We start from the raw sequence: 57,671 nt of genomic DNA on the forward strand, positions 1-57,671 counted from the left end.
GTAGTTACCAAGGTGGTAGGCGTGTTTCGGGTCGATCTCCAGCGCCCGCTGGTAATAGCTTTCCGCTCTGTCCAGGTCGCCGCGCTGATCCGCCAGGAAATTCGCGTAGTTGCCGAGATTATTGACGTGTTTCGGGTTGGCCTCCAGCGCACGTTTGAAATAGGCCTCCGCCTCGTCCAGGTCACCACGTTTCCGTGCCAGGAAAATCGCGTAGTTGCCGAGAGTATCGGCATCGCTCGGCGCGGCGCCCACCATGCGTTTATAGAGCCGGTCAACCAATTCAGAGGAACTATTCTCCAGTCTCTGAAGCAATACGCTGGTACCCCATTTCTCTTCACCTAAGGGAATATGATCCACGATAAACTCGATCACCCGCCGCCCTAGTGCATCATCGAGAATATTATTCAACGTATTCTGCTCTTGGGTCAGTTCTTCTGCTACTTTGTCTTTGAAAAGTAAAAAACTGCAGGTTACCTACCTCCCATTCGATAATAAGCTTAAGCAGCGCTGATCTTCCACCATCCAGCCGGATCATATGCCGTAGATCACGTAAGGCTACCGAATAGTCCTTTTGCCGAAGCGCATCTTTAATCCTTTGCAACAGAATCTGCGCATCATGATCCAGCGCCGAAAGCATACTTCGCTCAATGGCGCGATAAGCCTCGAACAAATAGCCTCGGTGCCGCCTGAAGATATGCGGTTCTTCGGTAAGCGCGAGCTGCGGGTGGTAGGGAATCTGTAACGACAGATCGATCTTAGCCCCCCAAGCCGCTTCAAAGGAAATCTTTGCCATCGCCTCTCGCTGATCCAGAAGCGCATCTTCTCCATTGGGAACCGGGCTGAGAATGATTTGGAACCGTTTCTCGCCGGCCGTCGCTACCCGCAATGCCTTCAGAAACTCGCAAGTCCCTTCAATATTCTGGCGGTTCAAGCCGCTCAGAATCATGAGGTAGTCGGCCAAATCACGGGTGCAGATACCCGCTTCGTCGGAAAAACCGGTTCGGCTATCCACGAGAACGTAATCATACAAATCCGCTTCCACGAGCTTCTGCTTGAAGGCACGGATCAGTGGCTCGCCCAAGCCTTCCTGATATAGCTCACGCAAATTCAATGCATCGAAACGCTGTGCGTAATCGCCATCGAATTTGCCCGCCGGCATGATGTGGAGCGAACCATCCTTGAATTCACGAAGTTCTTCGGGGAGATGGTAGGGCTGAGTGTAACGCTCGGCGATCTCGCTGGCGGACAGGATAAACAAGTCCGCCGCCTCTCCACGCTCCTTGGCATCGCTCAGCAAATCCACGAATCCAAATTGTAACGGACGCCGCTTTGGCGCGCGTTCCTCCGGCGCAATATCGGGCGCATTTGGGTCGAGGTAGGAAAGCCCAGGAGCTTCCAGATCGAGATCGAGGACCAGCACACGAAAACCCCGCCCGGCCAGGATACCGGCGGTGTTGATGAGCGCCATGCTACGTCCGACCCCTCCTTTGAAGGAGTAAAACGTGACGAACGCAGCCTTGGGTTTTGCTTCGCTCATGTCTCAGGCAGCTTCGCAGAGCTTTGGAGTATGGGTTCTTGGGGCAACTTCTGGGCCAAGGGATTTGCACAAGGCAGCCCAAAGCCCTGGGTTAGCCTCAGGACCACGAGGCGCTATCTTGGAGTTCGCCCATGCCCGCACGGGACCCACAAAACGCGAACCGCACCGTACCAAGACGGCCTGAATATCCTGGACGAATCGGTGGCGCTGCTTCGGTGGGAGATCGTCCCAAGCAAGATCGAGCTTGAGCGCGGCGGCCTGCCCGGCACGCTCGGTATCGGGCATTTTCGGCAATACTTCAATGGCGCATGCGGGATTGATCGCGAGCATGCCGGACAGAACCAAACCCGCATATTGTTCAGGGTCCTGCCTGAAAATACGCACCCAAAACTCCGCTGGCTGAGGCGGTGACATATCGACCAGCGCCGCCAACACCGCGAGCCGGATTTCAGTGGAAATCTGGCTCGCATCAGGGAAATGCTCAGCCAGTCGAACCAGCATTTGTACCGCTTCGGGATCTCTGAAGGCCGAAACCAGCGCAAGCAGTTCCTCCAAGTAGGCGGTTTCTCCCTGTCCATCCGCACAGAATCGACGAATCAGTTGCAGAGCCCCTTCTCTCAAAGAATCGCGGGTCGCGGGTTTCAGGGTCTTTTCCAGCCGTAAAATACCCAAGTGAGGAAACTCGTCTCTCGTGAGCAACGGCAACGGCTCCTGGCCACGTAGCGCCCGTTCCAGCCAGTTGCGAATCTCCTCATGATTCAGATCATCAACAGACACCGGTGCATTCATCGCAATAGAGCCTACGCTTGGATAACGTGGAAAGGCAGCCGCAATCCCCGACTGGTCGTTTCAGGCATGACGACTTCGGGCTGGGGTTCAAGCTTATCGAGATTGGGGGACAACGGTTCAGTCAGTCCCCAAGGAGCATCGGCCTCGGGTCGCGGTCGATAGTATGGATAATCCTCGGCATCGGCCACAGTCGGACGATGCAGCGGCGGCGAACCGGAATCGGCATGATTCCAGGCGAGGATGACCAAAGTGTTGCTCGACGTATAAGGCCCCAAACCGAGCGCCGTGCAAATGCCATGATGCGTTCGGGGCAACCGATCAAACGGATTCGCCTTGGCATCGACTGGGTTAAAAGTGGCCCAGACCAAATAATCGCCCAAAAGAGCTTCCCGCAGAAAGGTTTCGAACCCATCAGGATCGATCGAACCCGAGTATTTGAGGAGCAACTTCTTGGCTTGTTCCTTCGTGAGATCGCCATGGGAAGCCCTTGCGATGGCAGCGGCATGATGATCCAGCCCCTTGGCCCGACCGAGCGTCGCCGGACAATCCGCGGCAGGAATTACACGCCCTTTCCGTTTATGCGCCCGACAAGCCGTCTGCCAAGCACTGAGCGGCAAATCACCCCTGGCAAGTTGCGCGGCGAACACCTCCAACAGACTCGTAAAATCAGCGGTCGAAAGGGCCGTTTCATCGGCGATATTTCGACTGATTTGGCAATGCGTGCTACCCGTCAATCCAGCGGTGAACACCTCTTCCACCGCTTGCCGGGCATGGTCAGTCAAGTCAGCTAAAGCACGTTGGTAGGCGGAAAGCGGCATAAAATGAAGCGCAGCCTTTAAGGCAATGAGTTACTTGATTTTTTTTCAGTATAGATTGACAGTCTGGATTTCAACAGACGACCGAAGCGGTCTCACAATCATCGACCGCGTACTGAACAGCAAAAAAACGGTGCCCGGTTTCCCGAACACCGCTTCATATCAAACACCGACCGAATCAGATCAATCCATCGCCTCGTACAGCGGCAGGGTCAGGAACTCGGGGTAATCCGGCGACAGGCTCATCGTCTCGAAGATACCGGCGGCCTGATCGTAGGTCGCGGTATCCTCGCCCTGGGCGGTGACGGTGGTTTTCACTTTAGCCAATTCCTCGGGGATCAGCGCGCGCACCATGTCGGCGGTAACCTTGCGACCATCGTCCAGAATCCCCTTCGGGCTGACCACCCACTGCCACACCTGCGAGCGGGAAATTTCGGCGGTGGCGGCATCTTCCATCAAGTTATGGATCGGCACGCATCCGTTGCCGGCCAACCAAGACCCCAGGTAGTGAATACCAACGTTGATGTTGTTGCGCAAGCCGGCTTCGGTGATGGGCTGCTCGGGTTGGAAGTCCAGGAAATTCTTGGCCGTGAACACCTCGTCCCGCTGCTTTTCCCACTGATTCGGCTGGTCACCCAGCACCTTGACGAATTCCTCGTGGGCAATCGGCACCAGGCCGGGATGCGCCACCCAGCCGCCGTCGAAACCGTCGTTGGCATCGCGGGTCTTGTCGTGGCGGATACCGGCCAGCGCTTTCTCGTTGGCGACCGGATCGTCCTTGATCGGAATCAGCGCCGACATGCCGCCCATCGCCGGCGCACCGCGCTTGTGGCAGATCTTGACCAATTGCAGGGCGTAGGAGCGCATGAACGGTACTTCCATGGTGATCGCGCCGCGATTGGCCAAGCAAAAGTTTTTTATTTTTCTTGAATTTCTTGATGCAGGAGAAAATATAGTCCCAACGCCCGGCATTCAGGCCAGCGGAATGCTCGCGCAGTTCGTAGAGAATCTCCTCCATCTCGAAGGTGGCAAGAATGGTTTCGACCAGTACGGTGGCCTTGATGGTTCCCTGCGGAATGCCCAACTCGTTTTGCGCCATCACGAAGATGTCGTTCCACAGCCGCGCTTCGAGGTGGCTCTCCATCTTCGGCAGGTAATAGAACGGGCCGGCGCCGCGAGCGATCTGTTCCTTGGCGTTGTGGAAGAACACCAGACCGAAATCGAAAATGCCGCCGGAAACGCGCTGGCCATCGACCGTCACATGTTTCTCGTCCAAGTGCCAACCACGCGGCCGGATTTGCAGCGTGGCGATCCGGTCGTTGAGCTTGTACTCCTTGCCCACTTCATTGACAAAGCTGAGTTTCCGGCGGATCGCATCGACTAGATTCACTTGACCCTGAATTTGGTTGTACCAGTTGGGGCTGTTGGAATCCTCGAAGTCGGTCATGTAGGAATCGGCGCCGGAGTTATAGGCGTTGATGATCATCTTGCGCTCGACCGGACCGGTGATTTCGGTGCGGCGGCACTCCAGCGCCTTCGGCAGCGGCGCGACCTTCCAGTCGCCTTCGCGGATATTCTTGGTTTCCGGCAGGAAATTGGGCATCTCACCAGCGTCGATCCGAGCCTGGCGCTCGACCCGGGCCGCAAGCAACTGCTGGCGGCGTGGCTCGAAGGCGCGGTGCAGTTTGGCGACCAGGGTCAGGGCGTCGTGGGTCAGGATTTCGTCGAAACGGGGATGCATCGGGGCGTTGATCTGCACGCCAGCGGGCAGGTTCAGGCTCACGGGTTGCTCCTTAACAATCGTTGTACGGTGGAAAACTGGCGAACGTCCGCCGCGATCGGAGGACGACGCGATTCGATCATGATGATGGGAAGGTCAGGTTACAAGGCCAGCGCAAAAAACCCGGAGGGAGGCCCCGTCCGGGTGGATGCGGTCAGCGCCGCCGGCAACTGTGGAGGCGACGCGCGGCGTCGATCAGTGGAACTGCTCTTCTTCGGTGGAGCCGGTCAGTGCCGTCACCGAGGAGACCCCGCCCTGAATCACGGTGGTCATGTCGTCGAAGTAGCCGGTGCCCACTTCCTGCTGGTGGGATACGAACGTGTAACCACGGTCGCGGGCGGCAAATTCGGGTTCCTGCACCTTCTCGACATAGGCGGACATGCCGCGTTTTACATAGTCCTGTGCCAGATCGAACATGTGGTACCACATGTTGTGAATGCCGGCCAGGGTGATGAACTGATACTTGTAACCCATCGCGCCCAGCTCGCGCTGGAACTTGGCGATGGTGGCGTCGTCCAGGTTCTTCTTCCAGTTGAACGAGGGCGAGCAGTTATAGGCCAGCAGTTTGCCGGGGAAGCGGTCACGGATCGCCTCGGCGAATTTCTTGGCGAAATTCAGATCCGGCGTGCCGGTCTCGCACCACACCATGTCGGCGTAAGGCGCATAGGCCAAACCACGGGATATCGCCTGCTCCAAGCCCTTGCGGGTCTTGTAGAAGCCTTCCACAGTGCGCTCGCCGGTGCAGAACGGCTTGTCGTTTTCGTCGCAGTCGCTGGTCAACAGATCCGCGGCTTCGGCGTCGGTACGAGCCAGGATGATGGTCGGCACGCCGTACACATCGGCCGCCAGCCGGGCGGCGATCAATTTCTGCACCGCTTCCTGGCTCGGTACCAGCACCTTGCCACCCATGTGGCCGCACTTCTTGACCGAGGCCAGTTGATCCTCGAAATGGACACCGCCCGCGCCGGCGCGGATCATCGATTTCATCAGCTCATGGGCGTTCAACACGCCGCCAAACCCGGCTTCGGCATCGCCGACGATGGGCAGGAAATAGTCCACGAAATCCTTGTGGCCCGGACCGATACCCCGAGCGCACTGGATTTCATCGGCGCGTTTGAAAGAGTTGTTGATGCGCTCAACCACCGCCGGCACCGAGTTAACCGGATACAGCGACTGATCGGGATACATGGACATGTAGGTGTTGTTGTCGGCCGCGACCTGCCAGCCGGACAGATAGATGGCCTTGATGCCGGCCTTGGCCTGCTGCATGGCTTGCCCGCCGGTCAGCGCGCCCAGACAGTTGACGTAGGGTTCGTTGTTAATGAGGTTCCACAGTTGCTCGGCTCCCCGCTGCGCCAAGCTGTACTCGACCGGTACGTTGCCGCGCAGCCGCACGACATCTTCGGCGGTGTAGCCGCGCGTGATGCCCTTCCAGCGGGGATTTTCGGCCCAATCATTCTTTAGTTGCTCAACGCTGAGGTACGCCATGTGCTGATCCTCTTTGAGGGTTACGGGCTTGGTTTGATGTCGGGCGAAGCGGCCGCAAAAAAAACGCCTCGGACTTGCCGCAAGATGCGGCGAAACCATGATAATTTCATGTGAATTTCGTATTGCAAAATCAATCGCACAACAAGTAATTTCAATTATTCTAATGTGGCTATGCAGCATTTTACAAGCGGATTACAACGACCCGGCAGTCCGTCCCTCACGAAAAGCATCGCGGCGGCGCGGGTTCCCTCGGCTTGCTAGAATCTAGCGATCATCGACATTCAACTCTCAACTCTCCCCGACCGCCCGGAACGACCGCGATGCAAGAATTCCCGACTGGACCTCATGACCTGATCGCCGATATCGGCGGGACCAACGCCCGTTTTGCTCGGGTCGACGCCCATCGGCGGATTTACGCCGAGCAAATCTTGCTTGCGCCGACTTTACCGGCCTGACCGCCGCCGCCACGGCGTATCTGCAAGCGACCGGGGGGGCCGCGCCCCGACCCGGGCGGCCATCGCGGTCGCCACGCCGATCACCGGCGACTGGATCCAATTCACCAACAGCCATTGGTCGTTTTCGACGGAAACCACGCGGCGGGAACTGGGGTTGGAACAATTGTTGATCCTGAACGACTTCACCGCCTTTGCGCTGTCGCTGCCGCTGCTGGGCGCGAACGAACGTCGGGCGGTCGGTGGCGGCGCGGCGGTCGCCGGCGAGCCCATCGGCCTGATCGGCGCCGGCACCGGCCTGGGCGTATCGGGTCTGGTGTGGTCCGGCGATCGCTGGCTGCCCTTACAGACCGAAGGCGGCCACGTCACCTTCTCGCCAACCGACGGGCGGGAATGGGCCATCGGCCAAATTCTGCACCGACGGTTCGGCCATGTCTCGCCGGAACGGCTGCTGTCCGGGCCGGGGTTGGTGAATCTCCATGCCGCGCTGGCGGAACTGGAGGGCTGGCCGGTGGAAGATCTGACGCCCGCCGACCTGACCGAGCGCGCCTTGGCCGGGACTTGCCCACACAGTCAAGAGGTGCTGGAGCTGTTCTGCGGCGCCTTGGGCACGGCGGCCGGCAATCTGGCGATCACGCTCGGCGCGCGGGGTGGGGTGTATATCGGTGGTGGCATCGTGCCGCGCCTGGGCGATTTTTTCGACCGATCGACGTTTCGAAGCCGCTTCGAGGCCAAGGGTCGGTTCAGCACTTACCTGGCGGCGATCCCAACTTGGGTGATCACCGCCGCCAATCCGGCGCTGCGCGGCGTGGCGGCGGCCCTGACTTGAGAAACCTTCAAACCGCCGAGTACTCGTCCGTGTACAACTCATTGACCTTGGCGGCCATGATGAAGTCGTTTTCGTGCAGGCCGCCGATCTTGTGAGTGTAAAATAATATGTTGGCATACCCCCAACCGAAGCGGATGTCCGGATGATGCCCTTCGCTCTCGGCCAAGTCGCCGACCCGGTTGACGAAGGCCAGGGCGGTGGCGAAGGTCTGGAATTCGAAGCGCCGTTCCAACCGGGTGCCATTTTCCCATAACCGCCAGCCAGGCGCTTGCGACAACAGAATTTCGGCTTCACCGAACGTGAGGGGGGAAACTCCACCTTGACAGGGCGTGCAGGTCTTCCGGGACAGGTCCATCATGCACCTCGCTTGCTGGTTCGTCGATAATCCGCATCTGGCGTTTTAGAGCGGCGAAACCTGGAAAAATCCGCCAGAACGGGGCATTTCACTTATACTGACCGCCAAGTATTGACCGAAATGGAGAAATCCGCATGCGCTACGCTTCAACTCTGGTCCTTGGCGCGATACTGACGGCCGGCATCGCCTTCGCCCGACCGCAGCCCGCCGACGAGCAACCGGATGTCAGCGCCGAGGTGAAAGCCAGCCGCGACGCCGCGCGACAGTTCGGCGGCGCATTGAAGGAAGCGCTGCAACAGGCGATCAAGACTGGCGGTCCGACCAACGGCATCGCGGTCTGCCACGACCAGGCCGGCCAGATCGCCGCCGATCTTGGCTCGAAACTGGATATGATCATCGGCCGAACCAGCCTCAAGACCCGCAACCCCGGCAACGCACCCGACAACTGGGAACTAGCCGTGCTCAAGCAGTTCGAGGCCCGCAAGGCCCAGGGCGAACCGGCCGACAAACTGGAATTCTTCGCGGTCATCGAGGACGACCAGGGACAGAAAACCTTTCGCTACATGAAGGCGATACCCACCGGCGCGCTGTGCCTGGCCTGTCATGGCGACAAACTCGATCCCGAAGTGGACGCCAAGCTGAAAGCGCTATACCCAAACGACACCGCCCGAGGCTTCAAGGAAGGGGATCTGCGCGGAGCCTTCACCATCGCCAAGCCATTGCCGTAGAGAGGACCGCATGAACCAGGAATGGAGCCCGCGCCTGACCGTTGCCACCATCATCGAGCGCGACGGACGCTTCCTGCTGGTGGAGGAATACGCCGATGGCGAGGAACTGGTCTACAACCAGCCCGCCGGCCACCTGGACGAACACGAAACGCTGGCGGCGGCGGCCATCCGGGAAACTCTGGAGGAAACCGCCTGGGAAGTCCGGGTCGATGCCATCGTCGGGTTGTATTACTGGACCCACCCCAAGGGCCATACCTTCGTCCGTACCTGTTTTGTCGGCACCGCTCTCCAGCATCATCCCGAACAACCGCTGGATCACGGCATCCAACGGGCGCTCTGGTTGAACCGCGATGAAATCGTGGCGCTGGGACCGAAATTGCGCAGTCCGATGGTAATGCGCTGTATCGACGATTATCTGGCTGGCAAGCGCTATCCGCTGGATTTGTTCGGCTACCTCTGAAACGCCCTCAGTCACTGTTCCGACGTACTGGCTTTGCGACGGACAAACTGGCGCCAACGCGCCGGCGCCCCACATCTCCTCAAGCGATGACTTCCCGAACGGACCAGAATTTTTCCCAGCCCGGCGGCAACCTGCTTCGCGCCAAGCGGCGCATGGAGAAACTGAATCACCAACGGCTGCGCCTGTTGCCGCGCGCCCTCTTGCTCGGTGTGCTGTCGGGCTTGATGGCGGTGGCCTTCGCGAAAGCCATGGAAGCCGGCGACACCCTGCGGCTGGCGCTCCTCGACTCCGCCAGCCGCTTCGATCGATGGGGAGTCGCCCTATCCGTCGCGTTTTCGGTCGCCACCATCAGTCTGGCGGTTTGGCTGGTCCGATTCTTCGCCCCGGCCGCCGCCGGCAGCGGCATTCCCCATCTCAAGGGGGTTTTACTCGGCTACCGCTCGATGGTCTGGTATCGAGTGCTCTGGGTGAAATTCGTCGGGGGCGTGATCGGCGTCACCGGCGGCCTCACCCTGGGACGGGAAGGCCCCACCGTGCAAATGGGTGGAGCACTGGGCCAGATGCTGGGCAGCCGCTCCCACAGCGATACCCTGGAACAACGCTCGCTGATCGCCGCCGGCGCCGGCGCCGGGCTGTCCGCCATCTTCAACGCGCCGCTGGCGGGCGTGGTCTTCGTCCTGGAGGAACTCCAAGGAAACTTCACCTCGCTGGTGTTCTTCGCCGCGCTCATCGCCTCCATGACCGCCGACGTGCTTTCGCGTGGACTCATGGGCCAGCATCCGGTGTTCCACGTAACGGTCACCGCCATTCCCGATCTGACCAGCCTGCCGCTGTTTCTGGCTCTGGGTATCCTGGCCGGCGTTCTCGGCGTCCTGTTCAACCGGGCGTTGTTGGCCACCCAGCGTTTGGGCGATACCCAAAACCCGCGACTGCTGGCCAGCAAATGGATCTCCTGGGGGGTGATCATCGGTCTGACCGGCTGGTGGATGCCGGAGATTTGCGGCGGTGGTCAACCACTGGTGGAACGGATTCTGAGCGGGCGGGAATACATCGATCTTTGGACGCTGGCCCTGCTGTTCGGCTTGCGCTTCCTGCTGACGATGGGCAGCTACGGCACCGGCGCGGCCGGTGGTATTTTCGCACCGCTGCTGGTGCTCGGCGCCCTGCTGGGATTGGGGATCGGCGAACTGGGCCGCGAATGGTTCCCGCTGGTCGCGCCGGAACCGCTGACGGTCGCGGTCGCCGGCATGGCCGCCTATTTCACCGCCATTGTCCGCGCGCCGCTCACCGGTATCGTGCTGATCGTCGAAATGACCGGCAACTATTCCTTGATCCTGCCGTTGTTCACCGCCTGCTTTTCGGCCTACGTCATCGCCGAATGGTGGCCGGACGTACCGATTTACGAGGCGTTGCTGGAGCGCGATCTCGAAAAGGATTTGGCATGAAGCCGAGCGACATCCGCCTGAAAAGCAAGAGCTAAGAGCACCCATGCCTGTTTTTCAGATCGGCGTCAGATCTCCAGACAGGTTTCCTTGATCCGAGGGTCGCCAAGCGGTTCCTGACGGCGCTGGTTAGAATGACTTAAAACGACCGTCCCGGTTTCCGACACGTAGGCGTTAGGGGACGATCCGCGTGGGCACGGCAAGCTTTGCAAAAACTGGCAAAATCGAGCAATGTCAATAAGAATTAAGCGGGGCCAGCTAATGTCGACCCCTTTGGCGCCGCTCACTTCGAATTGGCCGCGTCAATCACACCGATCCGTTTTCAACCCATCCCCAAGGAGTGCTTTCATGGATCTTCCTTCTTTTCCGCGTGGCCTGTTGGCCATGGTCCTGGCTGGCGGACTGAGCCTGAGCGGCTTGGCTGGCGCCGCCGAGACCATCAAGATCGGCGTTGCCGGTCCGATGACCGGCGGCAACGCGGCGTTTGGCGAGCAATTTTGGAACGGCGCCACCCAGGCCGCCGAAGCAATCAATGCCGCCGGCGGCATCAATGGCAAACAGATCGAGCTGGTCAAGGGTGATGACGCCTGCGAACCCAAGCAGGCGGTCGCGGTCGCCAACCGGTTGCTAGATCAGGATAAGGCGACGGCGGTCATCGGCCATTTCTGCTCATCCTCCACCATCCCAGCTTCCGAGGTTTACGCTGATGCCAGCGTCCTGGTGATTACTCCGGGCTCCACTAACCCCAAGGTCACCGAGCGTGATCTACCCACCGTGTTTCGCATGTGCGGGCGCGATGACCAGCAAGGTCCCATGGCGGCCGATTTCATCGTGAACAAGCTGAAAGCGAAGAAAATCGCTGTAGTGCATGATAAGGACACCTACGGCCAGGGTATTGCTGACGCCATGCGCGCCCGCCTCAAGGAACTCAAGGCGGACAAGAAAGAAGTGCTGTATGAGGGACTGACCCGAGGCGAGAAGGACTTCAACCCCTTGGTCACCAAGATCAAGGGTTCGGGCGCCGACGTAGTGTACTTCGGCGGACTCTACAATGAGGCGGGTCCCCTGCTGCGGCAACTGCGCGATCAGGGCGTCAAGGCCACCTTCGTCTCCGGTGATGGCAGTCTGGACCCGGCCATCGTGGCGGCGGCTGGCGGTCCGAAGTTCATCGAAGGTTCCTACATGACCTCGGTCCGCGAGGCCCGCAATATCCCAGCGGCGCAAAAGGTTGTCGCTAAATTCAAAGCGGCGGGCATTGACCCGGCCGGCTATACGCTCTACTCCTACGCTTCATTGCAAAGCATCGCCGAGGCCATGAAAGCCACCAAATCCACCGATGGCAAGAAGCTGGCGGATTGGCTGAAGAGCCATACCGTTACGACGGTGCTGGGACCGAAAAAATGGGACGCCAAGGGCGATCTGAAAGAAAGCGGCTTTTCGATCTACGTCTGGGGTGCTGACGGTAACTATAAGGAAATGGCTCAGAAGTAGCCTTGCCTCGATCCCTCCTCCTCCAGGAGGAGGGTTTCCATCTCCTCGCGCCTAAGCATCCTCACTCCTATGGATTGGCATATTCTTGCCCAACAATTGGTCAATGGTCTGACGCTGGGCTCCATCTATGGTCTGATCGCCATCGGCTATACCATGGTGTACGGCATTATCGGCATGATCAATTTCGCCCACGGCGACGTATACATGCTCTCTGCCTATGTGACCGCCATCAGCCTGGCGACGCTGTTTTCGTTTGGCCTGGACTCGCTGCCCTTCGCCCTGTTGGTAACCTTGGTCATGACGATGGTCATCACCGCCGCCTATGGCTGGACCATCGAGCGCATCGCTTACCGTCCACTGCGCGGATCGACCCGGCTGGCGCCGCTGATCTCGGCGATCGGAGTATCGCTGGTACTGCAAAACGGGGTGCAATTAAGTCAAGGCGCCCGCACGCAGGGCGTACCGAGCCTAATTCCGACCACGCTACGCTTCGGCGAAGGCGATGACTTCGTGCAGATCACCCTGGTGCAGTTGATGATCATCGTGATCTCGCTGAGCAGCATGGCTGCATTGACCTGGCTGATCCAGCGCACCTCGCTGGGCCGACAATGCCGCGCGACGCAGCAGGATCGACGGATGGCGGCCATTCTCGGCATCAACACCGACCGCATCATCTCTAGTGTGTTCATCATCGGCGCGGCCATGGCCGCCATCGCCGGGGTGCTGGTCACCCTGAACTATGGCTCCTTCGATTTCAACATCGGCTTCGTCACCGGCATCAAAGCCTTCACCGCCGCGGTGCTGGGCGGTATCGGCTCGTTGCCGGGAGCGATGCTGGGTGGCCTGATTCTCGGTTTGGCGGAAGCGCTGTTCTCCGGCATGGTCAACACCGATTACAAAGACGTGTTCGCCTTCTCGCTGTTGGTGCTGGTACTGATCTTCCGCCCCACAGGCCTGCTCGGTAAACCGGAAGTGGAGAAGGTGTAAACCATGCCGCCCGTTGCCGCTGCCTCTTCCACGACCAGGGTTCACTGGAGTCTCGTTTTCCGCCAAGCTGTTCTGGAGGCGACCGCAGCTTTCGCCTTGGCGCTCTTGCTGTTTGGTCCCATCGTCGGCCTGGTGCTGGATGGCTATCAGGTCAGGAATGAATTGCAACGCCCGCTGTTGATCGCCGCGATCATCGCCGCAGGCCGGTTTCTGGTGACCTTGGCGATGCACGCCCCGACCGGACAAGCGGCGCTCGAACGGTTCAATGCCCGCCGTCGCCAACCGGGGGTGCTGGTGGTCAACGCCTCGGAAAGCGACCGACAGCGTTGGTGGCTACTGGCCATCGTTGCCGTCAGCCTGACCCTGCCATTCCTGGCCAGCAAGTATTGGCTGACGGTATTGATCCAGGCCATGATCTACGTGCTGCTCGGCCTGGGTTTGAACATCGTGGTCGGACTGGCCGGTCTGCTCGATCTCGGCTATGTCGCCTTCTACGCCGTCGGCGCGTACGGCCTGGCCCTGGGCGCGCAGTATCTCGACCTGGGCTTCTGGAGCGCGCTGCCGCTGGCGGCGATGCTGGCGGCGCTGTTCGGCGGCGTACTCGGTTTCCCGGTGCTGCGGATGCACGGCGACTATCTGGCCATCGTCACCTTGGGCTTTGGCGAAATCATCCGCCTGGTGCTGAACAACTGGCTGGAATTCACCGGCGGTCCCAACGGTGTCTCCGCTCCGGCTCCCCAACTGTTCGGCCTGGAATTCACCCGCACCGCCAAAGACGGTGGAGTGCCCTTTCACGAATATTTCCAGATCAGCTACGACCCACTGCACCGTTTCATCTTCATCTACCTGGCACTGTTCCTGATTGTCTGCCTGATGGTGGTGGTGGTCACCCGCCTGCGCAATATGCCGGTGGGCCGTGCCTGGGAAGCGTTGCGCGAGGACGAGATCGCCTGCCGCGCCCTGGGCATCAACCATGTTCTGGTCAAACTATCGGCTTTCATGATGGGAGCGATGGTGGGCGGCATCGCCGGGGTGTTCTTCGCCACCTATCAGGGCTTCATCAACCCCACATCGTTCAACTTCTTCGAATCGGCGCTGATCGTTGCCATCGTGGTGCTTGGCGGGCTGGGTTCGACGACCGGGGTAATCGTGGCGGCGTTGGTGCTGACCATTCTGCCCGAGTTGCTGCGCGCCTTCGCCGACTACCGGGTGTTTGCCTTCGGGGTGCTGATGGTGCTGATGATGATCTGGCGACCGCGCGGCCTGATTCGCCCCCGGCGGCGTGCCTTCGAGGTCAAGGGGTTGTGTCGATGATCGGCGACCCGATTCACCCGCCGCTTCTGGAAGTGGCCGGATTGACCATGCGTTTCGGTGGCATCCTGGCACTCAACGATGTCGGTTTCGAAGTCAGGCACGGTTCGATCTCGGCCCTGATCGGACCCAATGGCGCTGGCAAGACCACCGTATTCAATTGCCTGACCGGTTTCTACAAAGCGACGGAAGGCCGGATCGCGCTGCATACTCCGCGCGCCGCCATCGACCTGATTCAGATCCTCGGTCAGCCATTTCAGGCCAGTGATCTGGTCAATCCGGCGACCTTTGCCAACCGGCTGTATTACAAGATGTTCGGTGGCACCCATCGGGTGACCCGGGCGGGAGTGGCGCGTACCTTCCAGAACGTGCGGCTGTTCAAGGAAATGACCGCGATCGAAAACCTGTTGGTCGCCCAGCACCTGCAACTCAACCGTAACCTGGTGGCGGGCCTGCTGCAAACCGCAGCCTATCGCCAATCCGAACGCGATGCCCTGGAACGCGCTTATGCCTGGCTCAAGGTGTTCGGGCTGGCCGAGGACGCCAACCGTCTGGCTGGAGAGCTACCCTATGGTCACCAGCGGCGTCTGGAAATCGCCCGCGCCATGTGCACCGGTCCCCGCTTGCTGTGCCTGGATGAGCCCGCAGCCGGATTGAATCCCCGCGAGACCGAACAATTGAGCGAGTTGATTCGCCAGTTGCGCGACGAGCATGGGGTCACGATCCTGCTGATCGAGCACGATATGGGCTTGGTGATGAGGTTGTCGGAGCATATCGTGGTCCTGGACTATGGCGAGGTCATCGCCGATGGCGATCCGCACACCGTGGCACACCATCCGGCCGTGTTGGCGGCCTATCTTGGAACCGATGCGGTAAACGACGATGAGTCCTAGCGAGCCCTTGTTGCAAATTCACGAACTGGATGCCCGCTACGGCCCGATCCAGGCCTTGCGCCAAGTCTCTCTGCACATCGATGCCGGCGAAATCGTGACTCTGATCGGCGCCAATGGGGCAGGCAAATCGACCTTGCTGATGAGCCTGTTCGGCGATCCACAGCCGGCCGGGGGCTGGATTCGCTATCAGGGCCACGACATCACCGGCCTGCCGACTCACGAGATCGCCAAGCGCGGCATCGCGCAAGCCCCGGAAGGACGGCGGATCTTTGCGGCAATGAGCGTGGAGGAAAATCTGTTGATGGGGGCGATACCGGTCGGGATGGATCACATGGATGCCGACCTGATCAAGGTGTTCGAGCTGTTCCCCCGTCTCAAGGAACGGCGCAATCAACGGGCCGGCACGCTCTCCGGCGGCGAGCAGCAGATGTTGGCGATTGGTCGGGCATTGATGAGCCGGCCCCGCCTGCTGCTGCTGGATGAACCGAGTCTAGGACTCGCGCCGCTGATGGTGCAACGTATCTTCGCCACGATCCGGGAAATTCGTGACAGCGGTGCCACCATTTTTCTGGTGGAGCAGAACGCCCACCACGCGCTGAAGCTCGCCCAGCGCGGCCATGTGCTGGTCAACGGCGAAATCCGCCTGTCGGGAACTGGCGAGGAATTGCTGGCCGACCCTGAGGTGCGGCGGGCGTATTTGGGCGGACGGGGCTGAAAAACGCCTGTACCTACAACGACCCCTTCGCCTCCCAGGATGGCGTGATAATCTGTTCGGAACGCTTGCGACAGACCATTTCGAGTTCCTTGAGAATGGTCTCCATGCCGATCAGCCGATCTAGAATGGTACGGACCTCGCGCAGGGTGAAGATCACATCGACATCCATCTCCAGGTATTTTTGCCGCTCGCTACGCTCCGCCTGCTCGATGGCCGCCTGAATGCTTTCTCCCTTATTCACCTCGGTACCCAGCAGACGGATAAACACCCGAAGTTTCTCGCGTTGCTGGGCCATCCACTCGTTGTACTGATACAGCAACTCGTAGCCGTCCTCGACCGAGTAGGCTTTGTAGCGGAATTTAAGCTTGAGATCATCGAAAGTGCTGGTGCGAAAAACCCGTCCTGCTTTCCAGTCATCGATGGTTTGCTTGAATTCGATCGGCAGAAAATCCACCCCGGCTTCAATGCGATTCTTGATGAACTCCAGTTCCTGCGCCTCCTTCTCGACCTTCTCGGCGGTGGTACGCACCTGCTGACGGATCGCTTCCGTCCGAGTGTAGGTTTTTTGCGATGCCTTGCCCGGTTTGGCGGCAACGGTGGCGGCCATCCGGTTGCCTTCGCGTTCCGCATCCAACCATTCGGTGATGGCGTCCTCGACGGCGCGCATCCGCGCCTCGACTTCCTCGGATTCCCGCCGCTCCACTGTGGTGCGCTTAATCTGGACACGCTCGGCCTCGGCCTGTTCGGCTGCCGCCCACTCGGCGATGGCCTGTTCCACGGCCGCCTTCTCCGCCGCCGCTTTCTCCGCCGCCGCTTTCTTCAGCGCCTCCAGCCGCTTTTCCATCCGCTGCTTATGCTGTTGGATAAAATGCAGCATCAGCCAGCCGGCCAATACAATGCTCGCCAGCGCCCCCAGCAATCCGATCACGCCCGTTAGTTGCCAACCGCTCATATGCCGCCTTTTCGGGCCATCGAAGTGATTGGCCCGTCGTATTATCCAAATCTAGTGCCTGTTCCGGCTCAATGCCAAATATCTACGCCTCACCTCCGAACACATCCAGTAACCGTGGCGCCAACAACGCCAGCTCGCCGGTCATCAGCGCGAACTCGGCATCGAATATCGCCTCCGGGGAATCCGCGATATCCCGCAACGACTCCCGGACCACATCGAGAAATTGGAGCCGGCGAATGGCCAACGCTTCATCGAGCACAAAGGCGATCCGCTCGTTCCAGCACAGGCCCAACCGGGTCACTTCCTTCCCCGCGGCCAGATGGGCGCGGATTTCGGTACCCGCCAAATCCTGGCCGCGACAACGCACGACTCCGCCGGTTTCTCCCGCCTCCCGCAGCTCGCAGATATCGCCCAAGGTAAATTCCGCGGGGGCCTGGCCCTCGGCCAGCCACGCCGTCATGACCGCCGCCACCGACTGCCGCACCCGTGGTGGAGCGATCGGCAAGGTGTCCAGCGTCTTGCGCAGCATTCCGGTCAACTCTTCCACCCCGCGCGGACTGGCACTGCCCACCACCAGCCAGCCTGCCGCTGGATCGAGATAAGCATAGCCATGCCGGCTCCGGCACAGGGCGCGAGGCAGCAGTTCGCCCACGATCCGTTCGCGCAGCTCCTGCTTTTCGCGTCGCCGCACCGGCCCCCCTCGATCTTCCATCTCGGCGATGCGCTCATCCACCATCTGGTTCAGCACGGCCGCCGGCAGGACTTTCTCCTCGGTCCGCAGGCACAGCAGCAGCCGGCCCGCCGCGGCATGCACCAGATCGCGTCCCTTACGGCCCAGCGGCGGCGCCCAACCAGTACTGCTCGGTTGATGGCTGGGACAGGGCTGGAAGGCGCGCTGCTCCAGTCGCGCCGCCAGCGTCTCGGCCGAGAGCGGCAATGGCTCAACCAAGCGAAATAACGTCATATTCTTGAACCACATGGGAATTATCCGTCGCCGCAAAGGTCAGCATTATCCGTCAATGCCGATTGGACGCCAAGCCGGCTAGACACGGCGCCTTGCTGCGCTACAAAAATCCGCGCTTATATTGCACTGCAACAAAAGCTCCTTTATGCTATTTTCCATCAACCGACCACTTGTGGAGAAACCACCGCCATGACCAACGATGCCCTAGCCAAAATGTCCGAGCAGTATCAGAACTTCCTGGCTCCGGTGATCAAGGCCAACAAGCTGTCTGCCACCAACCTGGAAGCCTTGGTCAATTTTCAGATGAATGCCCTGCAATCCTATGTCGATATGGCGATGACCCGGATGAAAAGCGCCGCCGACATCAGTGACCCCGCCAGTTTGCAGGCGTTCCTGACCTCGCAGTCCGAGTCGATCTCCAGCCTGCATCAGAAGTTCATGGACGACGCCAAGGCACTGGCCGATCTGACCACGCGCTTCAAGGCCGAATTCGACAAGCTGGTGCAGGACAGCTTGGCCGGTATCGGCAAATAAGCCGCATCCTTCCCCACAAGGCCGAACCCCCGGTTCGGCCTTTTTCTTTGGCCGGCGGTAAGCAGGCGCTGTCCCGGCGGGATCCGTTTGGTATCCTATATTTTTCCATTCGCATCCTTCATCCCAGTTTCCCGATGATCTCCCAATGGTAAAAAGCCGGATCGTGGTGGGCCTGTCCGGCGGCGTGGATTCCTCGGTGGCCGCCCTGTTGCTGGTCGAACAGGGCCACGATGTGCATGGCGTGTTCATGAAAAATTGGGAGGATTCCCACGAAGCCGGTTACTGTTCCGCCGCCGAGGATCTGGAGGACGCGCGCTCGGTTTGCGACACGCTGGGCATTCCCTTGCATCAGGTCAGCTTCACCGCCGAATATCGGGAACGGGTGTTCCGCTATTTTCTGGACGAATACCGTCGCGGCCGAACCCCCAACCCGGACATTCTGTGCAATACCGAAATCAAATTCAGGGCTTTCCTCGACCACGCCCGCCGACTGGGTGCCAAGCGGATCGCCACCGGCCACTATGTCCGGCGCGAGGCGCGCGACGATCAGCAGCACCTGCTCAAGGGCAGCGACCCGAATAAGGATCAGAGTTATTTTCTGTACGGACTCGACCAATCCCAATTGGCCAGCGCGCTGTTTCCCGTCGGTGACCTCCACAAGCAGGAGGTGCGGGATAGGGCCGCCCGTGCCGGTCTGGTCACCCATGCCAAAAAGGACAGCACCGGCATCTGCTTTATCGGCGAACGCCCGTTCCGGGAGTTTCTGAACCGTTTTCTGCCAGCCCAACCGGGGCCGATCCGAACCCCGGAGGGAGAACTGCTGGGCGAACATGCCGGTTTGATGTTTCACACCATCGGCCAGCGACAGGGACTCGGTATCGGTGGCCGGCGCGATGGTGACGGCGCACCTTGGTACGTCGCCAACAAGGAGCCGGAAAACAACACCCTGATCGTGGTGCAGGGTCACGACCACCCCGCCCTGTTCCACCGGCGCTTACGCGCCTCGCAACTGCACTGGATTGCCGGACAAGCGCCCACCATCCCGTTGCACTGCCAGGCCAAGATTCGCTATCGCCAGCACGATCAGGCTTGCGTGCTGGACGCGCTGGACCCACGGGGCGCCACGGTCCGGTTTTTGGAACCACAGCGCGCCATCACCCCCGGACAGTCCATCGTCTTCTATCTCGCCGACAATTGCCTGGGCGGCGGAACGATCGATGCCGCCTGGGATTGAATCCAACTCCGCAACCCCGATTTCCCGCTCATGCCCCAAACCGACCGTGATCGCGCCATCGCTCTCGCCGGCGTGCTGCAAGCCGCCGAACTGGTGCGCGGCATCGCCCGCCGCGGCCAAGCCAACCCGGCGGATGTCGAAACCTGCCTGAACAGCCTGATCAAGATCGATGCCGCCAGCAGCGACGACGTGTACGACGGCATTCTCCGGCTGCGCACCGGACTGCAACTACTGGAGCAGCAGCTCGGCAACCCGCGAGACATGGAACTGACCCGCTACGTGGTGACGCTGCTGAGCCTGGAACGCAAGCTCTCCCAACGCGCCGATCTGTTGCGGGCCATCCGTACCGGCATCGAGAACATCATCCCGAATCTGGCACACTTTCCGATCGAACACAGCAACTCCATCGCTCGTTTCGCCGAGATCTATCTGCACAGTCTGAGCACGTTGTCGCCGCGCATCATGGTCAGCGGCGCACCGGTTCACCTGAACAACCCGGAGAACAGCAATCGGATTCGGGCGCTGCTGTTGGCCGGCATCCGCTCGGCGGCCTTGTGGCGGCAAAGCGGCGGCGGCCGGCTGACGCTGCTGCTGCGGCGCAATCCCTTGCTGCGGGAAACCCGACGGCTGTTGGCCAGCCTAGCCTAAACCGTCGACTTCAACTCTTGCGATACGCCTCCACCACGTTGTGCAACTGCCCGATCTGGTCCAGCACCCGGCTGAGTTGCACCACATCGGTGATTTCCAGCGTCAATCCCATCCGGGCGATCGAGGTCTCCCGATCGGTCAGCGTGTTCGCGCCCAGCACATTGACCTGTTCGTTGGCCAGAATCGAGGTGATATCGCGCAGCAGGCCGGAGCGGTCGTGGGCAACCACCATGACGTCCACTGGATAGGTGGCCGGCGTTTCGCCCCAGCCGACCTCGATGACACGTTCGTGGTGCTGACTGGCCAGGCTTAGCCAGTTGGCGCAATCCTGGCGGTGGATGGTTACGCCGCGCCCTTGGGTGATATAACCGGCGATCGGTTCGAACGGTGCCGGTTGGCAGCACTGCGCCATTTGCGTCAGCAACCGGCCCACCCCGCGGATTCGCACGTCGTCCTTGCCGGATTCGACACTTCTGGGCTTGCGCGCGATGGGCGGATGATCCGCGGCCGTGGGCGGCACCGGCAGCAAATCCTGAATTTTGGCCACCACCTGCGCGGTGGTCAGCGCGCCGTGACCCACGGCGGCAAACAACTCTTCCGGTTTGGCAAAGTTGAATTTTTCCGCCGCTTTCTCCAGCTTGAGCTGCCGAATTCCCAGCCGCTGGAACTCCCGCTCCAGCAGCGCGCGGCCGGCGACGATGCTTTTATCCTGATCCTGCTGGATAAACCATTGGCGGATTTTGGCCCGCGCCCGATTGGTCTTGACATAACCCAGATGCGGGCTGAGCCAGTCGCGGCTGGGACCGCCGGTCTTGGCGGTCAGCACGTCCACTTGCTCGCCATTCTTGAGTTCGTAAGTGAGCGGCACGATGCGGCCGTTGACCTTGGCGCCCCGACAGCGATGACCGACTTCGGTATGGATGTGGTAGGCGAAATCCAGCGGTGTCGCTCCCTGCGCCAGTTCGACGATGGCACCCTTGGGCGTGATGGCGTACACCCGATCCTGGAACGCCTCGGCCTTGAAATGCTCCAGTAGATCGCTGTCGCCGCTTTCTTCCTCCCGATATTCCAGAATCTGCCGTAACCAGGCGATTTGCTGTTCGGCCGTTTCGCCAGGACTCTCGCCGCCCTCCTTGTAGCGCCAGTGGGCGGCGACGCCCAATTCGGCGTTCTGATGCATGGCGAAGGTTCGAATCTGCACTTCCAGGGCCCGACCCTCCGGTCCCACCACCGCCGTGTGCAGCGATTGATAGCCGTTGGGCTTGGGATGGGCGATATAGTCGTCGAACTCCTGATGGATATGGTTCCAGCAGGCATGCACCACGCCGAGCGCGGCATAGCAGTCGTTCACCGTATCGACCATGACTCGCACCGCGCGCACATCGAAAATCTGCTCGAAGGACAGCTTCTTGAGCTGCATCTTTCGCCAGATGCCGTAGATGTGCTTGACTCGGCCGCTGACCTCGGCGCGGATGCCGACCTGGCGCAGACGGCCGCGCAACTCCTCCACAACCCGGTGGATATAGCTTTCCCGGTCGGCGCGGCGCTGGTCGAGGGCGGTGGCGATTTGCTTGTAAGCTGGCGGCTCCAGGTAGCGCAACGCCAGGTCTTCCATCTCCCACTTGATGCGGCCGATGCCCAGTCGGTTGGCCAGTGGGGTAAAGATATCCAAGGTTTCCTGGGCAATGCGACACTGTTCGGCGGCGGGATGCTGCCCAAACTGGCGCAGTTCGTGCAGACGCATTGCCAGCTTGATCAACACGACCCGCACGTCCTGCGCCATCGCCAACAACATCTTGCGCAGGCTTTCCAGTTGATGGCCGACATGCTGGCCACTCTGGTGCAATTCGCCGATGGCATCGAGTTTGGCGATGCCGTCGACCAAACGCGCGACAGCCGGTCCGAATTCCTCCTCGACCAAGGCCGACTCGACCTGCCCGGCCGCAACCGGTTCGTGCAGCAGCGCGGCAACGACCACTTCGTAATCCACGCGCAGGTCGGCCAACAGGTCGGCCACCGCTAGTTCCGGTTCGCCGCCGAGCGCGTAGGCATGCCGGACGACCTCGATCTGAGCCGGCGACCAGCGAACTTGCAGGGTGCTCAACCAGGTATCGAAATCCGCGCCGGCCAGCGCGGTCTGCCGGGAACTTACCATGATGCCTCCCCAAAACGATCCAACGGAACAGGCCCGCTCCAACGCCGGATGGGTGAGGAACGGAGAATGGGGGTCGGGCGGACGAACCGGGTTATTTCAGCGGGTGCAATCGGCCCACATGTCGACCTTCCCCTGGCATCGGGGGAAAAACCGACATGTGGGCGGGAAACGACATGAGTCGCTTAGTTGTTCTTGGCGCCCTGATCGACCCACTGACGGATGATGGCCAGTTGCTCCGCCGGCAGTTTGACCTTGCCGTGCGGCATCTGAATGGAAGGATCCACACCGGGGCGGCCTTCGATCAACCGGTTGAAACTGCTGTTGAGACTCTGTCCGGGAATAATGATGGGACCCATCTTGGTGCCCTTCATCAATTCCTCATAGGTGCTCAGCGCCAAACCGCTCTTGGTGTAGCCCTCGCCATCGGGCGCGGTATGGCACTCCGCACAGTTCGCTTTCAGAATCGGATACACGTTCTTCTGGAAGCTCACCGGCTTGTTCGGTTGTTCGCCGGAACAACCCGCCAGCATGCCCAACCCCAAAACCAGTGCGAATGCAAGCAGTTTACGAGAGTTCATGGATCGTCCTTTTGGATATGTTTTAGACCTGCTCGGGTTATCGGATACGTCTGGATGGTACCGCCATAATCTTACCAGACTGCGGCGGCGCGAGGATGCCGACGCGCCACGAATCGTCGCGCGCGGCATCCGGCCAAGCCCGCGGAAATGCTCTATGCTTCAATTTGAAGATGTTATTCACCTCAACCAGCTTCACAAACGACCATCTCAAGCACCCCGCAGAGGGTTCAGGAGCAACTGTCATGGCTCATATCGTTGTGATGGGCGCGGGTATCGGCGGCATCCCCTTCGCCTACGAAGCCCGGGAAAAACTGGGCAAGACCCACGATATCACGGTGATCAACGCGAGCGAGGAGTTCCAATTCCTCCCTTCCAACCCGTGGTTGCTGGTCGGCTGGCGCCAGCGCGGCGATATCGCCTTCCCGATCGGCCCCTACCTCGCAAAGAAGGGTATTCGTTTCATCGGTCGGCCGGTCACCCATATCGACGCCGCCCACAACCGCCTCACGATACAAGACGGGCAAACCGTCGATTACGATTATCTGGTCATCACCACCGGTCCCAAACTGGCCTTCGACGAAATACCGGGCACCGGTCCTCACAACGGCCACACCCATTCGGTCTGCGCGGTGGATCATGCCCAAACCGCCTACGAAGCCTATGAAGCCTTCTGCGAGGACCCTGGCCCGATCGTGGTGGGTGCGATGCCCATGGCCAGTTGTTTCGGACCGGTCTACGAAAGCGCATTCATTCTCGACGCCGACCTGCGCAAGCGCAAGCTGCGCAAGCACGTACCCATGACCATGATCACCAGCGAGCCGTACATCGGCCATTTGGGCCTGGGCGGCGTCGGCGACTCCAAGGGCATGCTGGAATCGGATTTGCGCAACCGACACATCAAATGGATCACCAACGCCAAGACCACCCGGATCGAGGCCGACCGCGCCCTTGTCGAGGAATACAATGAACGCGGCGAAGTGATCAAGGAACATGAAGTGCCCTTCAAGTTCGCCATGACCCTACCGGCGTTTCGCGGCGTGGACCCGGTCGCCGCCGTGGATGGCCTATGTAATCCGCGCGGCTTCGTACTAATCGATGCCAACCAGCGCAGCCCCAAGTACCGCAACATCTTCTCGGCCGGGGTGTGCGTGGCGATCCCGCCGGTCGAGGCCACGCCGGTGCCCACCGGGATGCCCAAGACCGGTTACATGATCGAATCAATGGTGTCCGCCATCGTTCAGAACATTCAGGCCGACCTGGCGGGTCAGCCAACCGTCGCCAAGGGTACCTGGAACGCCATCTGTCTGGCGGATATGGGCGATACCGGCGCGGCTTTCGTGGCGCTGCCGCAGATCCCGCCGCGCAACGTCAACTGGTTCAAAAAAGGCAAGTGGGTTCACTACGCCAAAATCGCCTTCGAAAAATACTTCATCCACAAGATCAAGACTGGCACGTCGGAGCCAGTGTACGAGAAATACGTGTTGCGGACGCTGGGTATCGAACGACTGGAATAAAACGAGCATCGCGACATGGAACGCCGCGACGTGGGCTGCTCGACGCGCGGGGTATCCACCGGTACCCTTACGGAAAGTCATTATTTAGCGGATTCGGGGTTATACTAAACCCATTAGCGCACATGGCGTTGGACGCCCGACTCCAAACGCTTGCCGTTTCCCGATTCCGCGCAACGCGCGATTTTCGTTCACGCGTTGTTGTCCGGTTTTGCGGCTGGAGTCCAGCCACCGCCGGGCATGGCCCAAAAACCGTCAACACTAATAAGGATGCACCACGTGACGAGCCCGAAACTCCAACCCGAACTGCAACGCATTATCGAAGCCCGCCATCACGATCCGTTCGCCGTGCTGGGCCGCCACCCGCAAGACAAGAAAGTCGTGGTGCGCGCCCATTTGCCCTACGCCCAGGAAGTGCACATCGCCGAAGGCAACCTGCCGCTGGAGCGGATTCCCAACACCGATCTGTTCGAGTGGCAGGGCAAGGTCGATCAAGTTCCGGAGCGCTACCGGTTGATCTGGCGCGATGGTGACCACCACGAGCATATCTCCCACGATCCCTACTGCTTTCCGCCCCAGTTGCCCGATTTCGACCTCTACCTGTTCGGCGAGGGCAAGCACTGGCATTCCTACCGCTTCCTGGGCGCGCACCGGCACGAGGCGGACGGTGTGGCCGGCGTACTGTTCGCGGTGTGGGCACCCAGCGCCGAACGGGTCAGCGTGGTCGGCAATTTCAACCGCTGGGACGGTCGAATCCACCCCATGCGGGTACGCGGCGGCAGCGGCGTATGGGAGCTGTTCATCCCCAACGTAAGCCCGGGCGATCTGTACAAGTTCGAGATCCGCAACCGCAATAGCGGCGCGATCATGCTGAAATCCGATCCCTACGGCCAACAGTTCGAGCTGCGTCCCAGCACCGCCACCATCGTCACCAAGCCCACCACCTATGCTTGGCGCGATGCCGACTGGCTGGAACGGCGCAAGAAATCCGACTGGCTGCATCAACCGATGTCCATCTACGAGGTCCATATCGGCTCGTGGCGGCGCGGGCCGGAAGGCGAGTTCCTGAATTATCGGGAACTGGCGCACCAGTTGGTGGAATACGTCAAGGAAACCGGTTTCAGTCACATCGAGCTGCTGCCGATCACCGAGCATCCCTACGATGCCTCCTGGGGTTATCAAACCACCGGCTACTACGCCCCGACCAGCCGCTTCGGCACCCCGGACGATTTCCGCTATTTCATGGATTACTGCCACCAACACGATGTCGGCGTGATCCTCGATTGGGTGCCGGCGCACTTCCCCAAGGACGCTTCCGGTTTGGCCCGCTTCGATGGCGAGGCGCTGTACGAGCACACCGATCCCCGCAAGGGCGAACATCTCGACTGGGGTACCCTGATCTTCAACTTCGGTCGCTACGAGGTGAAGAACTTCCTACTGTCCAGCGCCCTGTACTGGATCGAGGAGTTCCATCTCGACGGTCTGCGGGTGGATGCGGTCGCCTCGATGCTGTATCTCGATTATTCACGCAAGGAAGGCGAGTGGATTCCCAACAAATACGGCGGGCGCGAGAACTTGGAAGCCATCGATTTCATGCGCGAGCTGAATACGGTGGTTCACAGCGAACACCCCGGCGCGATGGTCATCGCCGAGGAATCCACCTCCTGGCCGCAGGTCACCCGACCGACCTACCTAGGCGGGCTAGGCTTCAGCATGAAATGGAACATGGGTTGGATGAACGATACCCTGCGCTACATGGCGCAAAATCCGATCCATCGCAAATATCACCATGACCTGCTGACCTTCAGCATGCTGTACTGCTTCACCGAGAATTTCATGCTACCGTTCTCGCACGACGAAGTGGTGCATGGCAAGGGCTCGATGCTGAACAAGATGCCGGGCGACGAATGGCAGCGCTTCGCCAACCTGCGGCTGCTCTATCTCTACATGTTCACCCACCCCGGTAAGAAACTGCTGTTCATGGGTACCGAGTTCGGCCAGGGCAACGAGTGGAACAGCGCCAACCCCATCGACTGGTGGGTGTTGGAGTACGATTTCCACCGGGGTTTAAAGCAGTTGGTCACCGACTTGAATCGGCTTTATCACAGCGATCCGGTGCTGCATCACTACGAGTTCGAATGGCAAGGTTTCGAATGGATCGACTGTCACGACGCCGAGCAATCCATCCTGAGTTATCAGCGCAAAAAGGATGACGATTTCTTGGTGGTCGTGGTCAATTTTACCCCGGTCCCGCGCCAAAGCTACCGCATCGGCGTACCGCGAGCGGGCCGTTACACGGAAATTTTCAACTCCGACTCCCACTATTACGCCGGAAGCGGCGTCGGTAACGGTGGGATCGACCTGATCGCCGAGGAACGGCCGTGGATGGAGCACCCGTACTCGATCACCATCACCGTGCCGCCGCTGGGTGGCTTGGTGCTGCGTCCGGAACCACCGCCGGAACCGGTGCTGACCACAACCGCCCTGGGTGAGCTGCTGGCCGATACAACGATCGGGGAAGAACCGCTGGCGGAACCGGCCGCGAAACCGCTGGCATCCGCCACCCCGGACGCAGTCGAGGAAGAGGAGTTGGCGCAACCTGAATGAACCGCTGCTAGCGCGTTAGGGCGCGGCGACGGACAGGCCGCGCCCCAGATCACTTCAGGTTACTCTTTCTGAGCGACCGCTTGAGCGAACCCGAGACGAGCCTGGCAGCGCTGGATTGTCTCGGGTACCGCATCGGCTTCATCAAATCGCGTTGGGTCGTCAGCCGTGCCTTTAACCCCCACCTCGGCTACTGGCGCCAAGCCGATCGCTCTTCCCTCTCCTCTCACGATCCGATCATCGCCGCCATGCAACCCACTGACTATGACCCGGCATGGTGGTTGCCCGGCCCGCACGCTCAAACGCTGTGGCCGGTGCTGTGTCGACGCCGACCTCGGGTGCCCCTACGGCGTGAACGCCTGGAATTGCCCGATGGCGACTTTCTGGATCTGGACTGGCTCCCCAGCGGACAGGGACCGATCGTGCTGATCCTGCACGGTCTGGAAGGCTCCAGCGCTTCTCATTACGCGCTTGGCCTACTGGCGGCCATCGCCCGGCGCGGCTGGCGGGCGGTGGTGATGCACTTTCGCGGTCGCGGCGGCCAGCCCAACCGGCTGGCGCGCGGCTACTGCGCCGCCGATACCGCCGACATCGACCATGTGGCAACCCGGCTGCGCCAAAAGGAAACAACCGTGCCCTTGGCCGCCATCGGCTACTCGCTGGGCGGCAATGCCCTGCTCAAGTGGTTGGGGGAAACCGGAGCCGACAACCCCTTACACACAGCGGCGGCGGTATCGGTTCCATTCGTACTCGATATCACCGCGCGGCGACTAAACCAGGGTTTTTCGCGGCTTTACCAAGCACATCTGTTGCGCGCGCTGAAAACAAGCTACCGCAACAAATTCCAGCATCGCTCGGATGCACCCGTACCCTTGGACGAACTGACGACGCTGCGAGATTTCCATTCCTTCGATGACCGGATCACCGCGCCCTTGCATGGTTATACCGGCGTTCACGATTACTACGCCCAAGCCAGTTGCCGCCCTTACCTGCGACGTATCCGTGTGCCAACACTCATCCTGCATGCCCTGGACGACCCTTTCATGCGGCCGGAAGCGGTGCCGGATGCCAGCGAACTATCGCCTTGCGTACAGATGGAACTCAGCTCGCGAGGCGGCCATGTCGGCTTCGTTGCCGGGCGCTGGCCGTGGCGAGCGGAATATTGGCTGGAACAAAGGCTTCCCGAGTTTCTAGCGACACAGTGGAATGGGTCCGCCGCCCGCCCGGCGGCAACGACGATCCTCAACTCCTCGCCGTAGCCTTGTCGCGGACGAATTCGTGAACCTTGCCCAAGGTTTCGAAGCTCTCGGCGCTAATCTCGTCGTCGGCAACCTGAATATCGAACTGCTGCTCCAGAGCATGGATCAAGGTGACCACCGTCATCGAGTCGAACTCCGGGATGCTCCCCAGCAGCGGCGTATCCGGGCCGAGCCGCGTGACCCGATCTCCCAACTGCAATATTTCGCCGACCAACTGTCGCACGTCATCGAACTCGACCATCAAGACCGCCTCCTCGGGATGGAAAAGGGCAGCGCGTGGCGGCCGGCGACTCGCCGGCCGCCACGCGCGCCGAGAGCTTGTCAAGATAGCCTTGCCGACGACAAGAATCCAGCGCTTAGCTGATCGAGATGACGGGCTGGCTGGCTAGCACCACATAACCCATCATGGGTTGGTCGCATTCCCACCGCAACGTAGCCGTCGTCATCGAACGGATTTCCAAGCCCGCTTCCGCCAAGGCCTGCCGCAAATACTCGGCCGCATGGCTATAACGACCACTGTGATTGATGCGAAATCCGCCCGGCGGTGCATCTCCCGTCGCGGCTTCCGCCGTAAACGCCAGCCAGCCACCAGGGCGCAAGGCAGCGGCGGCGGCGGTGAAAACCGCTTCCAACGCCCCGAAGTACACCAGCGTATCGGCCGAAACGATCAGGTCGTAGGCTTGAGGCCGCGTCGCCAGAAACGCGGTCAGCTCGGCGACGATCAGCTCATCGTAACCACCCCGCTCGCGTGCCTTGTCCAACATGCGCGGCGATAGATCCACACCGACCAGATGGCGGGCATAAGGATGCAACAGCGGCGCGCACAAACCGGTGCCGCAACCGGCGTCCAGAACATCCAGACAGGCGGCGGGCGCCCCCAGCAGTTCGGCGATCCGCTCCGCGATGACCGCCGGCGCCTGATAGTTCAACTCCTGCACCAAATGTTGGTCGAACCCTTCCGCATACCGATCGAACAGATAAGTCACGTAAGCGTCGGAAGCGCGCGCCGGTGCTTGATCTTGTCCGAACCAGGCCGCCAAGCGATGCTGGGCGATCGGATCGTCCGGCATCAACCGCAACCAGAATTGCAGCAAATTCAGCGCGGCCTTGCTATCTCCCAACTGAAACACCGCATTGCCCAGCACCATCCGCGCGTCCTCGGAGCGTCCCATGCGATGCAGCAAACCACCCAACTGTTCGATCGCCGCCTCGTGGCCGGCGTCGCAGCGCAGCGCGGCCTCCTGAGCGACAATCGCTTCTTCAAGCTGTCCCAACTCGGCCAGCACCAGACCGAGGCGGTGGTGAATTTCAGCGCTTGCGGGGCGTCGCTCGCTGGCCTGACGGTACGCCTCCAGTGCTTCCGGCAGCCGCCCCAACCCCCTGAGCACCGCGCCCATATTCACGCAAGCTTCCACTTCGTCCGCTCTGTAAATGGTCGCTTGCCGGTAGGCGGCGATGGCATCTTCGTAGCGCTTCTGGACGATCAGTACGTTGCCCAGATTGGTATACGCCGCCGCATAATCGGGCGTGCTGCGGATGGCCCGACGAATGAATTGTTCCGCTTGAGTCGACTGACCCCGTTGCTGCATGAGAATTCCAAGGAAATTCAATGCCTCCGGGTGATCCGGCTGGGCATCGAGCACCCGCTGGTAAAAGACCTGCGCCTGGGTCAGATTGCCCTGACGATGCTGCGTCATCGCCTGATCAAACCATCCGGCCACCACCGAGGACCGCAGGGCATCGTCAAAGGCCTTGGACTTGTCGTCATTGCCGTTCACAGGTATCTCCTCAAGCTTGCTTCGATCATGCTTCCGCCCGCGCCGCCGGTCATGGCTTGCGCGCCAGCACCAGGAACCCGACGACCGGATGGCCGCCTTCCAGACGCAACTCCACGGTTTCCAGCGTCTCGACCACCATGCCGGCCTGGACCAGTTCTCGGCGCAAATAGGCTTCGGCATGCTGGTAGCGACCGCTGCGATCGAGCCGGAATTCCTCCGTTCCTCCCTCCTCGCCACGCTCCACGGTAAACGCCAGCCAACCCTCGGGTCGCAGGGCGGCGGCGGCGGCGGCCAACACCGGCCGTAGATCGCCAAAATAAACCAGCGTATCCGCCGACACGATCAGGTCATGGGACGCTGGCCGGGCGGCGAGGAATGCGGTCAACTCCGCGACCGCCAATTCGTCGTAATCCCTCCGTGTCCGCGCGCGCTCCACCATGCGCGGCGACAAATCGACTCCGATCAAGCGGCTGGCGTAAGGACGCAACAGCGGCCCACAAAGCCCCGTGCCGCAACCGGCATCCAACACCTCCAGCGACCGGGTCGGCACGCCCAGCGTCGTACCGATTTCCCCAGCAATCAAGTCCGGCGCCCGATAGTCCAGCCGATGCAAATGGTCGTCGAAGCTGTCGGCCATGCCGTCGAACAGTTCCTGGACATAATCGTCCGCCGCCCGCGCTGGCGCGGCGTGCCCGGAATGGGCCGCCAGCAGATGTCGAGCAACCGGGTTGGTCGGGTCCTGCTCCAGCCAACCCCGAAACAGCTCGGCGGCTTGCTCGCTACGATTGAGCCGGTACAACAGCATACCCAGACTCTTGTAGGCGGACGCATGGCCGGGTCGCAGGCGAATCGCCTCGCGGAACGCGGCCATCGCTTCTTCATGGCGTTCCAGCTCGACCAGCGCCTTGCCCAAATTGAGATGAACCTCCGCCAGTCGCGGATTCAGGGCGAGCACCTGCTGGCAAGCAGCCACCGCTTCCTCGAACCGGCCAGACCGCCGTAGCATGATGCCGAGATTGCAGTGAGCACCGAAATTACCAGGCGCCAGTTCGATGGCCTGGCGATAGGCCGTCGCCGCCTCGTCGAAGCGCTCCATGGCGGCCAGCACGTTGCCCAGGTTGTTATGGGCGTCCGCATAGCGCGGGTTCAGTTCGAGCGCTTGGCGGATCAGCTTGACGGCGCCATCGTTTTCATGCCGCTGCGCGGCGAGCACCCCCAAAAAATGCAGGGCGTCGACCTGCCGCGGATTCCGGCGCAGTATCTGGCGATAAAGCGCTTCCGCCGCATCGAGTTGCCCCTGCCGGTGCAGGGCAATCGCCTGCTCGACCCGTTGTGCTTCGTTGGCGGGAGCATCCGACCGCGCCGCGCCGCTGAGCGCCCTACGTTGCTTGCGATTCATCGGCGTCGTCCCGAATGTCCGGTTGAACAGCCCGGCGATGCAACCAAAAGGGCAGGCTGCGACCGGTTTTTCTCATCCAGCGCAGCAACAGCGAATCCCCGCTGAATTCGATCACCCAGTACATCCGTTCCGGTTCTTCGATGTCTTCCCAGCACAGCAGTAACTCCGGTCCACGCAATTCCCAGTGGCCGACGGCATTCGTTGTCGATTCCATCGCCGTCCACTGAAAAGATCCGTCCTCGCTCAACCGCAGGATTTCATCGTCGGAACACCACTCGCCAATCAATTCCTCCGACGCCGGCATCCGCAGCAAAGCTTCCAGTGGGTCGCAACAGTTCGGCCGTACTGCCCGCGCTACTCGCGGCGTGGGTGGCATCGGCGGCTGAGCCGGTACCGGGGGCACCTGGGGCGGTCGCCGCTGGGACAACGCCCGCAGGTCGCGCGCTAAGTAATTCTGTTCAACGACATGACCGAGCCATTCTCCGTCATACTTCCACACGGAACCTTGGGCATCGCACCAGCCCAGATAACGTCCAAACCTGTCGAACAACCGGTCATTCTTGAAAAATCCCGCGTAGACACCGGTCCATTTGAATATGACGGTACAGGACTGCTGATTGCTGTCAAAAAGCTCAAAATCATGGGCTTGCATCATGATTTTTTTATTCCTCGGCGTCGGTTTTATTCAAGGCTCAAACAAAAAAAAACCGCCGCTCTATGCTAGAGCCTAGACGCATCGGCATTGATGACTTGTAGGGCTACGTTCTCTGCCACCTTGCCCGTAAGTGGCTTGAGCACACCCGAGATTTCAACATCAGAGCTCATTTTTCCCGCCCAGATTTTCATCATTCCATCAAACTCGAAAAGCACCTTTCCTTTGTTGCCATCTTTCCCCATCTCGGTCACTTTAAACACCGTATTTACACGCTCCCAACTAGCGAACGTTGTACCGCAATCGACCTTGATTTCGATGAACTTACCGACCAGGTTTAGCGGTAGCGCCCTTCCTTCCTTATCAAGGGCAAGGTTGACTCCATTCACCTGGGTGTTGCAGCTCATCCAGCCGTAGTGGAGGATTTTATTCTGTAATTTACCAAATCCAGTGTCACCACTCTTCATGACTTCGCCACATGTATTGAAATAGAATGTGCTGGACTTGAAGTGCCCCACCACCACATGTGCGAACGCTGAATCCTCCGTAGCCCCAAGCAAGGACGCCGATACGCCCCCAACATAAAATCCCAGAGTTACCATAATAAGTTCCCCTTGATTGATCGCTACTTTAATACATGAATCACCAATCTCGTATTCGGAATACGCACGATCAATGCCAATCCAATTCAATCCCTATTCAATATGATATTTTCATGCCAACCAACCATATAAGAATCGATAACCGGTCCAGAATGAATCCCTGCCGCTTATTCTGGACCGGTTCACTTCAGCCTGCTTTTCTTACTCGAACTCGAAACCAAACTCGCCATCTATCACCTTAATCCGCACCCGTGAAACCGGCTGGCCTTCCACCATCCGATTCAAAAATTCCTGGCTGATCGCGGGCAACACGGTGTTGGTTAAAATGGCGTCCACCATCCGGCCACCACTATCAAGCTCCGTGCAGCGGCTGACGATCAGCTTCACCACCTCGTCGTCGTAGTCGAACGGAACCTTGTGGTTTGCCAAAACCCGCTTCTGAATCCGACCCAGTTGCAGGCGGACGATATCGCCGATCATCTCGTCGCTGAGCGGGTAATAGGGAATCGTCACCAACCGCCCCAGCAGCGCCGGCGGAAATACCTTGAGCAACGGTTCCCGCAATGCCTTGGCCAAGCCCTCGGGGTCGGGCAGCAAATCCGGGTCCTTGCACATGCCCATGATCAAATCGGTACCGACGTTGGTGGTGAGCAGGATCAGGGTGTTCTTGAAATCGATGTGCCGCCCCTCGCCGTCTTCCATCCACCCCTTGTCGAACACCTGGAAGAAGATTTCATGCACGTCGTGATGGGCCTTTTCCACCTCGTCCAGCAGCACCACGCTGTAGGGTCGGCGACGCACCGCCTCGGTCAGCACCCCGCCCTCGCCGTAACCGACATAGCCCGGCGGCGCACCCTTGAGAGTGGAAACGGTGTGCGCTTCCTGGAACTCGCTCATGTTGATGGTGATGACGTTCTGCTCACCGCCGTACAGCGCCTCGGCCAGCGCCAACGCCGTCTCGGTCTTGCCCACCCCGGACGGGCCGGCCAACATGAACACGCCAATCGGCTTGCTGGGGTTGTCCAATGCGGCGCGCGAGGTCTGAATCCGCCGGGCAATCATGTCCAGGGCGTGACGCTGGCCGATGATGCGGCGGTTGATGATGTCGGCCAGCTTGAGCACGGTTTCGATTTCGTTCTTGACCATGCGCCCGACCGGAATGCCGGTCCAGTCGGCGACCACCGACGCCACCGCCTGAGCGTCCACGCTGGGTAGGATCAGCGGTGTTTCGCCCTGCAATTCGTGCAATCGGCCTTGGAGATCCTTCAGCTCCGCCAACCAAGTCTGCCGTTCTGGATCGGGTTCGGCCACGGCGGCGGTATCGACCGCGCCACCGTCACCGCGCAACTTGGCGCGCAGCTCCAGGATCTGATCGACCACGCCTTTTTCTTCCTGCCAACGGGCCTCCAGTTCTCCCAATCGTACCTGCTCGGCCTGTAACTTCTCGGTGGCGTCGGCCTGACGCTGAGCGGTATCGATGCCGACCGCCGTTTCGCGACCGATGATCTCCAGTTCGGTGTTCAGCCCTTCGATGCGGCGGCGGCAATCCTCGACCTCGGCCGGCACTGCGTGCAGACTGATCGCCACCCGGGCGCTGGCGGTATCCAGCAGGCTGACCGCCTTGTCCGGTAACTGCCGGGCCGGGATGTAACGATGCGACAGCTTGACCGCCGCCTCCAGCGCTTCGTCGAGAATCAGCACCCGGTGATGCTGCTCCATGGTCGAGGCCATGCCACGCATCATCAGGATGGTCTTCTCTTCGCTGGGCTCGCCGACCTGCACCACTTGGAAGCGGCGGGTCAGCGCAGGGTCTTTCTCGATATGCTTCTTGTACTCGGCCCAGGTGGTGGCGGCGATGGTGCGTAATTTACCGCGCGCCAAAGCTGGTTTGAGCAGGTTGGCGGCGTCGCCGGTGCCGGCCGCGCCACCGGCGCCAATCAGGGTGTGCGCCTCGTCGATGAACAAAATGATCGGCTTGGGCGAGGATTGCACTTCGTCGATCACTTGCCGAAGCCGATTCTCGAACTCGCCTTTCATGCTGGCACCGGCTTGCAGCAGACCCACATCCAGCACCCGCAACGTCACGTCCTTGAGCGGCGGCGGCACGTCCCCGGACGCGATGCGCTGAGCGAACCCCTCCACCACCGCCGTCTTGCCCACGCCGGCCTCGCCGGTCAGGATCGGGTTGTTCTGGCGGCGGCGCATCAGAATATCGACGATCTGGCGGATTTCCTCGTCACGGCCGACGATGGGGTCCAGTTCGCCCTTGCGCGCCCGTTCGGTCAGATCCACCGAAAAGCGTTGCAAGGCTTCCTGTTTGCCCATCTGTGCTGGCGCCACAGCTTCGCTGGCCTCGCCGGGCGCCGCGCCACCACCGACCTGAGAACCATCCGAGGCGCGCAACCCGGTCTCCGGCGAAGCGGCGACGATATCGTTAAACCGGTCGCCCAGTTCGTCCAGCTTGATCTTGTCGAATTCGCGCGAGATGGCCAGCAGCACGTTGCGCAAGTCCGGTGTCCGCAGCATCCCGACCAGCAGGTACCCGGTGCGCACTTGGCTGTCCTTGAACATCAAGGTCGCGCACACCCAGCCGTTTTCCACCGCCGCATCGACATGGGAGGACAGGTCGGAAATTGAAGTCGAGCCGCGCGGCAACCGGTCCAGTGCTTCGGTAAAATCCTTGGCCAGCCGCGATGGATTCAAACTGAAGTGTTGGATGATCCGGTGCAGGTCCGAATCCTGCAATTGCAGGATCTGATGCAGCCAGTGCACCAGTTCCACATAAGGATTACCGCGCAGCTTGCAGAAAACGGTGGCACTTTCGATGGCTTTATAGCCCAGACTGTTTAGCTTACCGAATGCGGTGACGCGACTGATTTCGGCCATAGGTTCAAACTCCCAGCGGCATTGACAGGTCAACAGGCAAGGCCAAGGGAGAAAGATCAGGGTCAAGAATGAGGGGGGTCGCCAACCGGGCGGCCCTTTTACCGCTCACCCCTAACCCGTCGCCTTTAACCCCTCACCTCAAGATCAGGTACAGTAGATAATGGCATCCAGCTTGAGATCATCGACGTCGCGATCCGGCGGCTGGCTGGTCAGCCAAGTGGTCCAGCCCAACTGCGACCCCTCGCCCAATCGCAGTGGCGGTACTTCTTCCTTGCGGAGGATCAGATTGACATCCCACAGCAGTTCGTCACCGACGTAGTTGCGCACCCAGTCGACCAACCGCCGCAAACTGGCGCTACCGGGCAAAAAGCGCTGAAATTCCGCCAAGCCCATCGGCCCCATGACGACCCGAAACTTGTGCTGGCAGTCCCACACCCGCTCGCCGATCACCGCCGTCATCCCCAGCAAGCCGGTATCCGGGGTTTCCCCCAAGCGGCAGCGGCTGGCCTCGGAAAGCGGCAACCAGTGCCCGACAAAGCTCTCGACCGTCACCGGCAGCTTGAAGAAATCCGCCAGGATCGCTTGCAAGCCCTCGGGGTTACGAGTCTGGCTGACCAAGCGGCCGGCGTAATGNAACTTGGCCAGATCCGGCACCGCGTCCCGATTCCACAGCGACGGCATACCCAAACCGCACAAGGCACCGACATAGACATTGAAGCGGTCGGTTTCCGGCCGGTCGAAGCTGACGGTCGGCTGGGTATCCGCCCAGGCCCGGTAAAACAGGCACAGCATCCGGTGGTGAAAGATATCGGCAAACCAGGCGAAGGTCCGGTCGTGGAGATTACGTGACCGATCACGCGCGTATTCGGTCAGATGCAGCGGCAACGGTCCGTGCGGGCCAAACAGCCCCAGAAAATATTCGAACAGACGCGGTGGCCGGTCGTCGCCACCTGGATCGAAGGCCGCCAACGTGGCCGGCGCGAAGGCCAGCGACGGCTCCTGCGCCAGACGCACGGGATCGTCGCTCAGCCGGGTCGCCTTGCCCAGCCGAGGTTTCTCACGGTACAGACATTCCAGTCGCCGCAGCGCCTGGAAAAAATGGAAGGCATACGGCTTGCGCTGTAGCGCCTCGAACAGGGCTACAGTGTGTGCCTGCGTCCGATCCGGGCTGGCCATCGGATGATCTCGCCCCGCTCGGTCGATCTAACGACCGTTTCGGTGAAGGAATTGATGGAAGCGTACTTGGCGAAAAACTGCTCCAGCACCGCGCCCAACAACAAGATACCCACCCCTTCGAAGGCGGCTTCGTCTAAGGTCACGGTCACCTCCAGGCCGCGAGCGAAGGCGATCGGGCCTGGAATCGGCGCGCGCCGGGTCACCGGTGTGGCCCGCACCGAACAAACACCATCGACCTGTCGGCGAACAGTCATTTCCGCCAGGTTGCCATACAGCGCCAGCAACTCCCGCAACGCCACGGCGCCCTGCCGGGCGTCGGTATCGGCCAACGACAGATAGTTCAGGGACAGATGGCTGATCAGCCGCCAAGCGGTGTCGCCGTGAGCGTGGGAAGGCCACGGCCGAGTGGGTCCGGCCACACAGCGCACGGCGCCGACCGGTGCCCCGGAGGCCAATGTGAAGTCGGTGTCACCCCGCCCGATCGGCATGAGCAGGGGCAGGTCACGGTTGGTGCACCAGGTGGTGACCGCCAATTGCCGCATGTTGCCGCGATACGGTGCCTCGTCGGCATCGACCAGCGACAGGAAGACTTCGCTGCCCACATAACTTGAGCGCGGCCCATCGCGCCGCTGCTGCCTGGACAGCAACCGCGGCAACCGGTGCATGGTGTAATAGGAGCGCTGTTGGCGCTGGTCAATCCGATCGTAGCTGGCATAGAACGGCAGGAAATCCTGCTCTTCGCCTTCGGGGCCGATACCGGTAACCCCAGTGACCTGGTAGACCTCGAAATCCATCGGCCGGGTCCGATCCGGCACCAGGTGATGCTCGGCCACCTGATCGCTCAAGTGAATGCGATCGGCCCGCTTGGGAAACAGATTGATCGCGGGCGCGCAGAACAGGGCGAAATTTTCCGCCGCCACCACGTTTTCCAGCACCGGATCGGCACGGTTGAGCAGGATCAGCACTTCCAATTCTTGATCCGTACAGCGGCGCACCGCCGGCCCCAAGCCGCCCAATTCCACGAACAAATAGCGTTGTGGGAAGGAAAAATACTCGTGCAACAGTCGGTAACCCTGAAACGAGGGCGGCGTGCGGGGTAGCAGCGCCTGCTCGTCTTCGAAGCCGAGCCGCCGAATTTGGTTTCGGGCCACGACCTCGTGCCAGGGTGCCGGCCTCCGGCCGGGCCGCGCCACCATCATTACCACGTTGGATAGCAATTGTTCGTACAGCCGAGCCGGCACGGTTTCGCTACCGTGCAGGTACAGCGGCAACTGGGTCAGCACCAGCTTGCTGAAAAGCAGGCCCGGCAGTGTCGTGCGCAGCCGCAGCCGGATACCGGCGCGGACCTTGGCCAGATCCGGTAGATCGAGCTGCGCCACCGGTTCCTTGCCGGCAAAATACTGCGCTTCGGTCAGTTCCAACGGCCACAGCGTCACGTCATGGGCGGTCCGGTACTCGCAGGGCGTCTGATCGCCCTTGCCGAGCTGGCTGTGCAATTGGCTGTCGCGAGGAATCACGAACCCTTGTTCGAGCGCGCCTTCGGTCGGGTCCGGCTGGAAACGGGCCACCAGCATCGACGGCGTCGGCGCTAGATAGTGCGGGTAGACGATCTCCAGCAAATGCTGGGTGAATCGCGGGAACTCGTCGTCCATCTTGAGCTGCACCCGCCCCGCCAGGAAGCTGAAACCCTCCAGCAACCGCTCGACGTAGGGATCGGCGCACTCGAACCCCTCCAACCCCAACCGCCCGGCGATCTTCGGGAACTCGCGGGCGAATTCCCCACCCAGCTCACGTAGGTGCTGGAGTTCCCGGTTGTAGTATTCGAGCAGGCGAGGATCCATCAGTGCTCCCTCGTCCGACTGGCTTCCTCGACCTTGACCTGACCACTTTCCAGGTCGATCTCGGTCTTCCAGTACAATTGTATGGGCATGGGCTGCCCCCACAACTCCCCCTTCGATCTCGAAGGTCAAGGCGTTATGGCTCATGCGCTCCTCGGTGAACGACGCGCGCACCCGCAACGAATTGCGCAGGATGCGCGGTTCAAAATCCAGAATCACCTGACGCAGGATCAGCTCCAGTCCATCGACGTCCAGGCTACGGGCCGTCACCCCGGCCAGCGGCGGCAAGCCAAAATTGATGGTCGACCGGGCGGCGAAGGGATAACGCTCGATGTCGCTGTCATCCGGCATCCGGCTGGCGTTGAACAACCAGGCCAGATCGCGCAGCACGCACTCGCGCAGACGGTTCGTGGACAACACCCGCTTCTCGCGCGACTCCTGCGACTGGTCCGGTTCGTCGTCGGTCAGACGATCCAACAGCGAAGGTTGCAGTCGCTCCCTGGGCGTGAGTTCAGCCATCGTCGGAGCCAGTGATCACCGGTGGCGCGGTTTCCGGAACGACCAGATCGATCCGTCGAATATCGAGCAACGGATATTCGTTTTGCTCGGTGGCCAACATACGCTGGCCAATACCCAAATAGATCCCACTCTCCTGCTCCAACCATTCGGTTCTGCGACCCAGTTGTACCTGTGGATCGGCGCTGGCCTGCGAGCCGGGATAGCGCGACGGAATCAGGCCTACGACTTCGCCGCCGTTGGCCCAGGTAAAGCCGGCGGGCATCCAGACATAGTCGCGTAGATCGCTGGGCTGTTCGAGCGCGAGCGTGCGGATCCGCTGCCATGGAACCCAGTAGTAGCGACCGTTGATGACGGCCTCCAGCATCGGCCCCAACCGCGGGTCGGCATCGGCGAGCCACTCGAACGGCTGGCCGTCCAGCGTTCCCGACGTCGTCGCCGCGCCCTCGAACGCCTGGTCGCGGGCCGTCTGGGCTTGGGCATGATGACCACCGGCGGTCAACTGCAACGCCTCCAGCAACAATGCCATCCAAGGCTCGGGGTCACCGAAGATCAGCGGCGACCGGCGACCGGCGAACACCTCGGCACGTAGCAACTCGCAGCGGAGGGCTTCGCGGTAGGTCTGCACCATCGGCAGGGACTCGGGATCCATCTCCTCCAGCACGTTCAACTGGTTCGATGCCCGCTCCCATTGACCCAGCACCGCCAGCAACTGAAACAGAAAGATGCGGTATTTGGCGTTGGCGGGTTCCTTGCGCACCTGCGCCTGCAATTCAGCCAAAGCTTCCTGCAAACGGCCTTCGCGTAAACTTTGCTCGGCTTGCATAAACGGCTTGTCCCGCTGCTTGGGAATGAAAAAATACCGCGCACCCGGATCGAAGGAACATCCGAATGCGCGGAATCCGCGTCTTGGCCCCGGAAGAATGCGCCAGCCGTTAGACCTTCTTGTTGGTCTTGACATCCCAACCGGCCTTGCCAGCCGATTTGGTCGCACCTTTCTCATCCTGGGTGAAGTATTCCTGGGTCATGTTGGTGAAGTTCAGCGACAGGCTCTCGATCGGCAGGCCAGAACCTTCGCTGCCACCGGTCTGGTAACTGCTGACCAGCACGTCCTTGAACTTGAACTCCAGGAATTTCTTCTGCCCACCGTCCTTGCCGGTCGGCTTGCGCATCACCAGGGTGGCCTCGGGGTAGTGGTGACCCGAGCAGCACGACAGCAGCAGTTCGGGTGAAGCAGCGCAAAAATGCATGGTGTAGCTGAAGTCCTGCATCTGCACCTTGCTGGCGCCCAAGCCGGTACCGTGCCCGGCGGTGCCCATCTGGCTGGCACCCCAGCTCCAGCTCAGCACTTCAATCCATTCCTTGAACTCGTGGTCCTTGCACTCGCCCTTCACTTCGCCAATTTTCAAAAATGCATCAGCCATGGTCGTATCCTCTCAATGTGGGTATGGAAACTGCCGGCGGTTTACCCCGCCCCTGCGAGCAACGGTGCCTTTCCTGCCCGACTTCGGGCTCAAAAGACTGGAAGTTCCGTCGTCGATCTAGGTATTGCACCTTACGTGCCAAAGCACAACTCCTTGTTTTCGAACAACTTACCTCCATTTTTCTCCGATGAACGGATCAGATCGAACCCCTGGAGCCCATTCTGACCCGTCCAGCTCACCAGCTTTCTCGACCTCAACCTCCCTTGATCGAAGGCAACTTGGACACCAGGCGCAACGACACGGTCAACCCTTCCAACTGATAGTGGGGGGCGCAGGAAGAACTTCGAGGTGTAGTAGCCTGGATTGCCTTCCACTTCCTCCACCACCACCTCGGCGGCCGCCAAGGGTTTCATGGCCTTGGTCTCGTCGCTGGAGATGGCGGGATTGCCGTCCACGTAGTTGTAAATCCATTCCTGCAACCAGAGTTGCAACTGATCGCGCTCCTTGAACGAACCGATCTTGTCGCGCACCATGCATTTCAGGTAGTGAGCGAAGCGGCAGGTCGCGAACAGGTAGGGCAAACGGGCCGACAGATTGGCGTTGGCGGTGGCGTCCGGATCGTCGTACTCGGCGGGCTTTTGCAGCGACTGGGCACCGATGAAGGCCGCGAAGTCGCTGTTCTTCTTGTGGATCAGCGGCATGAAACCGTTCTTGGCCAACTCGGCTTCGCGCCGGTCGCTGATGGCGATTTCGGTCGGACACTTCGCGTCCACGCCGCCATCGTCGGTCGGGAAAACATGGGTCGGCAGGTTCTCCACCGCGCCGCCGGATTCGATGCCGCGAATCCGGGTACACCAGCCATACATCTTGAATGCTCGGGTGATGTTGGTGGCCATCGCATAGGCCGAATTGGCCCAGCAGTATTTGCTGTGATCGCCGCCTTCCACTTCCTCCTCGAAATCGAACTCCTCGACCGGATCGGTCTTCGGTCCGTAGGGTGTCCGCGCCAAAAACCGCGGCATCGCCAAACCGATGTAGCGCGAATCCTCGGAATCGCGTAACCCGCGCCAGCCCCCGTATTCCGGCGTTTGGAAAATCTTGGTCAAGTCTCGTGGGTTGCTCAACTCCTGCCAGGAGTCCATCTGCATCACGGTGGGGGACGCGCCGGCGATGAACGGCGTGTGCGAGGCAGCGGCGACTTGGGCCATACTCCGCAACAATTCCACATCGGGCGGGCTATGGTCGAAGTGATAGTCGCCCACCAGGCAACCGAACGGCTCACCACCGAACTGGCCGTACTCTTCTTCGTAGATCTTCTTGAACAGCGGGCTCTGATCCCAGACCACTCCCTTGTATTTCTTCAGGGTCTTGCTCAACTCCTTCTTGGAGATGTTCATCACCCGGATTTTCAACATCTCGTCGGTTTCGGTATTGAAAATCAGATAGTTCAATCCGCGCCAGGCACCTTCCAGTTCCTGGAAATCCGGATGGTGCATGATCAAGTTGATCTGTTCACTCAACTTGCGGTCGATGGCGGCGATCATCGACTCGATGGATTTGAGCACATCCTTGGAAATCAGCGTCGTATGCTGCAGGGCCTGCTCGGCCAGCGTGCGGACGGCACTCTCGACCGCTTCCTTGGCCTGATCGGACTTGGGTTTGAATTCCCGTTGCAGCAGCGAGCCAAACTCGCTGGCTTCCACTGTTTCAGTTTGGGCTTCGGGCTGGGCCTGGGCGTTCGCGTCGGTTTCGGCCATGGTTCATCACTCCTCGGCGGCGGGCGCTTCGCCCTCGGGTTTTGGCGCGGACGCCAGGGCTTGCAGCAGGGTCGGATCGTTCAACACCTTGGCAATCAAATCCTCGGCGCCGGTCTTGCCGTCCATGTAGGTCATCAGGTTGGTGAGCTGCTGGCGTGCCTGCAGCAACTGATTGAGGGCATCGACCTTGCGCGCCACGGCGGCCGGGGAGAAATCGTCCATGCTTTCGAAGGTCAGATCCAAGCTCAGCTCCCCTTCGCCCGTGAGCGAATTGGGAACCCGGAACGCCACCCTCGGCTTCATGGCCTTCATGCGGCTATCGAAATTGTCCACGTCGATATCGAGAAACTTGCGATCGGCCACTGGCGCCAGCGGATCGACCGGCTTACCGGACAGATCGGCCATCACGCCCATTACGAACGGTAGTTGCACCTTCTTTTGCGAGCCGTACACCTCAACGTCGTACTCGATCTGTACGCGCGGAGCCCGGTTACGGGCGATAAATTTCTGGCTGCTCATCGCCATCGGAAAATTACCTCTCTGGAATTCGGAAGCGGGTGATCTGTTACCTTATCCGGCGATTCGGCTCGTCAGCCGTATTCGCTGGAACTTTCGCTCTGCAGGCCGAAAATCAGGTTAGCCTGCTCGGTCCCTCCCGGTGCAAGATCGAGCATGATCTCCATGAAGTCCTTCGTGACTAAATTCTTAGCACGTTTTAGCAAAAACGGTACGGGGCTGGAGGGTTCGTAGCGAGAGAAGTAGTCGCAAATTTTATCCAACATGCGAATTACGTCTTCGCGGCTGGCGATATCGCCCACCACCAAGCGCTGCCCCGCCACTGCGCCAGACGCCGCTCCGTCCTCCGACTCGCCTTGCCCCTCGGTCTCGCCGGCTGAACTCACGCCGCGCCGTTGCAGTTGCTCCGTCAATACCTGCCGGATCTCCTTCAGAACCCCGGTCAGATCGCTCATGTCCGGCGCCTGAGTCACCCCGACCAGATCGGTCAAGGCGGCTTCGATCCGCTCGACCCGGTCGCGGGCATCGGCGGCCGCTTCGGTGGTGGCCTGCAACACCTCCAGATCGGCATCCTGGAACGCGGCGTCGAGTCGGCTCTGGGTCGGCAGCTCTTCGTCATCATCCACCACCGGCGTCAGCACACCCGTGGCGACCTGAACATCGCGCAGACTGAACCGTCCTATGGCACGGGAACTGACCAGCGGCGTCTCCCGCAGGTCGCGCAGGGTGGTTTCCGAATCGCACAGCGCCACGATGGTGTTGATCCGCAGGGTCGGATCGTTGTTGTCGTCCGGGTCGAGCAGCGGATAAACCCCATCCCAGTAGCGCTCGATCAGACCTTCCACCAGGGCCAAACCCTCGGCGAAACCCGGAAAGCCATCGCTCTGCAACAACGCTCGGGCCAGGTAAACCGCCACCCGTAGATCCCGGGTACGCTCCAGCAGGCTCAGGGCGGCTTTCTTGACGCCGCGCCAATCAGGCGGCTCGGCCGGAATAATGGTATCGCCGTACTGACGCTCGGGCGTTTCCTGAGCCAGTTTTTCCATCTCGGCGAATAAGGGATCGTATTCGAGATCCTCGCCGCACGGCGTATCGGCGGCAATATCGCTCAGCAATGCTTCGATTTCGATCACACTCATCGGTCGTGCGCCTTTTCATCGATTGTCGATTTTCAAGTATAGCCATGCTTGGCTCGATTACCCTGGGCGGTATAGACTGAAATCTAATGAGCTTATGCGATTGGTTTGATGAACTCCGCCCAAATGCCCCACAAGCGGACCTCCCTGCCAACGGAAATTGCGCTATGCCCTTGCGATTGACCATCACCAGCTTTCAGCGGCTCTCTCCCGGTCAGGAAACCACCAAAACGCTCGACCGTGGGTCGATCAGCATCGGCCGGGCGGCGCAAAGCGACTGGGTCCTGCAAGACCCGGAGCGCATCCTGTCTGGACGGCATTGCACCCTCCATTATCAGGATGGCGGTTATTTCCTGACCGACACCAGCACCAACGGCGTCTATCTCAACGATTCCGAACAGCGCGTCGGCCGCAACCAGATGGTCAGGCTGAAGGATGGCGATCATTTCGTGCTGGGCGAATACGAGATCGCGGTCGCCTTATCATCCGAAACCGCCGAACCAATAGCGATCCAACCGGAAGGGCCGATCACCGAGGCCGTACCGATTTCAGACCTGATGCCCGCCGCCGGCACCGCGGAATTGGGCGGCGGTCCCGACAGCATGATCAAACCCTCCTTCGGCGACATCATGGCCGAGGGCAGGGACAGTCTGGGCCTACGCCAGGCGCCGGGGAAACCGGGCAAGGAGGCGGTGGTCACCGAACCGCCTTCCGATTTGATGGAACCGGAACGGGCGTCCTTCGAACCGCCGAGGCTGATCCCCGAAACGCCGCCAGCACCGCCCGTCGCCACGCCGATTCCAGAAATACTGCCCCCACCGTTCGAACCCGGACCGGTGCCCATCGACGAACCGCCCGCGGCACGGGCTGAGCTGGAACCCCCAGCCCAACCGTTTCCCGATATCCTCGAACCGTCACCGGAAGCGCCGCCGGAAATACCGCCGGTGGCCAGCGAACGTCCGGGGGAAAGCGCCGAACCGCTGATCCCAGAAGACTGGTGGTCGACACCTTCCCCCGCCGCCCAACCCGCGCCACAACCACCGAGCGCACCGCCACCCGAACCCCGCCGGATTGCCCCGGAAATACCCGCGCCACCTCCAGCGCGACCCCCCGTACAGCCACGCGCGGCCCGAACCCCGCCCTCCTGCTCAACCGGCTCAACCGGCCGGGCCGGACACCGATGTCCTGATACGGGCCTTTCTGGAGGGCGCTGGCCTGCCGCACTTGAAACTGACGGCCGAACAACTGCCCGAGTGCATGCGCACCCTGGGCGAGATCTTCCGCGAAACCGTACAGGGTCTGGTGGAAGTTCTGCTGGCCCGTGGCGATGTCAAAGGCGAGTTCCGCTTGCATCGCACCACCATCGGTCCCGTCGAAAACAACCCTCTCAAGACCTCGCCAGGCCAACCGCCGCTCAGTCCCGAACAGGTGATGACCCTGTTGCTGGTCCGGCAGAAAGACGCCTATATGTCGCCCGTGCAGGCGGTGCGCGAGGGCTTCAACGACATCAAGGCGCACCAACTGGCAGTCATGGCCGGGATTCAGGCAGCCCTGACCCGTCTGCTCGAAAGGTTCGACCCGGGCAACCTGGAAACCCGGCTCGAACAGAGCGTGCTCGACAACATCTGGCCAGGCAACCGCAAGGCCAAATACTGGGACCTGTTCACCACCGAATACCAGATCATCGCCCGGGAGGCCGAGGACGACTTCAACGAACTGTTTGGCGACGAATTCGCCCGTGCCTACGAAGAACGGTTGGGTGAACGCTGATCTTCGCGTTCCCGATCCGAGCGCCGCTGTCGTTGCGCGGTTTGAATGCTAGGCTTTAGAAAAAACGGCGACCCCCACTCTTAACGAAACGATACAACGAGCGATTCCGCCATGAGTTGGTACAGTAAAGTTGTGTGGTCCGAGGGGATGTTCCTACGCCCCCAGCACTTCCAACAACAAGACCGCTATTTCGAAGCCTTGGTCCGGCAATCCTGCCACCCTCTGCGCCCCTACGACTGGGGTATCGCCGAACTAGCCCTGGATCGGGAGGCGCTGGCCCTGGGCAAAATCGCCATCACCACCGCTTCCGGTCTGTTACCCGACGGCACACCGTTCAGCATTCCCGACCACGATCCGCCACCCGCGCCGCTGGCGATCGACGCCGACGTGCGCGATACCCGGATCATGCTGGCCCTGCCGCTGCGGCGGACCGGCATGGCCGACGTGGAACGCGGCGAGCAGCAACAAGACACCGCCGCCCGCTACCGGGCCGTGGCCCACGAGGTGCGGGACAACAACGTCGACACCGCCAACAACAGCGCCTTCGTCGAAACCGGCGAGCGCCGGCTACGGCTGTTCCTCGACACCCGCGACTCCAGCGAGCACACCTGCATCGGCATCGCCCGGGTGCAGGAAAAGCGCCCCGATCAGACGGTGGTGCTGGACCCCGACTACCTGCCGCCCTGCCTGGACTGCCGCGGCGTACCGGTGCTGCTCGGCTTCGCCACCGAAGTGCTTGGACTGCTGCACCAACGCGGCGATGCCCTGGCTGAGCGAGTGACGGGGGCGGGCACGGCGCGGGGCGCGGGCGTGGACATTGCCCAGTTCCTGCGCTTGCAGACCGTCAACCGCTTCGAACCGCTGTTCGCCCATCTGGCATCCATGCAGGGGCTGCACCCGGAAACGTTCTACCAGATCGCCCTGCAACTGGCCGGCGAAATGTCCACCTTCACCGGTAAGACCAAGCGCCGGCCACCACCGTTCCCCGCCTACGACCACGACGACCTGCAAAAAACCTTCGGCGCCCTGATCGGCGAGTTGCGCCGCTCGCTCAGTCTGGTCGAAGAGCAGGCGGCCATCCGCATTCCGATCGAAGAACGCCAGTACGGCATCCGGGTGGCCATCATCACCGATCGCGAACGCCCGCTGCTGACCAAGGCCACCTTCATTCTAGCGGTCCGCGCCGACATGGCGACCGACCTGCTGCGCACCCGCTTCCCGACCCAGGTCAAAATCGGCCCAGTCGAGCGCATCGCGCAGTTCGTCAACCACCACTTGCCCGGCATCGGGGTCAGCGCGCTGCCGGTGGCGCCGCGCGAGATCCCCTATCAGGCCGATTTCATCTATTTCCGGCTCGACCGCAGCAGTGAATTCTGGAAACAAGTGCTCACCTCGGGCGGTTTCGCTTTCCACGTCGGCGGCGAGTTCCCGGGCTTGGACATGGCATTCTGGGCCATCAAAGAGTAAACGAGTAACGAACCGTGACCATCGACGATCCGTTTGCCGCCGACGGCGACGAAGGCGACCGCACCATCATTCGGCCGGCGCCGGGCGGCCGGCGTGCCGGCCCGCCTTCGCCATCCCCACCACCCCCGCCGCCCCGCTCCGCCCAGCCCGGCGGCGGCTCGAATCCGCTCCGGTGTCGGCCGGCGTCGGACTCAATCCGCTGGAAGCCGCCGCCGCGCCGCTGCTCAGCCTGATCATGCGCCTGAAGAACACCCACTCGCATCCCGATCCCGAGCGTTTGCGGCGACGCATGATCGAGGAAATGAAAGCGTTTACCGTCAACGCCCGCAACGCCGGCGTCCACGAAAAGACCGTGTTCCGGGCTCGCTATGTGCTCTGCACCACGCTGGACGAGGTGGTGCTGAACACGCCCTGGGGCCGAGCCAGCGAATGGAGCGAGAACAGCCTGCTGATCACCTTTCACAACGAAACCTGGGGTGGCGAAAAATTCTTCGAGCTGCTCGACGCCATCCTTCCCGACCCGCGCAAGCACCTCCACCTACTGGAACTGATGTATCTGTGCCTGGCCTTCGGTTTTCAAGGCCGCTACCGGCTGCTGGATAACGGCCGCAGCCGACTGGACGAACAGCGGGAGCGCACCTACAACGCCATCCGCACCGCCCACGGCGAATACGAGCGGGAATTGTCCCCACACTGGCGCGGCGTCCTCAACCAACACAACCCACTGATCCGCTACGTGCCGTTATGGGTGGTGGCGGCGGTGGCGGCCGCTCTGCTGCTGATCGCCTATGCGCTGTTCAACTGGCTGCTGAACAGCGCCTCCGACCCGGTGCTGACCGCGCTCGGCGGCATTCGTGGGGATACCGTGGCCATGGTCCGCCGTGGCGGCGCGACGGCGGCGCCCGCGACGCCAAAACCGCAGGTTCTCAACGATCTCAACCGGGTATCGCGCGACTTGCGCACTTTTCTCGATCCCCAGATTCGGCAGGGCTTGGTCGATGTCCTCGAAGATGCCGACAAGACCACGGTCCGTATCCGCGGCGACGGCCTGTTCGACTCGGGCAGCGCCAACGTCAAACCGGCCTTTCTGCCACTGCTAGCGCAGATCGGCAAAGAACTCAACACCGTCCAGGGCCGGGTGCTGGTCACCGGCCATTCGGACAGCGTTCCGATCCACACCCTGCAATTTCCTTCCAACTGGCATCTTTCCAAAGCCCGTGCCGACAGCGTGGTCCGCCTGTTGGCCGCCGTCAGCGACAAGCCCGGCCGTTTCATCAGCGAGGGCCGCGCCGATACCGAAGCGGTAGCCCCCAACAACACCCCGCAGAACCGCGCGCTGAACCGGCGCGTCGACATCATCCTGCTGGCGCGAGTCAACTAGGCGGGGACCATGAACAAGATCCTGAACTTCTTCAAGAGCCGCTGGTTCATCGGCATCACCGGCTTCCTGGCCGTCGCTGGTCTGATCTGGTACCTCGGTCCCCTGATCGCCGTCGCCGGCCAAACCCCGCTCGCCTCGGATCTGGGCCGCATCGGCACCATCATGACCGTCGGCGGCATGTATGGTCTGTATCAGCTCCTCTACTACATCGACACCCTGAAGCGAAACCGCAACATGCTGGCCGATCTGGCCGGTCAAGCCGGAATCGGAACGGGCGGAACGGGCGGAACGGGTGGAACGGCTGATCAGGGCGCGGCCAGCGACAGCGAACAGGCTGCCCGCGAGCGTCAGAAAAAGAAGGAAGAAGAAGCCGCCTCGGCCGAGGAAATCTCCACGCTCAAGCAGGGTTTGGACGAGGCGCTATCCGTCCTCAAACGGGCCAAGCTGGGCGGCAAGACCGGTCGCACCCAATACCTCTACCAGTTGCCCTGGTACATCATCATCGGCCCACCCGGCTCCGGCAAGACTACGGCGCTGATCAATTCCGGCCTGCGTTTCCCGCTGGGCGCCGGCAAGGTGCGCGGGGTGGGCGGCACCCGCAACTGCGATTGGTGGTTTACCGACGAAGCGGTGCTGCTGGACACCGCCGGTCGCTATACCACCCAGGACAGCCACGAGGAAGTGGACCGGGCCGCTTGGCGCGGTTTTCTGGACCTGCTGAAAAAACACCGCCGCCGCCGACCTATCAACGGCGCCTTCATCGCCATCAGCCTGGCCGACCTGATGCAGCAGAGCGAAGAAGAACGCTCCGCCCAGGCCCTGGCCATCAAGCAGCGGGTACAGGAACTGCACGAGCATTTCGGTATCCGCTTCCCCATCTACGTCCAGTTCACCAAGGCCGACCTGATCGCCGGCTTCATCGAATTCTTCGGCGACATGGGCCTGGAAGAGCGGGCACAAGTCTGGGGTCTGACCTTCCCGCTGGACAACTCCGGCAACCCGGAAGGCGTGGTCGAACAGTTCACCGCCGAGTTCGAACTGCTGGAACAGCGACTGAACGACCGGCTGGTGCAGCGTCTGCAGGAAGAGCGCGATCCCCAACGGCGCGACCTGATCTACACCCTACCCCAGCAGTTCGCGTCCCTGAAGCAGGTCGCCGACCGTTTCCTCAAGGAAGCGTTCCGGCCTAGCCGCTACGAGGAACGGGTGCTGCTGCGCGGGGTTTACTTCACCAGCGGTACCCAGGAAGGCACGCCGATCGATCGGCTGATGAGTTCGCTGGCCACCACGTTCGGCCTGCACCGCCAGACCTTGAGCACCTTCTCCGGCAAGGGCCGCAGCTACTTCATCACCCGACTGCTGCGCGAGGTCATCTTCCCGGAAGCGGAGATCGCCGGCGCCAACCTCAAGGTGGAGCGCTGGCGTGGCTGGATCCAGCGCGGTGCCTACGCCACCGCCCTGCTGGTCACCGTGATTGCCGCCCTACTGTGGCTGACCAGCTACGCCCGCAATGAAATCTACGTGCGAGCGGTGGAAAAACAGCGGCTGGAAGTGGAACGACAGATTCAGGCGCTCTCCCCCGATCAGACCGATCCTGCCGCCGCCCTGCCCCTGCTGACCGCCGCCCGCACCATCCCCGGCGGCTACGACGACCGCAATGCCGGCACCCCCTGGTTGATGGGCTTTGGGCTCTATCAGGGCGACAAGCTTGGTGGCGAGGCGCTGGCGATCTACCAGCGGCTGCTGCTGCAGGCTTTTCTACCCCGCATCGTACTGCGCCTGGAGGAGCGGCTGCGCCAGAACACCGACAATACCGGCACGCTATACGACACCCTCAAAGCGTACCTGATGCTGGACGACGCCGAGCATTTCGACGCCAAGACCGTCAAGGACTGGATGGAGCAGGAGTGGCAGGCCAATCCGCCGCGCGGATTCACCCGCGAGCAGCGCGAGCAACTGTCGGCCCATCTGGACGCCCTGCTGGAACAGGCGCCGCTGCAATCGCCCATCGCGCTGGACAGCGCGTTGATCCAGCGCAGCCGGAATCAACTGAACCAGGTACCTCTGTCCCAGCGTATCTACGAACGGCTCAAGCAACGCCAGCGTAGTGCCGGCACGCCGCCGGACATCGGCCTGACTCTCGCCGCCGGTCCCGACACGCCCCGAGTGTTCGATCGCGGGAGCGGCCAGGCACTGAACAGCGGGGTTCCCGGTTTGTATACCTATAAGGGTTACTACCAGTTTTTTCTGGACGAAAACCCCAAGCTGGTGGCTCATTTGGCCGACGAAAGCTGGATTCTGGGCCAAGCCCTGCAAATTTCCAGCGATCCGGCCGACCGTCAGCGCATTGCCGAGGGGGTCTGCCGCTTGTATCTCGGTGATTACCTGAAGCAGTGGCAGGATCTACTCGGCGATGTCAAGATCAAGACGTTCAACGACCCGCAAGAAGCGCTCGACATCCTGCAAGTACTGTCGGGGCCGGCCTCGCCGCTGCGAACCCTGATCGAAACCGTGGCCCGCGAAACCGCGCTGGACCAGCCGCCGCCCGCGCCGCCGGAAACCGGCAAACCCACCGCCGACCGGTCGCTGACCGACAAGATCGCCGGCATCCTGGGCAAGAGCGACGCCACCGCCGCTGACCCACTGCTGCAACCGTGCGCCATCGACCCCCGGCTGACCGGTTTCGATGCACAGTACCGCCGGGAAATCGATGCGTCGGCGGCACCATTCCACCCTTCGATAAAACCCTGTCCGCGCTCAACGATCTGTACGGCCACATGAACGCCATCGCCCGTGCCCGGGAATCCAGCCCGGACGGCGCCGTGCCGCAAAACCTCAAAGACCAGTTCGGCGCCGTGGTCAATCAATTGCAAGTGGATGCCGCCCGCAAACCGCCGCCCTTCAACCTGTTGCTGGATAAGCTGGCCCGGGACAGCGCCGATATCGTGCGCAGCTTACGAGATCGTTTGAACGCTCAATGGAAGGCGGCGCAAGTCGCCCCTTTTTTTTCAGGACAACCTGCGCGGCCGTTACCCGCTGGTCCGCAGCTCGATTCAGTGGAGTGGCGCCGGGCCGGGTGGCGCGCAAGGTTCCGCCGCCCCGCTCAATTCGATTCAATGGGTCGATCAGGGTCTGGGTTCCGGCCCGAGCCGTTCGCTGGCGGGACCGCCCGATGCCCCCTTGGCCGCCTTCGGCCGTTTCTTCGGCCCAAACGGCCTGATGGACCGCTTCTTCAAGCAATATCTGCAACCGCATATCGATACTTCGCAGGGTAGCTGGCGCTGGCGTGGCCCCACCGGACCGGAGCAGAGCATCTCCCCGGAAGCGCTGCAAGCCTTCCAGCGCGCCGCCGCCGTGCGCGCCGCTTTGTTCGGCGATGGCCAGAATCCCACGATCCGCTTTCAGATGACCCCTCTTCAGCTTGGCCCCGGCGTGAGTCAGGCCACGATCAGCCTGGATGGCCAAACCTTCGTGTATAGCGCCAACCAGGCCGGGCGGCCAGGCAACCTGCAATGGACCGGAACCGCCGGGCAGGCGCACATCGAATTGCTGTCGCAGTCTGGCGGTAGTCCGGCACGACTGAGCGAAACCGGTCCCTGGGCTTGGTTCAAGCTGCTCGACCAGGCCCAGATCCGGCCGCTGGGCGCCGGCCAATTCCAGGTCACGTTTCAACTAGGCGGTTTGCAGGCCATCTACCAGATGCAAACCCCTGGCAGCACCTCCAACCCCTTCAGCCTGCAAGAAATGGTGGGTTTCCAGTGCCCGGAACAACTGTAACCCCCACCTTGGTACGGCCGGCGGCTGGCTTCTTCGGCAAGCTGCCCAGTCGAGGCGATTTCATCGGCCGCCATTTGCCCAAAAGCTTCGTCGGCCCCTGGGATAGCTGGTTGCAGACCGCTGTCGCCCACAGCCGCGACCAGTTGGGCGAAAACTGGCAGGAATACTACTGCACCAGCCCGGTCTGGCGCTTCGCGCTTGGTCCCGGTCTGTGCGGACCCGCCGCCTATGCCGGTATCATGATGCCCAGCATGGACCGGGTGGGGCGCTACTACCCGCTGGCGATCGCTGCGGCGCTGGCTCCGGGCTGGCCGCTGTTCACGCTGCCGGCCAGCGGCGAAGCATGGTTTCGCCAGGCCGAACGGCTGGCGCTGGCGGCGCTCGAACGCGACGAACTGGATCTGGATCAATTCAGCCAACAGGTCGCGGCGCTGGGCGCACCGCTCGCGGACGATTTGCCGGCGACGACGGGTCCGGCGAGCGGCGGCGACGCCTGGTATTGTCCGCTGCCGCAAGCGCTGGAATCGACCGGAGTCTCGCCGTTCCTGGCCAGCGATTTGCTACGACGGGGTTTTCCCCTGCATAGCCTGTGGTGGGCCGATGGCTCCGACTGGATCGCCCGCTGCTTGCTGGTCTGTAAGGACCTGCCGCCAGCCAATGGTTTTGCGGCGCTGTTGGCCGGAAACTGGCAACAATGGGGCTGGAACGAGAAAGCACCCGCCGGCGTCGCCCACCGCCCGGGCGAGCCACCCGCCGCCGAAGAGGAAGAACCATGAACCAGAAACCCGTTTTTAAATGGTCGTCCGCCGGCCGCAGCCATGTCGGCATGGTGCGGGCGATCAATGAAGATGCCTGCCTGGTGATGCCCGAACTGGGCCTTTGGGCGGTTGCCGACGGTATGGGCGGACATGAAGCCGGCGATATCGCCAGCCAGATGTTGATCGAAGGCTTGCAGCAGATACCGCCCCCGTGCGACTGGCAGGATTTCCTGGACTCGGTGCGCCAGCAGATGCAAGAGGTGAATCAGCGCTTGCGGCTGGAGTCGGCCCAACGTTACCAGAACCGTACCATCGGCAGCACGGTGGTGGCGTTGCTGATCTACGAGACGCAGTGCGCCTGCCTGTGGGTGGGGGACAGCCGTATCTACCGGCTACGGGACGGCCAACTCCAGCAACTCACCCGCGATCACAGCCACGTACAGGAATTGGTCGACCAGGGCTTGATCGCACCCGAGGACGCGCACCGCCATCCACTGGCCAACGTGATCACCCGGGCAGTCGGATCGGCCGAGGAAATGCTCATCGACGAAGTCATCCACCCACTGCATCCCGGCGATATGTTCCTGCTGTGCAGCGATGGCCTCAACAAGACCGTGAGCGACGAGGAAATCAGTCGCCTGCTGATTCACAGCGACCACGACTGTCATGAGGCGGTCAAGGCATTCATCCACCTTGCGCTGATGCGGGACGCCAGCGACAACGTGACCACCGTGGTGGTCAACATCGACGCCGATCCCCTGGAAGCCGCCGAGGAGCCGGGCGCAACGACGGTCGACAATCCGATTCCGCCGGATTGGTATCTGGAGTGAGGCGTGGGGCGTGGGGCGTGGGGCGCGAGGCGGCGCGAGTGCCGCCTCGCCACTTGTGTTCAGCGCCCGCGTCGATACAGGGGTAGCGGTTGATCGGCGGCCGGCTGGTAGCTGGTGCTGAATTCGTCGAATGCCGCCAGCGCGTCCTCCAGGCTGCGATCGGCCCGCAGTTCGAAGGCGTCGAAGCCGCTGCGCACCATGAAGAACAACTGATCGCGCAGCACATCGCCCACCGCGCGAATTTCGCCGCGATAGCCGTGACGCTCCCGCAACAACCGGGCCTGCGAATAGGCGCGGCCATCGCTGAACTTGGGAAACTCCAGCGCCACCAGATCCAACAGCGGCAGATCGGCGACAAGTTCGGCCACGTCGGCGGTGTTCGGCAGACGCACCCCCAACGGCTCGTCCCGCCCCAACAACTCGACCCGCTCCCGCCGCCAGCGCGTCAACGGCACGATCACCGCCCCGACCGGTAATTCGTCTTCCTCGCCAACGGCTTGCCAGTGGTCTTCGACGATCTGGCGGTTTTTAATAACCGACCGCATAGCGCTTTTCCTCCTGCTTGGCCTCGTTGCTGCCCGGCGCGTAGGCCCGGACTCGAAATGGCTCCAGCCCGATCCGCCGGAACGTATCGAGGAAGCGCTCGCCTTCCGCGCGCTGCTCCACATAGACCCGTAGAATGCGCTCCAGGGTGTTGGCGACTTCGGTCTTGCGCACGGACGGACCGAGGATGTCACCGAGCGCGGCATCGTTTTCCGAGGAACCGCCCAGGGAAATCTGGTACCACTCCTCACCCTTCTTATCGACGCCGAGAATGCCGATATGGCCGACATGATGATGGCCGCAGGCGTTCATGCAGCCGGACATGTTGAGGCGGATCTCGCCCAGATCGTAGAGATCATCGAGCCGGTCGAATTTCTCGTTGATCTGCTGAGCGATCGAAATCGAACTGGCATTGGCCAGACTGCAATAGTCCAGACCGGGACAGCAGATCATGTCGGCCAGGGTACCGATCACCGGCGCGGCCAACTTTTGCGCCTCAAGCGCGTGCCACAACTGGTAGAGATCAGCCTGGCGCACGTCGGCCAGTAACAGGTTCTGGTGATGCGTGGCGCGAATCTGGCCGAAGCTATGACGATCGGCGAGATCGGCCACCGCCTCCATCTGATCGGCATCGATGTCGCCCGGCGGCGCACCCGGCTCCTTCAAGGCGACGAAGACGTTGCGATAGCCTGCCACTTTGTGCTCGGCGACGTTGTGCCGCACCCAAGTAGCAAAGGATTTGTCAGCCCTCAGCCACTGTTCGAAACCGGGATCTTGGGCGGCCTCCGGCTCGTAGGGTGGCGGCGCGAAAAAGCGGCGCACCCGCTCGACCTCGGCTTGATCCAGCACCAGACCGGAATCCTTGATCTGCTCCCATTCCGCCTCGACCTGCTGGCGAAAAACCGCCGGTCCCAGCGCCTTGACCAGAATCTTGATGCGGGCCTTGTAGATGTTGTCGCGCCGCCCGTGCTGGTTGTAGACCCGCAGGATCGCCTCCAGATAGGACAGCAGATCGCGCTGGGGCAGAAACTCGCGGATGACGTGGCCAAGCAGCGGGGTACGCCCCAACCCACCGCCGACCAGCACCCGAAAGCCGATCTCGCCTCGCTCGTCGCGGGTCAAATTCAGGCCGATATCGTGGACCTGAGCGGCGGCGCGGTCGTGACTGGCGCCGGTGACGGCGATCTTGAACTTGCGCGGCAGGTAGGAAAATTCCGGGTGAAAGGTGGACCATTGGCGGATGATTTCGCAGTAGATTCGCGGATCCTCGATTTCATCCGGGGCAACCCCAGCCAAGTGGTCAGCGGTAACGTTGCGAATGCAGTTACCGCTGGTCTGGATGGCGTGCATCTGCGCCTGGGCCAGTTCGGCGAGGATGTCCGGGGTCTCTTCCAGTTTGGGCCAGTTGTATTGAATGTTCTGGCGGGTGGTGAAATGGCCAAAGCCCCGGTCGTAGCGGCGGGCGATATGGGCCAGCACCCGTAATTGATCGGAAGACAGCAAACCGTAGGGAATGGCGACCCGCAGCATCGGCGCATGACGCTGGAGATAGAGGCCGTTCATCAACCGCAGCGGCCGAAATTCGTCGTCGCTCAGCTCGCCGGCCAGATAGCGCCGGACCTGGCCCCGGTATTGGGAGACCCGCTCGTCCACAAGCGTCTGGTCGTACTGGTCGTACTGGTACATCGTCGTCACTCTCCACTGAGAATTCGCTGATCGCGCCCCGGCAAAATCGACCTTGGGCGACTATGCTAAGACACTACCATCGCCACCATATGCCCATAAAGCATTTTTTAACCATAAATTTATAACCTTTAATTCATTCATAGAGTGCTTGCAGCATGTCCGTCGCTCCCACTGCCACCCCCCCGTCCGCTGGACGGTATCCGCGTGCTCGAACTCGGTCAGTTGCTGGCCGGACCGTTCGCCGGTACCTTGCTGGCCTATTTCGGCGCCGAGGTGATCAAGGTCGAGCCACCCGGCGGCGACCCGATCCGGCAATGGCGCATCGTCCGCGACGGCGCGTCGCTGTGGTGGCGCAGTCTGGGCCGCAATAAGAAGTGCGTGACTCTGAACCTGCGCGATCCCGCCGGCCGTGCGCTAGCCCGGCGGCTGGCGGAACGCTGCGACGTGCTGATCGAGAACTTTCGTCCCGGCATCCTGGAAGGTTGGGGCTTGGGACCGGACGATCTGAAGCCGGTCAATCCGGGGCTGATCTTCGCGCGGATTTCCGGTTACGGGCAGGATGGCCCTTATGCCGCTCGGCCCGGTTACGCCTCGGTCTGCGAGGGAATCGGCGGACTGCGCTACGTTAACGGCGTGCCCGGCGACCCCCCGGTACGACCCAATCTCAGCCTGGGCGATACCTTTGCCGGCCTGCATGCGGCCTTCGGCGTGCTGCTGGCGCTGCTCGACCGCCAACGCCGCCCCCCGCACGCCGGCCAGACCGTGGATGTGGCACTGTACGAGTCGGTGTTCAATCTGCTGGAAGCGGTGGTGCCAGAATATGACGGCGCCGGCGCAATCCGCGAGCCGTCCGGCTCGACCGTGACCGGCATCGTGCCGACCGGCACCTACCGCTGCCGCGACGGTAAGCACGTTATCATCGGCGGTAATGGTGATTCGATTTACAAGCGGCTGATGCATGCCACTGGGCGAGCGGATCTGGCCGAAGACCCAAGACTGGCCCACAACGCCGGCCGGGTCGAGCATCAGCAAGAAATCGACACAGCGATCGCCGCCTGGACAGCGACGCTGGACATCCGGGAAGCGCTGGCGCGGCTGGAAGCGGCGGAGGTACCGGCGGGGCCAATTTATAATGTGGCGGACATGGTCACCGATCCGCATTTTCTGGCGAGGGGCTTGTTCGAGACGGTGGAAATCGACGGCAAGCCACTGAAAATTCCAGCTATTCTTCCGAAGCTGGCGGAAACGCCTGGCGCGACCAATTGGCC

At 61.3% G+C, this 57,671-nt stretch carries 48 protein-coding genes and 3 pseudogenes (1 of these 51 running past the window's edge); 26 read left to right on the top strand and 25 right to left on the bottom strand.

What is annotated here, in order from left to right; all coding sequences use genetic code 11:
- The 3 genes from E4P82_RS21565 to E4P82_RS00230 all read right to left on the bottom strand — a co-directional run.
- Positions 1-408: tetratricopeptide repeat protein (locus E4P82_RS21565; RefSeq protein WP_246327254.1), on the bottom strand; the 408-nt coding region annotated here is incomplete at its 3' end.
- The gene (locus E4P82_RS00225) at positions 401-1,537 is read right to left on the bottom strand and encodes a MinD/ParA family ATP-binding protein (RefSeq protein WP_169247023.1); all 1,137 of its coding nucleotides are present in this window, start codon (positions 1,535-1,537) and stop codon (positions 401-403) included. The genes E4P82_RS21565 and E4P82_RS00225, both read right to left, overlap by 8 nt.
- Before the next feature lie 3 nt (positions 1,538-1,540).
- Positions 1,541-2,326, bottom strand: a complete 786-nt coding sequence (locus E4P82_RS00230) for a hypothetical protein (RefSeq protein WP_169247024.1) — start codon at positions 2,324-2,326, stop codon at positions 1,541-1,543.
- Positions 2,327-2,550: 224 nt separating this feature from the next.
- Here E4P82_RS00230 and E4P82_RS21420 point away from each other — a divergent pair, with 224 nt between their 5' ends.
- On the top strand, positions 2,551-3,117 hold the full coding sequence (locus E4P82_RS21420; protein ID WP_211202978.1) for a hypothetical protein: 567 nt from the start codon (positions 2,551-2,553) through the stop codon (positions 3,115-3,117).
- A 207-nt stretch (positions 3,118-3,324) separates the two neighbouring features.
- On the opposite strand, the pseudogene aceB reads toward E4P82_RS21420, so the two are convergent.
- Together aceB and aceA are read right to left on the bottom strand one after the other, a co-directional pair.
- Positions 3,325-4,924: pseudogene (gene aceB, locus E4P82_RS00240) on the bottom strand (malate synthase A).
- A gap of 192 nt (positions 4,925-5,116) precedes the next feature.
- Complete coding sequence (aceA, locus tag E4P82_RS00245) at positions 5,117-6,409, bottom strand: isocitrate lyase (protein WP_169247026.1); 1,293 nt, start codon at positions 6,407-6,409, stop codon at positions 5,117-5,119.
- Between the two features lie 320 nt (positions 6,410-6,729).
- Here aceA and E4P82_RS22645 point away from each other — a divergent pair, with 320 nt between their 5' ends.
- Both E4P82_RS22645 and glk read left to right on the top strand, forming a co-directional pair.
- On the top strand, positions 6,730-6,864 hold the full coding sequence (locus E4P82_RS22645; RefSeq protein WP_281383619.1) for a hypothetical protein: 135 nt from the start codon (positions 6,730-6,732) through the stop codon (positions 6,862-6,864).
- Positions 6,842-7,690: a glucokinase gene (gene glk / locus E4P82_RS00250; protein WP_246327255.1), complete on the top strand. Its 849-nt coding sequence runs from the start codon at positions 6,842-6,844 to the stop codon at positions 7,688-7,690. Before E4P82_RS22645 ends, glk begins: the two co-directional genes overlap by 23 nt.
- 7 nt (positions 7,691-7,697) lie before the next feature.
- Here the strand turns inward: glk and E4P82_RS00255 are convergent, their stop codons facing one another.
- On the bottom strand, positions 7,698-8,048 hold the full coding sequence (locus tag E4P82_RS00255; protein WP_420887042.1) for a 4a-hydroxytetrahydrobiopterin dehydratase: 351 nt from the start codon (positions 8,046-8,048) through the stop codon (positions 7,698-7,700).
- Positions 8,049-8,179: 131 nt separating this feature from the next.
- Between E4P82_RS00255 and E4P82_RS00260 the strand changes: the two genes are divergently transcribed.
- From E4P82_RS00260 to E4P82_RS00295, 8 genes are all read left to right on the top strand, one after another.
- Complete coding sequence (locus tag E4P82_RS00260; protein WP_169247027.1) at positions 8,180-8,773, top strand: Tll0287-like domain-containing protein; 594 nt, start codon at positions 8,180-8,182, stop codon at positions 8,771-8,773.
- A 10-nt stretch (positions 8,774-8,783) separates the two neighbouring features.
- Positions 8,784-9,233, top strand: coding sequence for an NUDIX hydrolase (locus tag E4P82_RS00265; protein ID WP_169247028.1), 450 nt, complete (start codon positions 8,784-8,786; stop codon positions 9,231-9,233).
- 86 nt (positions 9,234-9,319) lie between these two features.
- Positions 9,320-10,678: a H(+)/Cl(-) exchange transporter ClcA gene (clcA, locus tag E4P82_RS00270; protein ID WP_246327256.1), complete on the top strand. Its 1,359-nt coding sequence runs from the start codon at positions 9,320-9,322 to the stop codon at positions 10,676-10,678.
- Between the two features lie 345 nt (positions 10,679-11,023).
- Complete coding sequence (locus E4P82_RS00275; protein ID WP_169247029.1) at positions 11,024-12,166, top strand: branched-chain amino acid ABC transporter substrate-binding protein; 1,143 nt, start codon at positions 11,024-11,026, stop codon at positions 12,164-12,166.
- A 69-nt stretch (positions 12,167-12,235) separates the two neighbouring features.
- Positions 12,236-13,153 carry an ABC transporter permease subunit gene (locus E4P82_RS00280; protein ID WP_169247030.1) on the top strand — a complete coding sequence of 306 codons (918 nt, stop codon included), beginning with the start codon at positions 12,236-12,238 and terminating at the stop codon, positions 13,151-13,153.
- Positions 13,154-13,156: 3 nt separating this feature from the next.
- Positions 13,157-14,467 (top strand): high-affinity branched-chain amino acid ABC transporter permease LivM, encoded by a 1,311-nt coding sequence (gene livM, locus E4P82_RS00285; RefSeq protein ID WP_169247031.1) that lies wholly within the window; start codon positions 13,157-13,159, stop codon positions 14,465-14,467.
- Positions 14,464-15,357 carry an ABC transporter ATP-binding protein gene (locus E4P82_RS00290; protein ID WP_169247032.1) on the top strand — a complete coding sequence of 298 codons (894 nt, stop codon included), beginning with the start codon at positions 14,464-14,466 and terminating at the stop codon, positions 15,355-15,357. Before livM ends, E4P82_RS00290 begins: the two co-directional genes overlap by 4 nt.
- A complete protein-coding gene (locus E4P82_RS00295; RefSeq protein WP_169247033.1) occupies positions 15,347-16,072 on the top strand; it encodes an ABC transporter ATP-binding protein in 726 nt (241 codons plus the stop codon). The genes E4P82_RS00290 and E4P82_RS00295 overlap by 11 nt, the downstream gene beginning before the upstream one ends.
- 13 nt (positions 16,073-16,085) lie before the next feature.
- Here the strand turns inward: E4P82_RS00295 and E4P82_RS00300 are convergent, their stop codons facing one another.
- A complete protein-coding gene (locus tag E4P82_RS00300) occupies positions 16,086-17,024 on the bottom strand; it encodes a hypothetical protein (RefSeq protein WP_169247034.1) in 939 nt (312 codons plus the stop codon).
- Positions 17,025-17,106: 82 nt separating this feature from the next.
- The gene (locus E4P82_RS00305; RefSeq protein ID WP_169247035.1) at positions 17,107-18,003 is read right to left on the bottom strand and encodes a recombination-associated protein RdgC; all 897 of its coding nucleotides are present in this window, start codon (positions 18,001-18,003) and stop codon (positions 17,107-17,109) included.
- A gap of 174 nt (positions 18,004-18,177) precedes the next feature.
- Between E4P82_RS00305 and E4P82_RS00310 the strand changes: the two genes are divergently transcribed.
- The 3 genes from E4P82_RS00310 to hflD all read left to right on the top strand — a co-directional run bounded on the left by E4P82_RS00310 (position 18,178) and on the right by hflD (position 20,404).
- Positions 18,178-18,522: a phasin family protein gene (locus tag E4P82_RS00310; protein ID WP_169247036.1), complete on the top strand. Its 345-nt coding sequence runs from the start codon at positions 18,178-18,180 to the stop codon at positions 18,520-18,522.
- Between the two features lie 145 nt (positions 18,523-18,667).
- Entirely contained in the window at positions 18,668-19,756 is a 1,089-nt protein-coding gene (mnmA, locus tag E4P82_RS00315; RefSeq protein ID WP_169247037.1) for a tRNA 2-thiouridine(34) synthase MnmA, read from the top strand.
- Positions 19,757-19,786: 30 nt separating this feature from the next.
- A complete protein-coding gene (gene hflD / locus E4P82_RS00320) occupies positions 19,787-20,404 on the top strand; it encodes a high frequency lysogenization protein HflD (RefSeq protein ID WP_169247038.1) in 618 nt (205 codons plus the stop codon).
- A gap of 10 nt (positions 20,405-20,414) precedes the next feature.
- Here hflD and relA read toward each other — a convergent pair whose 3' ends face one another.
- Both relA and E4P82_RS00330 read right to left on the bottom strand, forming a co-directional pair.
- On the bottom strand, positions 20,415-22,559 hold the full coding sequence (relA, locus tag E4P82_RS00325; RefSeq protein ID WP_169247039.1) for a GTP diphosphokinase: 2,145 nt from the start codon (positions 22,557-22,559) through the stop codon (positions 20,415-20,417).
- Positions 22,560-22,741: 182 nt separating this feature from the next.
- Entirely contained in the window at positions 22,742-23,137 is a 396-nt protein-coding gene (locus tag E4P82_RS00330) for a c-type cytochrome domain-containing protein (protein ID WP_169247040.1), read from the bottom strand.
- Between the two features lie 242 nt (positions 23,138-23,379).
- Here E4P82_RS00330 and E4P82_RS00335 point away from each other — a divergent pair, with 242 nt between their 5' ends.
- From E4P82_RS00335 to E4P82_RS00345, 3 genes are all read left to right on the top strand, one after another.
- The gene (locus E4P82_RS00335) at positions 23,380-24,651 is read left to right on the top strand and encodes an NAD(P)/FAD-dependent oxidoreductase (protein ID WP_169247041.1); all 1,272 of its coding nucleotides are present in this window, start codon (positions 23,380-23,382) and stop codon (positions 24,649-24,651) included.
- Between the two features lie 267 nt (positions 24,652-24,918).
- Positions 24,919-27,255, top strand: coding sequence for a 1,4-alpha-glucan branching protein GlgB (gene glgB / locus E4P82_RS00340; protein WP_169247042.1), 2,337 nt, complete (start codon positions 24,919-24,921; stop codon positions 27,253-27,255).
- A gap of 245 nt (positions 27,256-27,500) precedes the next feature.
- Positions 27,501-28,511, top strand: coding sequence for a hydrolase (locus E4P82_RS00345; RefSeq protein WP_169247109.1), 1,011 nt, complete (start codon positions 27,501-27,503; stop codon positions 28,509-28,511).
- Here E4P82_RS00345 and E4P82_RS00350 read toward each other — a convergent pair.
- From E4P82_RS00350 to tssA, 13 genes and pseudogenes are all read right to left on the bottom strand, one after another.
- The gene (locus tag E4P82_RS00350; RefSeq protein ID WP_169247043.1) at positions 28,495-28,752 is read right to left on the bottom strand and encodes an acyl carrier protein; all 258 of its coding nucleotides are present in this window, start codon (positions 28,750-28,752) and stop codon (positions 28,495-28,497) included. The genes E4P82_RS00345 and E4P82_RS00350 overlap by 17 nt on opposite strands.
- A gap of 115 nt (positions 28,753-28,867) precedes the next feature.
- Positions 28,868-30,289 (bottom strand): tetratricopeptide repeat protein, encoded by a 1,422-nt coding sequence (locus E4P82_RS00355; protein WP_169247044.1) that lies wholly within the window; start codon positions 30,287-30,289, stop codon positions 28,868-28,870.
- A 49-nt stretch (positions 30,290-30,338) separates the two neighbouring features.
- A complete protein-coding gene (locus E4P82_RS00360) occupies positions 30,339-31,688 on the bottom strand; it encodes a tetratricopeptide repeat protein (protein ID WP_169247045.1) in 1,350 nt (449 codons plus the stop codon).
- Positions 31,669-32,343, bottom strand: a complete 675-nt coding sequence (locus E4P82_RS00365) for a 4-fold beta flower protein (RefSeq protein WP_169247046.1) — start codon at positions 32,341-32,343, stop codon at positions 31,669-31,671. Before E4P82_RS00365 ends, E4P82_RS00360 begins: the two co-directional genes overlap by 20 nt.
- 65 nt (positions 32,344-32,408) lie before the next feature.
- Positions 32,409-33,032, bottom strand: a complete 624-nt coding sequence (locus tag E4P82_RS00370; RefSeq protein ID WP_169247047.1) for a hypothetical protein — start codon at positions 33,030-33,032, stop codon at positions 32,409-32,411.
- Positions 33,033-33,143: 111 nt separating this feature from the next.
- Entirely contained in the window at positions 33,144-35,828 is a 2,685-nt protein-coding gene (gene tssH / locus E4P82_RS00375; RefSeq protein ID WP_169247048.1) for a type VI secretion system ATPase TssH, read from the bottom strand.
- 144 nt (positions 35,829-35,972) lie between these two features.
- The gene (gene tssG / locus E4P82_RS00380; RefSeq protein ID WP_169247049.1) at positions 35,973-37,004 is read right to left on the bottom strand and encodes a type VI secretion system baseplate subunit TssG; all 1,032 of its coding nucleotides are present in this window, start codon (positions 37,002-37,004) and stop codon (positions 35,973-35,975) included.
- Complete coding sequence (tssF, locus tag E4P82_RS00385; RefSeq protein WP_312913647.1) at positions 36,968-39,361, bottom strand: type VI secretion system baseplate subunit TssF; 2,394 nt, start codon at positions 39,359-39,361, stop codon at positions 36,968-36,970. The genes tssG and tssF overlap by 37 nt, the downstream gene beginning before the upstream one ends.
- Positions 39,354-40,184 carry a type VI secretion system accessory protein TagJ gene (locus tag E4P82_RS00395; protein WP_169247051.1) on the bottom strand — a complete coding sequence of 277 codons (831 nt, stop codon included), beginning with the start codon at positions 40,182-40,184 and terminating at the stop codon, positions 39,354-39,356. The genes tssF and E4P82_RS00395 overlap by 8 nt, the downstream gene beginning before the upstream one ends.
- A 109-nt stretch (positions 40,185-40,293) precedes the next feature.
- Positions 40,294-40,782, bottom strand: a complete 489-nt coding sequence (locus E4P82_RS00400; RefSeq protein ID WP_169247052.1) for an Hcp family type VI secretion system effector — start codon at positions 40,780-40,782, stop codon at positions 40,294-40,296.
- Between the two features lie 253 nt (positions 40,783-41,035).
- Positions 41,036-42,539: pseudogene (tssC, locus tag E4P82_RS00405) on the bottom strand (type VI secretion system contractile sheath large subunit).
- Between the two features lie 6 nt (positions 42,540-42,545).
- On the bottom strand, positions 42,546-43,064 hold the full coding sequence (tssB, locus tag E4P82_RS00410) for a type VI secretion system contractile sheath small subunit (RefSeq protein ID WP_169247053.1): 519 nt from the start codon (positions 43,062-43,064) through the stop codon (positions 42,546-42,548).
- A gap of 65 nt (positions 43,065-43,129) precedes the next feature.
- On the bottom strand, positions 43,130-44,194 hold the full coding sequence (gene tssA, locus E4P82_RS00415) for a type VI secretion system protein TssA (protein WP_169247054.1): 1,065 nt from the start codon (positions 44,192-44,194) through the stop codon (positions 43,130-43,132).
- Positions 44,195-44,358: 164 nt separating this feature from the next.
- On the opposite strand from tssA, the pseudogene tagH (E4P82_RS23425) reads away from it, so the two are divergent.
- The 8 genes and pseudogenes from tagH (E4P82_RS23425) to E4P82_RS00455 form a co-directional block, all read left to right on the top strand.
- A pseudogene (tagH, locus tag E4P82_RS23425) lies at positions 44,359-45,096 on the top strand (type VI secretion system-associated FHA domain protein TagH); the annotation flags it as partial.
- A gap of 166 nt (positions 45,097-45,262) precedes the next feature.
- The gene (tagH, locus tag E4P82_RS22660; protein ID WP_169247055.1) at positions 45,263-45,961 is read left to right on the top strand and encodes a type VI secretion system-associated FHA domain protein TagH; all 699 of its coding nucleotides are present in this window, start codon (positions 45,263-45,265) and stop codon (positions 45,959-45,961) included.
- Positions 45,962-46,072: 111 nt separating this feature from the next.
- On the top strand, positions 46,073-47,428 hold the full coding sequence (gene tssK, locus E4P82_RS00430) for a type VI secretion system baseplate subunit TssK (RefSeq protein ID WP_169247056.1): 1,356 nt from the start codon (positions 46,073-46,075) through the stop codon (positions 47,426-47,428).
- Positions 47,328-48,809, top strand: a complete 1,482-nt coding sequence (gene icmH / locus E4P82_RS00435; protein WP_420887045.1) for a type IVB secretion system protein IcmH/DotU — start codon at positions 47,328-47,330, stop codon at positions 48,807-48,809. The genes tssK and icmH overlap by 101 nt, the downstream gene beginning before the upstream one ends.
- A gap of 9 nt (positions 48,810-48,818) precedes the next feature.
- Entirely contained in the window at positions 48,819-51,590 is a 2,772-nt protein-coding gene (gene tssM / locus E4P82_RS00440) for a type VI secretion system membrane subunit TssM (RefSeq protein ID WP_169247057.1), read from the top strand.
- A gap of 399 nt (positions 51,591-51,989) precedes the next feature.
- Positions 51,990-52,586, top strand: a complete 597-nt coding sequence (locus E4P82_RS00445) for a type VI secretion IcmF C-terminal domain-containing protein (RefSeq protein WP_169247058.1) — start codon at positions 51,990-51,992, stop codon at positions 52,584-52,586.
- Positions 52,568-53,362 (top strand): type VI secretion system-associated protein TagF, encoded by a 795-nt coding sequence (gene tagF, locus E4P82_RS00450; protein WP_169247059.1) that lies wholly within the window; start codon positions 52,568-52,570, stop codon positions 53,360-53,362. Before E4P82_RS00445 ends, tagF begins: the two co-directional genes overlap by 19 nt.
- Positions 53,359-54,174: a PP2C family protein-serine/threonine phosphatase gene (locus tag E4P82_RS00455; RefSeq protein WP_169247060.1), complete on the top strand. Its 816-nt coding sequence runs from the start codon at positions 53,359-53,361 to the stop codon at positions 54,172-54,174. The genes tagF and E4P82_RS00455 overlap by 4 nt, the downstream gene beginning before the upstream one ends.
- A 59-nt stretch (positions 54,175-54,233) precedes the next feature.
- On the opposite strand, the gene E4P82_RS00460 is transcribed toward E4P82_RS00455, so the two are convergent.
- Together E4P82_RS00460 and E4P82_RS00465 are read right to left on the bottom strand one after the other, a co-directional pair.
- Positions 54,234-54,719, bottom strand: a complete 486-nt coding sequence (locus tag E4P82_RS00460; RefSeq protein WP_169247061.1) for a DUF934 domain-containing protein — start codon at positions 54,717-54,719, stop codon at positions 54,234-54,236.
- Entirely contained in the window at positions 54,703-56,403 is a 1,701-nt protein-coding gene (locus E4P82_RS00465; RefSeq protein ID WP_169247062.1) for a nitrite/sulfite reductase, read from the bottom strand. Before E4P82_RS00465 ends, E4P82_RS00460 begins: the two co-directional genes overlap by 17 nt.
- Before the next feature lie 171 nt (positions 56,404-56,574).
- On the opposite strand from E4P82_RS00465, the gene E4P82_RS00470 reads away from it, so the two are divergent.
- A protein-coding gene (locus E4P82_RS00470) for a CaiB/BaiF CoA transferase family protein (RefSeq protein ID WP_169247110.1) crosses the window boundary here: on the top strand, positions 56,575-57,671 show its 5' portion. Its footprint extends 100 nt past the window's final position; the window shows 1,097 of its 1,197 coding nt (coding positions 1-1,097); the start codon lies at positions 56,575-56,577; the stop codon falls past the right edge of the window.

Origin of the sequence: Candidatus Competibacter phosphatis (genome assembly GCF_012939995.1) — a bacterium.
In the GTDB taxonomy this organism is placed as follows: domain Bacteria; phylum Pseudomonadota; class Gammaproteobacteria; order Competibacterales; family Competibacteraceae; genus Competibacter; species Competibacter phosphatis.

Excerpts from the sequence above, each read along its gene's own strand:
- E4P82_RS00225 (WP_169247023.1), bottom strand. The coding sequence starts at position 1,537 with ATGAGCGAAGCAAAACCCAAGGCTGCGTTCGTCACGTTTTACTCCTTC.
- E4P82_RS00230 (WP_169247024.1), bottom strand. The coding sequence starts at position 2,326 with ATGAATGCACCGGTGTCTGTTGATGATCTGAATCATGAGGAGATTCGC.
- E4P82_RS21420 (WP_211202978.1), top strand. The coding sequence starts at position 2,551 with ATGATTCCAGGCGAGGATGACCAAAGTGTTGCTCGACGTATAAGGCCC.
- aceA (WP_169247026.1), bottom strand. The coding sequence starts at position 6,409 with ATGGCGTACCTCAGCGTTGAGCAACTAAAGAATGATTGGGCCGAAAAT.
- E4P82_RS22645 (WP_281383619.1), top strand. The coding sequence starts at position 6,730 with ATGCAAGAATTCCCGACTGGACCTCATGACCTGATCGCCGATATCGGC.
- E4P82_RS00255 (WP_420887042.1), bottom strand. The coding sequence starts at position 8,048 with ATGATGGACCTGTCCCGGAAGACCTGCACGCCCTGTCAAGGTGGAGTT.
- E4P82_RS00260 (WP_169247027.1), top strand. The coding sequence starts at position 8,180 with ATGCGCTACGCTTCAACTCTGGTCCTTGGCGCGATACTGACGGCCGGC.
- E4P82_RS00265 (WP_169247028.1), top strand. The coding sequence starts at position 8,784 with ATGAACCAGGAATGGAGCCCGCGCCTGACCGTTGCCACCATCATCGAG.
- clcA (WP_246327256.1), top strand. The coding sequence starts at position 9,320 with ATGACTTCCCGAACGGACCAGAATTTTTCCCAGCCCGGCGGCAACCTG.
- E4P82_RS00275 (WP_169247029.1), top strand. The coding sequence starts at position 11,024 with ATGGATCTTCCTTCTTTTCCGCGTGGCCTGTTGGCCATGGTCCTGGCT.
- E4P82_RS00280 (WP_169247030.1), top strand. The coding sequence starts at position 12,236 with ATGGATTGGCATATTCTTGCCCAACAATTGGTCAATGGTCTGACGCTG.
- livM (WP_169247031.1), top strand. The coding sequence starts at position 13,157 with ATGCCGCCCGTTGCCGCTGCCTCTTCCACGACCAGGGTTCACTGGAGT.
- E4P82_RS00290 (WP_169247032.1), top strand. The coding sequence starts at position 14,464 with ATGATCGGCGACCCGATTCACCCGCCGCTTCTGGAAGTGGCCGGATTG.
- E4P82_RS00295 (WP_169247033.1), top strand. The coding sequence starts at position 15,347 with ATGAGTCCTAGCGAGCCCTTGTTGCAAATTCACGAACTGGATGCCCGC.
- E4P82_RS00300 (WP_169247034.1), bottom strand. The coding sequence starts at position 17,024 with ATGAGCGGTTGGCAACTAACGGGCGTGATCGGATTGCTGGGGGCGCTG.
- E4P82_RS00305 (WP_169247035.1), bottom strand. The coding sequence starts at position 18,003 with ATGTGGTTCAAGAATATGACGTTATTTCGCTTGGTTGAGCCATTGCCG.
- E4P82_RS00310 (WP_169247036.1), top strand. The coding sequence starts at position 18,178 with ATGACCAACGATGCCCTAGCCAAAATGTCCGAGCAGTATCAGAACTTC.
- mnmA (WP_169247037.1), top strand. The coding sequence starts at position 18,668 with ATGGTAAAAAGCCGGATCGTGGTGGGCCTGTCCGGCGGCGTGGATTCC.
- hflD (WP_169247038.1), top strand. The coding sequence starts at position 19,787 with ATGCCCCAAACCGACCGTGATCGCGCCATCGCTCTCGCCGGCGTGCTG.
- relA (WP_169247039.1), bottom strand. The coding sequence starts at position 22,559 with ATGGTAAGTTCCCGGCAGACCGCGCTGGCCGGCGCGGATTTCGATACC.
- E4P82_RS00330 (WP_169247040.1), bottom strand. The coding sequence starts at position 23,137 with ATGAACTCTCGTAAACTGCTTGCATTCGCACTGGTTTTGGGGTTGGGC.
- E4P82_RS00335 (WP_169247041.1), top strand. The coding sequence starts at position 23,380 with ATGGCTCATATCGTTGTGATGGGCGCGGGTATCGGCGGCATCCCCTTC.
- glgB (WP_169247042.1), top strand. The coding sequence starts at position 24,919 with ATGCACCACGTGACGAGCCCGAAACTCCAACCCGAACTGCAACGCATT.
- E4P82_RS00345 (WP_169247109.1), top strand. The coding sequence starts at position 27,501 with ATGCAACCCACTGACTATGACCCGGCATGGTGGTTGCCCGGCCCGCAC.
- E4P82_RS00350 (WP_169247043.1), bottom strand. The coding sequence starts at position 28,752 with ATGGTCGAGTTCGATGACGTGCGACAGTTGGTCGGCGAAATATTGCAG.
- E4P82_RS00360 (WP_169247045.1), bottom strand. The coding sequence starts at position 31,688 with ATGAATCGCAAGCAACGTAGGGCGCTCAGCGGCGCGGCGCGGTCGGAT.
- E4P82_RS00365 (WP_169247046.1), bottom strand. The coding sequence starts at position 32,343 with ATGATGCAAGCCCATGATTTTGAGCTTTTTGACAGCAATCAGCAGTCC.
- tssH (WP_169247048.1), bottom strand. The coding sequence starts at position 35,828 with ATGGCCGAAATCAGTCGCGTCACCGCATTCGGTAAGCTAAACAGTCTG.
- tssF (WP_312913647.1), bottom strand. The coding sequence starts at position 39,361 with ATGGCTGAACTCACGCCCAGGGAGCGACTGCAACCTTCGCTGTTGGAT.
- E4P82_RS00395 (WP_169247051.1), bottom strand. The coding sequence starts at position 40,184 with ATGCAAGCCGAGCAAAGTTTACGCGAAGGCCGTTTGCAGGAAGCTTTG.
- E4P82_RS00400 (WP_169247052.1), bottom strand. The coding sequence starts at position 40,782 with ATGGCTGATGCATTTTTGAAAATTGGCGAAGTGAAGGGCGAGTGCAAG.
- tssB (WP_169247053.1), bottom strand. The coding sequence starts at position 43,064 with ATGGCGATGAGCAGCCAGAAATTTATCGCCCGTAACCGGGCTCCGCGC.
- tssA (WP_169247054.1), bottom strand. The coding sequence starts at position 44,194 with ATGAGTGTGATCGAAATCGAAGCATTGCTGAGCGATATTGCCGCCGAT.
- tssK (WP_169247056.1), top strand. The coding sequence starts at position 46,073 with ATGAGTTGGTACAGTAAAGTTGTGTGGTCCGAGGGGATGTTCCTACGC.
- tssM (WP_169247057.1), top strand. The coding sequence starts at position 48,819 with ATGAACAAGATCCTGAACTTCTTCAAGAGCCGCTGGTTCATCGGCATC.
- E4P82_RS00455 (WP_169247060.1), top strand. The coding sequence starts at position 53,359 with ATGAACCAGAAACCCGTTTTTAAATGGTCGTCCGCCGGCCGCAGCCAT.
- E4P82_RS00460 (WP_169247061.1), bottom strand. The coding sequence starts at position 54,719 with ATGCGGTCGGTTATTAAAAACCGCCAGATCGTCGAAGACCACTGGCAA.
- E4P82_RS00465 (WP_169247062.1), bottom strand. The coding sequence starts at position 56,403 with ATGTACCAGTACGACCAGTACGACCAGACGCTTGTGGACGAGCGGGTC.